Origin of the sequence: Streptomyces sp. NPDC051364, assembly GCF_040682115.1 — a bacterium.
In the GTDB taxonomy this organism is placed as follows: Bacteria; Actinomycetota; Actinomycetes; order Streptomycetales; family Streptomycetaceae; genus Streptomyces.
The window spans coordinates 220,922-275,745 of the sequence record NZ_JBFBAH010000005.1; the positions used below are offsets into that span (position 1 = coordinate 220,922).

Genomic DNA, 54,824 nt, shown 5'->3' on the forward strand with positions numbered 1-54,824 from the left:
GCCGATCCGCGGCCGGGCCCGTGGCCACGAGCGCCGAGTCCGCGCTGGCGCCCTGCCGGATCACCGGCGCGATGGGCGTGCAGATGTCCGAGGGCATGCCGACCCCGCCCGGGTACTCCCGCTCGACCGGCGAGGTGCGGGCGCTGAACCTGATGATCGACTTCCCGGACGCCAAGGGCGAGGGCACGGCGCTGGACCGGCTCGCGGAGTTCTTCCCCCAGACCTCCGACTGGTTCCGCACCAGCTCCTACGGCCGCCTCACCTACCGCGCCGAGGCACCGATAAGGACCTGGCTGCGGATGCCGATGCCGTTCGCCGCGTACGGGATCGGGCGCGGCTCCGCGTACGAGCCGGGCTACCGGCAGCTCGTCGAGCACATCGCGAAGGCCGCCGACTCGGAGGTGGATTTCAGCCGCTACGACCTGGTCAACATCCTGGTCACGCCGAACGCCGGACCGTCCGCCCTGGACACCGTGCTCTCGGTGACCTTCTCCGGCAACGGCGAGGCCCCGATGGCCGACGGCGTGCCGCTCGCCAACACGTCCTTCGTCTACAGCCGCCAGGACGACGGCTCGGGCTTCTACCGGGAGACCGGCTACCGGGTGCTCCCCCACGAGAACGGGCACGTCTTCGGACTGCCCGACCTGTACACCTCCGACGGCGGGGGCGCGGTCGGGCACTGGGACATCATGAGCGAGGACTGGGGCGCCAACAACGACCTGCTGGGCTGGCACAAGTGGAAGCTGGGCTGGCTGGACGGCTCGCAGATCAGCTGCGCCTCGAAATCCGGCGTCAGCGACCACACCCTGAACCCGCTCGGAGTGGAGGGCGGCACGAAGCTGGCCTTCGTACCGGTGTCGGAGAGCGCCGGGTACGCGGTGGAGGTGCGCACCCAGAGCGGGAACGACGAGGCCGTCTGCAAGCCCGGCGTACTGATCTACAAGGTGGACTCCCAGGTGGACACCGGGCGCGGGCCCGTGACCGTCTCGGACAGCGTGAACGGCAGCGGCGGCTGCACCCGGCGGCCCAACGTGCACGGAGAGCTGTCGGACGCGCCGTTCCGGCCGGGCGAGACCTTCACGGACGACAAGGCGGGCATCAGCGTCTCGGTGGTGGGCGAGCTGCGCAACGGCAGCTTCCAGGTCCGGATCACCCGCCCCTGAGTCCTGAGTCCTGAGTCCTGAGTCCCCGGTCCTGAGTCCGGACAGTTGCAGGCCACGAGAACTCAAGGAGACACAGGATGACAACCGGCACCCCCGAAGAGCGGCTCGCCGCGGCCGGGCTCAGCCTTCCGAAGACCCTGGCCCCGCTGGGCGCGTACGTGCCCGCCCTGGTCAACGGGCACTACGTGTACACCTCCGGCCAGCTCCCGATGGTCGACGGCGCATTGCCGCTGACCGGCAAGGTCGGGGCCGAGGTCAGCGCGGAGCAGGCCAAGGAGCTGGCCCGGCAGTGCGCGCTGAACGCGCTCGCCGCGATCGCTTCGGTCGCCGGTGACCTGTCCGCCGTCAAACGCGTGGTCAAGGTGGTCGGCTTCGTGGCCAGCGATCCGCGGTTCACCGGCCAGCCGGGCGTGGTCAACGGGGCCAGTGAGCTGTTCGGCACCGCCTTCGGCGACGCCGGCATCCACGTGCGCAGCGCGGTGGGCGTGGCGGTGCTGCCGCTGGACGCGCCGGTCGAGGTGGAGGTCGTCGTGGAGCTGCACACCCCGATGGGCGTCTGAGGCGCCGGGTCACGCGGCTCGGCCGGCCCGGTACTCCTCCCAGGTCCAGAGGAGCTGGCGGCGGGCCAGGACGCCGACGGCGTGGCGGCGGTAGCGGGCGGTGCCCCGGACGTCGTCGATCGGGTTGCAGGACGCGGCCGCGAGATCCCCGAACTGCTTCGCGATCGACGGGGTGATGACGTTGCGGGACTCCCAGAAGCCGCCCTCCTCCAGGGCTGCGGCCAGGAACTCCTCGGCCGTCTTCGCCCGGATCGGCGTGGGGGCCGCCGAGCCGATGCCCGTACGGACGGTCCGGGTCGCCGGGTGCAGGGCCAGGCCGAAGGCGCAGACGGCGATGACCATGGCGTTGCGGGTGCCGACCTTGGAGAACTGCTGGGGCCCGTCGGCCCTGGCCACGTGGACGGCCTTGATCAGTTCGTCGGGGGCGAGGGCGTTGCGCTTGACCCCGGTGTAGAACGCGTCGATCGGGATCAGCCGGGAGCCCCGTACGGACTCCACCTCGACCTGCGCGCCGGCCGCGAGGAGCGCCGGGTGCGCATCGCCCGCCGGGGACGCCGTACCGAGGTTGCCGCCGACGCTGCCGCGGTTGCGGATCTGCGGGGAGGCGACGGTGTGCGAGGCGAGGGCCAGACCCGGGAGTTCCGTACGGAGGTGCTCCATGATCTCCGTGTACGGGACGGAGGCGCCGAGCCGTACGACGTCCTCGCCGATCTCCCACTCCCGCAGCAGGCCGATGCGGTTCAGGTCCATGAGGTACTCCGGCCGGCGGTGGTCGAAGTTGATCTCGACCATCACGTCGGTGCCACCGGCGATGGGCACGGCGGCGGGGTGCTCGGCCTTGGCGGCGAGCGCCTCCTCCCAGCCGGCGGGGCGAAGGAAGTCCATGGGTGTCCCATGGACCGGGCCGTTCGACCTCAAACCGAATTAGGCGGAATTCCCCCGGCCATCGCGGTTCGGCGGGGATTGGTTGATGTTGAAATCCCGGCCCATGAAGACCTGACTGTGGCTGTGGAAGGTGCCGCCGCTGACCGTGTTCGCGATCGACGGCGTCTCCCGCCAGCCCGGGTTCACCTCGTCCAGCAGCTCCGTGAGCTCCCGTACGGCCACCTGATCGGACTCGAGGACGGTGCGCAGGCGGTCCCGCCAGCCCTCTTCGAGCTGCTCCGCGGCGGCTTCGTCGCCGTCGGCGCGGGCCAGGAGGAGCTCGGCGCGCGAGGAGCGGAGCTCCGCGTCCGTGCGCCCGAGGAGACGGGCCAGTCGCCCGCTCGTATAGGTCCACGCGTCCGACGCCATCAGCCCGATGATGGTCGTCGCCCCCGCGGTCACCAGTGCCGCCACATCCATGCAGGCCAGGCTAGCCGTAGGCTGGCGGCGGCGGGGGCGGATCAGGAAAGCGGGGGGCGCTGTGCGGCTGCGGACGGAGCGGGGGCTGCCGGACCGCCGGTGGCTCACGGTGCCGGCCGGGCGCACCGTCCTGGGCGTCGTCCACAACGTCACCTCGGCGACGCGGCTGCTCGACGTGCTCGCCGTCTTCGAGGGCGACCCGCGGGTGCGGGTGGTATTCACGTGCACCGGGTCGTCGGAGCTGGACGGCGGGGTCGCGGAATTCGCCGCCGCGCACGGCCTTTTTCTCATTCCGTGGGAAGAGGCACTTGCGCAGAAATTCGACCTGGCGGTGAGCACCAGCCGCGGTGGAGATCTGGAGGAGATTTCCGCACCGCTCATCGGCGCCCCGCACGGCGCCGGATACAATAAAAAACTCAGCCGGAATCCGGAATCCGGAATCCGGAATCCGGAATCCGGAATCCGGAATCCGGTGCAGGGGTTGGGGCCGGGGCGTTCGGGCTCTCCGCCGAGTGGCTGCTCCACGACGGTGAGGTCGTCCCGTCCGCCATCGTCCTCTCGCACGAGGAGCAGCACGCCCGCCTGCTCCGCGACTGCCCCGAGGCCGCCCCGTACGCCCACATAGCCGGCGACCCCTGCGCGGACCAGCTCGACGCCTCCGCTCCTTTCCGTACGGAATACCGCGCCGCACTCGGAGTACGGCCCGGGCAGAAACTCCTCTTGGTCACGTCCACCTGGGGCCCGGATTCCGTGCTGGGCGCCGCCCCCGATGCCGTACGCCGGGCCCTCGCCGAATTGCCGTACGACGAATACCGCGTCCTGGCCGCCGTCCATCCCAATGCCTGGTACGGCCACGGCGGCTGGCAGATCCGGAACTGGCTGAAGCCCTGCCTGCGCGCCGGGCTCATCCTGCCGCCGCCCGCCGGGGAGACCTGGAAGGCCGCGATCTGCGCCGCGGACGCCTTCCTCGGCGACCACGGCTCGCTCTCCCTGTACGCCGCCGCCCGCGGGCTGCCCGGGCTGCTCGCCTCCTTCGGCGCGGACACCGTCGCCCCCGGCTCTCCCATGGCCTGGCTCGGCGAGCGGCTGCCCCGCCTGGACCCGGTCCGCCCGCTGGCCGCCCAGCTGGCCGCGGCCGTCGCCCTGCCCTCCGCCGCGGCCCGCATCACCTCGCGCCCCGGCCGCTCGCTCGCCCTGCTCCGCACCCTCTGCTACCGCCATCTCGCCCTGCCCGAACCACAGTTCCCGTGCGTGCCGCGGCCCGTGGCGGTGCCGGAACCGGCCCCGCCGGGCACGCCGGTGGGTCCCGCGCTGTACGTCGACACCCGGGTCACCGGCCGGGAGGTGGCCGTACGCCGCTACCCGGCCGAGACACAGCGCGGGGCCGCCGCCCACCTGGGCGCCGACGTGCACGTGGTGGCCGACGCCGCCGAGCCGGATCCGCGGCTGCGCGCGCTCGCCGATGTGCTGGTGGCGCGGCCCGGGGCGGATCCGGCGGCGGTGCTCGCCCGGAACCCGGGGTGCGCCCTGGTGGCAGGGCCCGGGCCGCGGCTGGTGCTTCGGGACGGGCGGGAGTTCGGGGTGCCGGGCGGGGTGGATCCCGCGGTGGCAGCCTCGGCGCTGCTGGCCGTACTCGGCGAAGGCCTGGACCCGGCGGGGGAGTTCGCCCTCCGGGTCGGCGGCGCCGCCTCAGCCCTGCGCCTGCTCCGGGCCCCCGCGGGCGAGGCGGATCCGGGCTTCCTCGGCCCGGATGCTGCGCAGTGAACCGTACAGCTCCAGCGCCTCCTGCCAGTCGGCCCGCGCGGCCGCCGGGTCGCCGAGGGCCGCGCGTACGTCTCCCCGTACGAGCACGGCGTCGGCCCGGTTGAGCGCGGGCACGGCGAAGGCCTCCAGGGCTGCCGCGAGCGGTTCGACGGCCTCCTCGGGGCGTCCGGCCGCGAGGTGGGCCATGGCCTGGCGCAGCCGGGTCTTCGCCGCGTTCCCGGTGTCCGGCTCGGTGAGCGCCAGGAAGCCGCGCAGGGCCTCGGCCAGGTGCGCGGCGGACTGTTCGTGCCGGCCGGCCGCGCTCGCGGCGTTGCCCTGGTGGTACTCCAGCAGGGCGCGGCCGCGCGGGTGTTCCAGGTCGCCGAGGGCCGCCAGGGCCTGCCCGTACAGCTCGGCGGCCGCCTGCGGATCGCCCTGCGCGACCGCGATCCGGCCGAGCCCCTCCAGGGCGGAGGACTCGGTCCGGGCGTGCCCTCCGGTGCGGCGGGCGCTCTCGCGGGCGGCGTCGTACTGCGTGCGCGCCTCGTCGAGGTCCTCGGCGGAGCCGCGGTCGGTGAGGGCGAAGGCCAGCTCGAAGTGCATCCGGGCGAGGAGGAGCCCGTCGCAGTTGTCACTGGCGGCGTCGACGGCGAGCCGGGCGATGCGGATCCACAGGGCGTGATGGCCGCGGTCGAGGAACAGCCCGTGGACGGCCTCGGCGAGCAGGCAGAGCTGCGCCGGCTCGATCCCGGGCAGTTCGGCAACGGCGACGAGGTTGTTCCGGTCGGGCTCCAGCGCCTCCAGGGCCTCGCCCTTGTCGCGGAACACCCCGGTGAGCGGGCCGGGTTCGGCGAAGAGGGCGCCGGCCCGCCAGCGCCCGGAGATCCGCAGCTCGGCGGCGACCGCCTGGCGCAGGTACCAGTCGATGACGCGCGGCACGTCGGAGGGACCGGGGGCGGCCAAGATCTGGGCGTGGCCGTGCACGACCCCGTTCAGCCGGGAGCGCCGCGGCCCGGACCGCTCCAGCAGCCCGGCCGCGTAGAGGGGACCCCGTACGCCGGGTGCCAGCTCGTCGAGCAGGGCGTCGGCGAACTCCGGGGTGGGATGGACTCCCAGGAGGCGGAATCCGCGCTGCACCTGCGGGTCGAGGGCCTCGTACGCGAGGTCGAAGAGACGGCGGGGCATCTCGAGCGCCTCCAGGATGTTCTCCCGTGCGATCCGGGCCGCCAGCCCCTCGACCCCGTCGGACGCCGGATCGGCGGCGCGGGCCGCGGCGATGCGTACGACGTACGGCAGCCCCGCCGACGCCCGCAGCACCGTACGCAGCGCCTCCCCGGCCGGTACGTCCTGCCCCGCGACGGTGCGGAACAGCTCGGCGCACGCCTCCTCGTCCAGCTCCGGCACCGCGAGCCGCACCGGCAGCCGCCCCTCGACGGCACCGAGCCGGAACCTGCTGGTCAGCACCACCATGCTGGCCGGATGGCCGGGCAGCAGCCGCTCCACGTCCACCTGGGCGGCGGAGAGGACCCCGTCGAGGACGACGAGCGAGGGCAGCCCGGCGCTCAGACTCCGAAATCGCGCGGCCAACGCGGCTTCGGTGGATGGGAGTTCGGAACGGGGCGTGCCGAGCACCCCGATGAACGACTCGAGCACGGCGGCGGTCTCGGTGGGGTCTCCGAGCCCCTGGGGACTCATGTCGGCGTAGAACACCCCGCCAGGGAAGGCGTCTTTGCGCTGCTGCGCCCAGTGCAGAAGCAGCCCGGTCTTGCCGACCCCGACGGTGCCGTGCAGCAGCACCAGCAGCGGCGCCCCCTGGCCGTCCCGCCCGGCGAGCAGCCCGTCGAGCCGGTCCCGCAGGACCTCGCGGTCGACGAACCCGTCCGGCCCGAAGGGCAGCATGCGGGGCACAGGCGGAGCCATGGGCCCATGGTGGGCCACCCGGGAGTCCCGGCCCATGAAGACGGGGCCGTAGAAGGTGCCGCCGGAGATGTTGCTGCTCACCGAGTCGTCCACGGCCCGCAGTCTCCCAGCACCCCCACCGAAACGCCCCGCTCCCGCCGGATCATGGCCGATATCCGCCCCCGGACTACCTGTTGGCCGGAGACCTCATCGCGAAGTCAGGCCTGTTCCCAAGGCGCGGGATTCGGGCGACGGTACAGCCGCGCAAGGCCTGAGGCGCCCTGCCGCACCTCCTCCACCGATGCTGCGAAGGCCTCGGCCACAGGGGTGTCCGGCCGCTGTTCCCGTACGATCTCGGCGAATCTCGTCACGGTCGCCCCGGGCAGTTGCGTCACTGGCGCCTCGACGGCAGTGATCGCGTAAAGGGGAGGCTCGTCGTCGGAGAGTTCGAGCCGGGCTCGGGTGAGAACGCCTTCCGGCGTCACCGCCCAGTAGGCGCTGGGCGGCGCTTCCGCAGCGGGAAACAAGACGGTCGTCGCGGCGGCCTTCGCGAACCTCGCGGCGAGGTCGGACTCAAGCGGCTGATCAGCGACGTGCTCCTGGGCATAGACGTCCAGCGACCAGGCCACATCGCCGTGGACCGCCCGGTGTTCGCACGAGACGGGCGCATCCCAGTTCCGGAGGTCGGGGTCGCCGTCGGGGTCGGCCACTTCCACGTCACCGACCGCGATACCCAGGCATCCGGCCAGTGCGGCGGCCATGGCTTCGGGACTGACGGCGTCGACGGTGAGGAGGTTGTACGTCACGATGCGTCCCGTTGTAGATGGCGTGGGGCGCGTCGACCCCAGTTGGTCATCCGTGAAGCTGGTGGACGATGCTAAGCCAAGCGCTTTGATGATGCCGGGCCGATGCCGTCGGTCCAGTCGGCCCCGCGCGCCCGGGCTCGCACCTCGACGCGGGAGCGGGTCCCGGCGCGGCCCGTCACGGCCTGCGTCGGGCAGCGGGCACGGCTCGTGCACGGGCCGGCGTCGAGCCTCGCTTATGGGGGCGCATCCGTGGAGCGCGATCCGCTAGGCTGTCGGAGGTCAGGCCTTCGTAGCTCAGGGGATAGAGCACCGCTCTCCTAAAGCGGGTGTCGCAGGTTCGAATCCTGCCGGGGGCACGCGACTGTAGGGCCGGTTCGGAGGAGTGATCCTCCGAACCGGCCCTTTCGCATGCATGCAGCAGCTTCTCGCGGGTGGTACCGACCGTCTGACGGGTCATGGGCTCGGACACGGAGTTGCCGAGCGGCAGCTCCGGCGTCGGCGCGGGACGGCGGGTCAGGGGGCCAGGTCGGCGTAGAAGATGATGTTGTTCGTGCGGTGACCGTCCTTGATCTCGCCGCCGCAGGTCAGCAGGCGGAGTTCGGGGCGTTGCGTGTCGCCGTAGACCTTGCCGGTCGGGAAGTCCTTCTTGTTGACGTCCTCGATCTCGCGGATCTTGAACTTGGCGGTCTTGCCGTCCTCGCGCGGCACCTCGATGAGATCGCCGAGCTTGATCTTCTTGACGTCCTTCATCAGGGCCGGGCCGTGCCTGGTGTCGAAGTGCGCAACGAGGACGGAGACGCCCTTCTCGCCGGGGGTGACGCCCTCGGTCCACCAGCCGGGGCTGTTCGCGTCCGTGTCGGCGTTCGGCACGCCGAGCTCGCCGGTGGCTGCGTCCACCTTGAGGCCGACCATCTTCTTCGCGTCCACGCCCGCCGCGTCGATCTTCATGCCGGTCGGTTTCGACGGGGGGAGGGCCGTGGTGGTGTTCGCGACGGGAGCCGCGGAGGTGCTGCCGACCTTGGGGTCCGGGGGGAGCTTGGCACCACAGGCGGTCAGGGCGACCGTGACGGACGCCGCCAGGGTGGTCGTCACGATCACGCGGCGCGTGCGCGGCATGAGGTTCACGGTGCGCAGCGCCTCGCGCTCGATCGGCTTGGCCGCCATGGAAGGGGCGGAGGAGGCGGAGGGGGCGGCACCGGCGGCGACGGCCGCGGTACGGAAGGTGGCGCGCATGGGTGGTTCCCGTCGGGTCGGAGTCGCCTCTGGTCTCGGTCCGGGCCGACCACCCTTGGTGCGGTTCGCCCTGGCGACAACCCCGACGCTACGAGGGGCGCGTTGTGGCCATCCGTCGGCAATGTAACAGTTGTCCGGATCCTCGCCCGCAGCCCCGTAAAGGACCGAAGTCCCTGGTCGAAGACGTACGGAAGCCCTCCCGGCCGGAACCGGAAGGGCTGACGTCCATCGACTGGCGACGTGGGCGTGGGATCAGCTCAGACCTCTGCTGCGTTCGCCGATGCGGTCACCCTGCGGACTGCCGGCCCGCTTGAGGGCCGCCTTCGTGTGCGCTCCGCCCTTGACCTTGCTCCGCACCAGACCTTCGAAGCCGTGGCCTGCCGGGCGCGGCGGCCGATCCGGCTCCTGCGCCTGGTAAGCCTCTCGGAAATCCTGCTTCTGCTGCTCTTTGCTCATCCCGTCGTCAACTCCCTCGGGAAGCACCCAATCGGACTATTGGGATCGTATGCAGATATGCGGAGCAACGCACCCGGACCGTACGTAAAAACTCCCGATCCGCCCTCCCGATCCGCCCGGCTCGCTCCCGATCAGGGACGCTGCGCCTGCGCCGCCCCCGCCGCCCAGCGGGTCAGCTCCTCCGGGCACGGCGTCCCCCGCGGCAGCTGGTACTTCGCCGCCACCCGGTACACCCCGGGCCCCGGCGCCAGCAGCTCCGTCCACACATCGCCCGCGGTGTCGGGAGCGGCCTTGAAGAGGCACCCGGCCGTGTTCGCGTACTCCTTCGGCAGCGTGCCCGAGCCCGAGCCGCCGCCCCCGCTGCGCGCCTTCGAAGCGAACGTCTCCTGCGGCGGCGGCACCGGCTTGCCCGCGCCGTCCACCAGCCCCAGCCACGGCGAGTGCGGGATCCGTACGAGCACCCGCCCGGCCGCCTTCACGTCGACGACCAGCTGGTCCGCGCCCGCCCGCACCACCGTGGCCTGCCCGGACACCAGGTCCGTCGGCGCGTCCACCTTGAAGAGCCGCCAGTTCGCGTCGCCCCACACCTGTCGCAGGTACGGAAGCCCCCCGCGCACCAGCTTCGCCTCGTCCTCACCGCCCGAATCGGGTTTGTCGGCCGGCAGCACCACGTAGTGCACGGCCCAGCGGTCCAGCCACTCCCGGTAGCTGTCGGCCGTGAGGGTGTCGTCGTAGAAGAGCGGATTCCGCTCGAGGTCCGCCTGCCGGTTCCAGCCTCGCGCGAGGTTCACGTACGCGGGGAAGGCCGAGGACTCGCGGTGGCTGCTGGCCGGGACCACCTCGACCCGGCCGCGGTCGGCGCCCGCCCGCTTCAGCTGGTCGACCAGTGGGGCCAGCTCCCGGTTCCAGGCGGCCACCGGGGTGGTGCGGACGATGTCCGTGATGCTGTTGGCGGTGATCCAGATGTTGATCCCGGCGAACGCGAGCAGCACCGCGTACCAGTGCCGGGTGCGCGGGACCGTGTACGGGACGGCCGCGAGCAGCACGGCCCCGCCGAACAGCATGACCAGCCGGGTGACGTTCGAGCCGACCTGCGAGTCGATCGCCCAGGTCAGCAGCACCCCGAAGGCGTAGACCGCGGAGGCGATCCGGACGGTCTTCCACCGCTTCGGTACGAGGAACAGGATCGCCAGCCCGAAGAGGAACGGCGGCGCGGCCGAGCCGAGCTTCATGGGCTGCGTCCCGGAGAACGGGAACAGCCAGGCCGACAGCCCGACCACCGCCGCCGGGGCCAGCCCCAGCGCGTACGCCCCGGGGCGCCGCCCGGACAGGAACAGCGCGGCCGCGATCACCCCGAGGAACAGTCCGGCGACGGGGCTGGAGGCGGTCGCGAGCGCGGCGAGCGGGGCCGCCACCGCGGCCTTGGCCCAGCGCCGCTCCGCCCATTTGCGGGGCCAGCAGAAGACGGCGGCGACGGCACCGAGTGCGAACATCGCGCCGAGGCCGAAGGTCACCCGGCCGGACAGGGCGTTGCAGAGCAGCCCGTACACCCCGGCCAGGGCCGGCCACAGCGGCTCGCGGACGGTGCCGCGGCAGCGGGTCAGGATCAGCGCGAGCAGCCCGGCCGAGACCGTGCCGGCGACCATCATCGTGGTCCGCACGCCGATCATGTACATCACGTACGGGGACACCACGCTGTACGAGACGGGGTGCATGCCGCCGTACCAGGCGAGGTTGTACGCCGAGTCCGGATGGCGGCCGACGAACTCGGCCCAGGCGTCCTGCGCGGCCAGGTCGCCGCCGCTGTTGGCGAAGCTGAAGAACCAGACGACGTGCAGGACCGCGGCGAGCACGGTGGCGACCAGCACCGGGTGCCGGCGGGCCCACCCGAGGACCCCCGGGGTCCCTATGCCGCCGGGCGCGGGAGCCGGGACGGAGCCGGAAGCGGAGCCTGAGCCCGAGCCGGCCTCGGGCACACCGGATCCGCCGGCGGCGGCTGGTGCGCTCCGGCTCTGGCTCTGGCTCTGCTGTTCAGCAGTGGTCACTGCCGTGCTCCCCGGACTTCCCGGCACATCGATCGAACATCTGCGGCCCCTTCTCGGGTCCCGTTCCCGGGTCGCTAGACGCGCGACGGCGCCCCGGGGTTGCCCGGGGCGCCGAATCACGCGGTCAGCTCACCGATACCGGCGATCAGCCGACACGGGTCAGTTTGCTGCCGATGCCGGGCGCGGCGAGGTCACTCTGCAGCGCCACCGGCACCTTCACCTGGCTGGCCCCTTCGCCGACGGTCAGGACGCCGATCTCGGTGCCCGCCTTGGCGGTCTGCGGCAGCTTGCCGTCCCCGGCGCCGAGCTTGACGTTGACGGTGAGCGACGGCCAGCCGACCGCCTCCACGTCAGCGGTCGCGATGACCGGGGTGTGCCCGCCGAGGCCGTCGTCCACGTACCCGACGACATCGCCCTTCTTCACGACGGGTGCGTTCACCAGCATCTTCTGCGTGGCCAGCATGACCTGCTTGCTCGCCGCGATCGCCGTGTCGAGGATCGGGACGCCGTACTGGCCGAGCACCGCGCCGACGATCAGCTGCCTGGTCTTGCCGACCTGCTTCTCGGCGGCGAAGAGCAGGTTGCCTCCGGCCTTGGTGGTGGAGCCGGTCTTGATGCCGAGCGCACCGTTGCCCGGGATGAGGGTGTTGTAGTTGCGCCACTTCTTGCCGGACGGGTCGACCCATTCCGGCAGCTTGGTGATCGCGACCAGCTCCGGCATCTCCACGACCTTGAGACCGAGCTTGACCTGGTCCTCGGCGGTGCTGACCGTCGTCGCGTCCAGGCCCGAGGGGTCCGTGTACGTGGTGTTGGTCATGCCGAGTTCCTTGGCGGCGTCGTTCATCTTCTTGACGAACGCGTCCTGGTCGCCGCCGGCGTCCCAGCGCGCGAGCAGCCGCGCGACGTTGTTGGCCGAAGGGATCATGATCGCGGCGAGGGCGTTGTACTCCGAGATCTTGCCGCCCGCCTTGAGCGTGTCGACCGTGGACTCGCCCTCGGAGCTCTTCGCGCCGTCCTCGACCGCCGTCTTGTCGACGTCGATCATCGGACCCTGCTCCCCCTTCTTGAGGGGGTGGTTCTTCAGGATCACGTACGCCGTCATCGTCTTCGCGACGCTGCCGATGGCGATCGGCTTCTGCTCGCCGAAGCTTCCGACGGTGCCGAGGCCCGCGGCGGCCATGTAGCCCTGGCCCTCCTTCGGCCAGGGCAGGACCGGGTTGCCGCCGTCGAAGGTGTACGAGGACTTCGCAGTCATCGTGAGCTTCGGCTCGGGCAGCGGGCGCACGAGCTGGACGACGGCGAGGATGACCGCGAGGAGCGCGACGAGCGGGGCGTAGATCTTGAACCGCCGCACTGCGGTGCGCATCGGGCTCGGCGGCGGGGGCGGGTTGTTGGTCAGGTCCGCGAGCATGTCGAGCGGCGGCTTGGGCGGCAGCGGCTGCTGCGTGGTCCGCTCGGTGTGCTCGGGGACGACCGGCTTCGGGACGACCGGCTTCGGGGCGGCGGGCGCCGGGGCCTGGGCGGCCGGCGATGCCGAAGCCGAAGCCGCGGGCTTGGCCGCCGGGCCCTCGTCCTTGCGCAGCGGCACGAACGTACTGGCCCTCTCCCCTCCGACCGCCTTCGGCGGCGCAGGGCGGGAGGCGGCGGGCTCCTCCGGGGCAGGGGCCGATGCCTTGGGCGACGCCTTCGCGTCCGGAGCCTTCGCGTCCGGAGCCTTCGTGTCAGGCTTCACGGCCCGGAACACGGCGGTGCGCTCGCTGTCCGCCGACTCGCCGGAAGCCTTGCCGGCGGCGGGAGCCTTCGCGGCACCCGAGGCGGAATCCAGCTTCGGAGCCCGGAAGACGGCAGTGCGCTCGCTGTCCCCCGCATCCGCGGGGGCCGCGCCCTTGGCGTCACCGGAAGCGGAACCCCCGGCAGGGCTTCGGTCACCGTCGACCGGCTTCACGGCGCCGGACGCCGAGGCACCCGTACCGCTTCCCGGCTTCACGGCGCGGAAGACCGCGGTGCGCTCGCTGTCGGCCGGTTCCTTGGCAGCGGCTTCTGCCGGCTTGTCCGCAGCGGCGTCCGTACGGCCCTTGGCCGAAGCGGAAGCGGACGGGGACCCCGAGCCCGGCTTCACGGCGCGGAAGACCGCGGTGCGCTCGCTGTCGGCCGGTTCCTTGGCAGCGGCTTCTGCCGACTTGTCCGCAGCGGCGTCCGTACGGCCCTTGGCCGAAGCGGAAGCGGACGGGGACCCCGAGCCCGGCTTCACGGCGCGGAAGACCGCAGTGCGCTCGCTGTCGGCCGGCTTCTCGGCAGCAGCCGGCTTGTCCGCGGCCGGCGCCGAACCGGAACCCGCGCGCGCGGCTTCCGCGGGCTTGTTCGCGGCGGAATCGTCCGAGCCGCCCCGGAAGGGAGCCGAGGACGGCTTCCCGGCCGGCGCATCGGCGGCAGCCGGCTTCGCAGCGGCGGAAGCGGAGGCCGAACCTGCGTTCGGGGCGCGGAACACCGCGGTGCGCTCGCTGTCGTCCGCCGGCTTCGCGGCCGCGGAAGCGGAAGCCGAGCCCGGCTTCTCGGCCGGTGCATCGGCAGCAGCCGGCTTCGCAGCCGCGGACGCGGTGGCATCCGTACCGCCCTTGGCGGAGGCCGACTCCGAGCGCGGCTTCTCGGCGTCCGACGGCTCGTCCGCAGAAGCGGAGTCCGAGTCGGAAGCGGAATCGGCGGCGGAAGCGGAGTCGGAAGCGGAGACATCCGCCGGTTTCGGCGCGCGGAAGACCGCGGTGCGCTCGCTGTCGGCCGCGGGCTCGGCCTCGGCCTCGGCCTCGGAGTCCACCCGTCCGGAGGACCCGGCGCCCGGCTTCGGCTCCGCGGCGGAGCCGTCGGCTTCCGCGTCGGTCGTCGCCACCCAGGCCGCCACCGCCTCGCGCAGCGGATCCCGGCTGTTGCCCTCGCCGGAGGCGGAGCCGGAGCCGGAGCCGGAGCCGGAGGCGGTCCCGGACTCGGGTTCCCGCGGCCGGAACACAGACAACCTCGGGTCACGCTCCGCGGAGGACATCGCCGCCCCCGACGCTCCTTCATCAACCGACTTGTCGGGGGACTCGCCCGCCACCAGTTCCTCCTCGATCGCCACCACGTCCGGCTGTCCGAATGTCTAACAGTGTCCCGTCTAGGGAGCATCGCCCCCGCGCTAGACGAGAACGACATAGTTGCCGGTTCCCCCACAAAGCGACCAGGCGCTCTCGACAGATGAATGTGAGAGGCGTCACCCTGTCACTCATCCACGCGGGGAGGCATGGATGGGCAGGAGCCGCAGAACAATTCCGGAGGAGCTTCTGCTGCTCGCTTTGGACCCGACCACGGGTACCACGGCGCAGCCGCAGTCGCTCGACCTCGGCCTGGCCGGGGCACAGCTAGTAGAGCTGGCTCTGGCAGGACGGATAGCCCCTGACGGGGATCGTATCGCCGTGGTGATGCCACGGCCGACAGGAGATCCGACTCTGGACTCCGCACTGGAACTGCTGCGCAGGCGCGGCAGCCCGGTACGGGCCGTCCACTGGATCGGTGGACCCCGGTTGGGGCTCCGCCAGATTTACCTCGCTCATCTGGAGCGTTGCGGCATGGTGCATGCCGTCGCGGGACAGATGTGCGGAGTGCTGCCGACGACTCGCTACCAGGCGACCGACACGGCGATCAGCCGGGAGATCCGCGCCCGGCTCGACAGTGCGATCCGCACCGGCGTACCGCCGGACCCGCGGACCGCGGCGCTCGCCGCACTGGCCCACGCGGTCGGACTCGGCAAGCACCTGTACCCCGGCAACGAGGGGCGGTCGTCCAGGTCCCGGCTGCGGGATCTGATCCGGCACGACCCGATGGGCGGACTCGTGGCGCATGCCGTCATGGACGTCCAGAACGGTGTGGCTGCGCAGCCGCGCCGTGACCGCGCGCCGGTGGCACCGCCGCCAGCCCGGGCCACGGCGAACGGCGTTCCGCTGCAGGCACGCCGGACGGGAGCGATGGCCCGCGCGGCCGCGCACTGATCCACGGCTTCACCGATTCACGGATTCACGGCACTACGGATTCACCGCTCCACCGAACCGCCATCGCCGCAACCGGCGTCCCCGATGACCCGGTTCGGGAGCCGCCAGCGCGCGGGATGGCGAGGCCGGTCCGCCGGCCCCGCCGTCCCGCGCGTCTGCGTTTCCGGGCCGTTCTCCGGCGCCGCCCCGCCCTTCGGTGGCAGTCTGCTCACCATCAGACACGCAGAGAGACAGAACCAGAAGAAGGCGGAGGTGCCGTTCAAGTGGCGTCCAATGTCAATCCCACCGTCCGACGCCGCCGACTGGGCATGGAGTTGCGCAAGCTCCGCGAAGACAAGGGCATGACGGCCGAGCAGGTCGCCGAGCGCCTGCTCGTCTCCCAGTCGAAGATCAGCAGGCTGGAGAACGGCCGCCGTTCCATCAGCCAGCGCGACGTCCGCGACCTGTGCGACGTGTACGAGGTCGAGGACCGCCGGCTCGTCGACTCCCTCATGCAGATGGCCAAGGACTCCCGCCAGCAGGGCTGGTGGCACGCCTTCGGCGACATCCCGTACAGCGTCTACATCGGCCTCGAGACCGATGCCGCGAGCCTGCGCACCTACGAACCCCAGATGGTGCCCGGCCTGCTCCAGACCCCGGAGTACGCCCAGGCCCTCATCCGCGGCGCGCTGCCCGAGACGGCCCCGGTCGACGTGGAGAAGCGCGTCCAGGTGCGGATGCACCGGCAGAAACGGCTCTCCGCGACGGACAACAACAACCCGGAGGTCGGGCCGCTGCGGCTGTGGGCGGTCATCGACGAGGCCGCGCTGCGCCGGCACGTGGGCGACCCCCAGCTGATGATCAGGCAGCTCGAGTACTTGATAGAGCAGTCCGAGCAGCCGTACATCACGGTGCAGGTGATGCCGTTCTCGATGGGCGCCCATCCGGGCGTGAACGGCCAGTACGCCATCCTGGAATTCCCGGATGCGTCCGATTCGACGGTCGTCTACATCGAGGGCGTGACGAGCGATTTGTACCTGGAGAAGGCCAACGACGTTCAGAAGTACAGCGTGATGTACGAGCACCTGCGCGCGCAGGCGCTCAATGTGGAACAGACGCGCCAGTTCATCGCCGAGATCATCGGCGAGTATGCGGGCAAGGGGAAGTAAAAGCGGAGGCAGCGGACACCGCGTTGGCGGGCAGGTGGCGAGGGGGGCCGGTACGGTACACCGTCGCTCCCCGGCCACAGAAGTCCTGAATGGAATATGCCACTCGGTCGGGTGAATGACCCCTTCAGCGGCCGGAAGGTGCCGGTAGCGTCGATCACGTCGGTCAGGGAAACCGAAATGACCGACACCTCACTGGCACAACTCGCTGAACCGGAGTGAAACATGGCTATTCGTCAGGGCGCCACGGACAACTGGACCAAGTCCTCCTACTCCGGCGGAAACGGCGCTTGCGTCGAGGTCAAGTCCCCCGTCATGGAGGCCATCGCGGTGCGCGACTCGAAGGTGCAGGACGGTCCGTCCCTCACCTTCGCGCCGGGCTCCTGGACCTCGTTCGTGGCCGACGTCACCGAGGGCCGGCTGGGGCGCCTCGCCTGAACGTCACGGCGTACCCCACCGATCCTCTCTCTGCACCACGCGCAACAACTGCGTTACAGGAACCACCTGCACCACACGCACCACCTGCACCACTGACTGAAGCCCTCTCGACTGGCCCGCCGTCCCGGCCGAGGGGGCTCGGCCATGTCCGGGTCCAGGTCCGGTTCCGGCTCCGGATCCGGCTCCGGTTCCGGTTCCACTTCCGGCTCGTCTCCGGCTAGCGGAGCTCGCTCACGTACCGGTCCGTCCCCGGCACCGTCGGGATGAACGGCGCCACCAGCTCCACCCGCCCCAGCCCGGCCTCGGCGACCTCGGTGTCCAGCCCCCGGAACCCGTCCCAGCAGGTGCGCGGATCGGCCTCCAGGAACCACAGCAGCGTCAGCCGGGTGTCGACCCCCTCGACCTGCTTGACGTACGTCATCCGGTCGCCGGGCAGCGGGGTCGGCCGGAAGACCGTCACCATCGCGGCCGGCGAGCCGTGCAGCCGCTTCGGCAGGGCGCGCGAGCGCAGCCACTCCAGCAGTTCCTCCCGCCGTTCGGGCCCGTCGGCATCGACGACCTGGACGACGAGGCCGGCGTACGGGTGGTCGAGGGCGTGGAAGTCCCGCGGGCCGGCGGCCCCGTCGCGGTAGACCGTGGCCTCGTGGTCCTGGAAGGACGTGAAGACGTGGGTGCGGTCCTGGTAGACGCGGCCGTCCCGGTTGAGCCGCCTGTTGATGCCGACGGTCCACTTCATGTGCTCGTCGTAGCGGCCCTCGGTGACCCAGTACGTGGAGATGTAGCACCCGGCGGTGACGGGCTGGGCGACGGCGGACTTCTCCGGGTAGCGCATTTCCCGGAGTTCGCGGGTGGCGACCCAGCGGCGGCCCGCGTACATCCAGGGCATGGCCATCGCGCCGGCGTAGTAGTGGTCGTCCTCGTACCAGCGGTTGTACGCGTACTCGTGGCCCGGGTGCGGTTCGACCATGGTGATCAGCGCATGGCCGGGCCGGACGCCGTACGGGCCCACGGCCGCCAGCTCGGCGTAGGTGTCGGGTTGGGTGTCCTGGCTCTCTCGGTTCTCCGTCGTCATGGGGAACGGTCTAGCTGATGCCACGTCAGATGGGGAGGGGGTGCGCTGCGTTCCACTCCCTGACGTGTAGGTGCCGTATGCATCTTTTCGTGGCCAGGATGCGCCCACCCGCCTCCCCCGAAGGAGTACCCGTGCCGTCCACCGCCGCCGCCCTGCCTTCGCCGCCGCCCGCCTTCGCCGCCCGCGCCCGCGACGTCGGCGGCTCGCCCATCCGCGAGATCCTCGCCCTGACCGCACGCCCCGGGGTGATCTCCTTCGCCGGCGGCCTGCCCGCCCCGGAGCTCTTCGACACCGAAGGCCTGCGGGCCGCGTACGACGCCGCGTTCGCGGCATCGGCCCGCCGGGCGCTCCAGTATTCGACCACCGAGGGCGCGCCGGAGCTGCGGAGCGGCGCCCCCGCGCTGCAACCTGGCCAGCCGGGTCGTCGCGATCAGCGGCACCATCTGCACTGAGGGCGTCAAGGGCGCGATGAAGTTCACCGCCAGCCGCACCTGAGCCGCACCTGAGCCCACCGAAGGCCGGGCCGGGCCCGGCCCGATCCGCCCCTTCCCTCCTCGGCGCCACGCCCGTAATCTGACGCCCCGTCACTTACAGGGCCCGGCGCCGGGAGGCACGCACATGCTGCTGCAAGGGAAGACCGTCATCGTCTCCGGCGTCGGGGCCGGGCTCGGCCACCAGGTCGCCGCCGCCGTCGTACGGGACGGCGGGAACGCCGTGCTCGGGGCACGGACCGAGGCCAATCTGGCCAAGTCCGCCGCCGAGATCGACCCCGACGGACGGCACACCGCGTACCTGCCGACCGACATCGGCGACGAGGCACAGTGCGCCGCCCTGGCCGAGCTGGGGCGGGACCGGTTCGGCGGGATCGACGCCGTCGTGCACGTCGCCGCCTGGGACTCGTACTTCGGCGGGCTCGAAGACGCCGACTTCGGCACCTGGCAGCAGATCATCGACGTCAACCTGCTGGGCACCCTCCGCATGACCCGCGCCTGCCTGCCCGGTCTCAAGGAGCGCGGCGGGTCCGTCGTCATCATCGGGACGCAGTCCGCCGTCGCCGCGCCCAACGAGGTGCAGCAGGCCGCGTACGCCGCCTCCAAGGGGGCGCTGACCTCCGCGATGTACTCCATGGCCCGCGAGCTCGGCCCGCACCGGATCAGGGTCAACACCGTGCTGCCCGGTTGGATGTGGGGGCCGCCCGTGCAGGCGTTCGTGACCTTCACCGCGCACACCGAGGGAGTCCCCGAAGCCGAGGTGCACGCCCGGCTCACCGAGCGGATGGCGCTGCCCGACCTTGCCACGGACGGGGACGTCGCCGACGCCGCCGTGTTCCTCGCCTCCGACCGGGCGCGGGCGATAACCGGCCAGTCCCTGCTGGTCAACGCCGGTGAGCTGATGCGATGAGCCACCTCGCGGCCGGGGCGTCGGATCGTATGCTCACCGCATGACGACTCCGACCGAAAACGCGATGCGTCGCGCGCTCAAGCGAGCCCGCGACGGCGTCGCGCTCGACGCGACCGAGGCGGCCGTACTCCTCCAGGCGCGCGGCGCGGACCTGGAGGACCTCGCCGCCTCCGCCGCCCGGGTCCGCGACGCCGGCCTCGCGGCCGCCGGGCGGCCCGGCGTCATCACGTACTCGAAGAGCGTGTTCATCCCACTGACCCGCCTGTGCCGTGACAAGTGCCACTACTGCACCTTCGCAACCGTCCCCGGCAAGCTCCGGCGGGCGGGGCACGGGATGTACATGTCGCCCGACGAGGTGCTCGACATCGCCCGCCGGGGTGCCGCGCTGGGCTGCAAGGAAGCGCTCATCACGCTGGGCGACAAACCCGAGGAGCGGTGGCCCGAGGCGCGTGAGTGGCTCGAGGCGCAGGGGTACAGCGACACCGTCTCGTACGTGCGGGCCATCTCGATCCTGATCCTGGAGGAGACGGGGCTCCTGCCCCATCTGAATCCGGGTGTGATGTCGTGGGCCGACTTCCAGCGGCTCAAGCCGGTCGCGCCCTCGATGGGCATGATGCTGGAGACCACGGCCACGCGTCTGTGGTCCGAGCCCGGCGGCCCGCACTTCGGCTCCCCCGACAAGGAGCCGGCCGTACGGCTGCGGGTGCTGGAGGACGCCGGGCGGTCCTCCGTGCCCTTCACCTCCGGGCTGCTCATCGGGATCGGCGAGACGTACGAGGAGCGCGCCGAGTCGCTGTTCGCGCTGCGCCGGGTCTCGCGCTCGTACCACGGTGTGCAGGAGCTGATCATCCAGAACTTCCGCGCCAAGCCGGACACGGCGATGCGCGGTATGCCCGATGCCGAGCTGGACGACCTCGTCGCCACGGTCGCCGTCGCCCGGCACATCATGGGCCCCTCCGGCTGCCTCCAGGCGCCGCCCAACCTGGTCGACGGGGAGTACGCGCGGCTGATCCGCGCCGGCATCGACGACTGGGGCGGCGTCTCGCCGCTGACCCCCGACCACGTGAACCCCGAGCGTCCCTGGCCGCAGATCGACGTGCTGGCCGAGCAGTCCGCGGCGGCCGGCTTCGCGCTGCGCGAGCGGCTCTGCGTGTACCCGGAGTTCGTGCAGCGCGGCGAGCCGTGGCTGGACCCGCGGCTGCTGCCGCACGTACGGGCGCTGGCCGATCCGGAGACCGGGCTCGCGAACCCCGACGCCGAGGTCGTCGGCCGTCCGTGGCAGGAGCCGGAGGAGGGCTTCGCCTCGTACGGACGCACCGATCTGCATGCCGGCATCGACACCGAGGGCCGGACCTCGGACCGGCGCGAGGACTTCGACCACGTCTACGGGGACTGGGAGGCGCTGCGCGAGGCCGCGGCGCCCGGCATGGTCCCGGAGCGCATCGACACCGATGTGCGGGCGGCGCTCGCGCAGGCCGCCGACGATCCGACGAAGCTGAGCGACGCCCAGGCGCTGGCGCTGCTGCACGCGGACGGCCCGGCGCTGGACGCGCTGTGCCGGATCGCGGACGACCTGCGCAAGTCGGTGGTCGGCGACGACGTCACGTACATCGTCACGCGGAACATCAACTTCACGAACGTCTGCTACACCGGCTGCCGCTTCTGCGCCTTCGCGCAGCGCCGTACGGACGCCGACGCGTACACGCTGTCGCTGGACCAGGTCGCCGACCGGGCCGCCCAGGCCTGGGACGTGGGCGCGGTCGAGGTGTGCATGCAGGGCGGCATCCACCCGGACCTGCCCGGGACGGCGTACTTCGACATCGCGCGCGCGGTGAAGCAGCGGGTGCCGGGGATGCACGTGCACGCGTTCTCGCCGATGGAGGTCGTCAACGGCGCGACGCGGACGGGGATGTCCGTACGGGAGTGGCTGACGGCCGCCAAGGAGGCCGGGCTGGACTCCATCCCGGGCACGGCGGCGGAGATCCTGGACGACGAGGTCCGCTGGGTGCTGACCAAGGGGAAGCTGCCGACGGCGGACTGGATCGATGTCATCACGACGGCGCACGAGCTGGGGATCCGGTCCTCGTCGACCATGATGTACGGGCACGTGGACCAGCCGCGGCACTGGCTGGGGCACTTCCGCACGCTGGCCCGGATCCAGCAGCAGACGGGCGGTTTCACGGAGTTCGTGACGCTGCCGTTCATCCACACCAACGCGCCCGTGTACCTGGCGGGCATCGCCCGGCCCGGCCCGACGGTCCGCGACAACCGTGCGGTGACGGCGATGGCCCGGATCCTGCTGCACCCGCACATCACCAACATCCAGACGAGCTGGGTGAAGCTGGGGGCCGAGGGCGCGGCCGAGATGTTGCGGTCGGGGGCCAACGACCTCGGCGGCACGCTGATGGAGGAGACCATCTCCCGGATGGCGGGATCGAGTTACGGCTCGTACAAGTCGGTTCGGGACCTGATCGCCGTCGCGGAGGCCGCCGGGCGGCCCGCGAAGGCCCGTACGACGCTGTACGGGGAGGTGTCGCAGGAGCGGCAGCAGGCGGCGCGCGCCTCGGACGGGCACCTGCCGGAGCTGCTGCCCGTACTGGACTATGTCGCACCTGCCGGCCCCGCAGGCCGCCGTCAGCCGGAGCCGGCGAAGACGTCGTCGACGGTGCGACCAGGGAAGCGGTGAGCGCGGAGGCGACGACCGTCGCGGCGAGGAGTGCCTTCTTCATGCCCTTGAGGCTGTTGGCCGCCGAAGAACTCTGCATGAACGAGACATGGCCGAAACCGACCGGCTCCAAGGCGAGTGGCAAAACGTGCCACTTGTCGATCAAGGCGCGCTACCTGCGCTTCTGCCGACCCTTTCGGACCGGATGTGAACGAGATGTCTGCAGGTCCCTGCGCGCATTCCGGCCTTTCTGCTCGCACATACGGGCCGCTGGACCGCCTCCCTCCGGATCCGATCGAACGTGTCCATTACAGTGCGCGCCAGAGCATGCGGAGGCGGTGCAGGGGGATCGCGATGGACCACACGACGACCGAGAAGCCGGCCGAAGAGCACGCGGCACCGGCCGGGCCCGGCACCGGGGCGCGGGCCGGCGGGACGCTCGGCGGGCGCTCCGGGACGCTCGGCGGGCGGTCCGGGGCGGCCGTCGGGCTCTGGGGGCGCGCGGAGCAGCAGGACTTCCGCAGCCGCGTCCGCGGCACCCTCCTCGGCTCCGCCCTCGGCGACGCCTTCGGCGCCCCCCTGGCCGACCTCCCCCTCGACGCCGTACGCGAGGCGCACGGCCCGCAGGGCCTGACCGAGCCCGCCCCCGCGTACGGGCGCCGCGGCACGGTCACCGCCGCCACGCAGCTCACCCTGTTCACCGTCGACGGGCTGATCCGGGCCCACGTACGCCGGGACACCGGCGCCTGGCACCCGCCCACCGACATCCACCGTGCGTACCTGCGCTGGGCCGTCACCCAGCACGACTGGGGCCCCGACGAGCGCCGCAAGGACAATGGCTGGCTTGCCCGGCAGGAGTGGCTGTACGCCCGCCGCGGCCCCGGGCGCGCCTGTATGACCGGCTTCGCCGACGACGTCCTCGGCACCCTCGACCAGCCGAAGAACCCCACCGCCCGCGACGCGGCCGCCGCCACTCGTTCGGGCCCCTTCGGCCTGCTGGTCGGCTGGGATCCGGCCCTGGTCCTCCAACTCGCCACCGAGTGCGCCGCGCAGAGCCACGGCCACCCCGCCGCATACCTCTCCGCCGGGGCCTTCGCCGTCATCGTCCACGGCCTGACCCGCGGCGACTCCCTCGACGCGGCCATCCAGCGCGCCCTCGGCCTGCTCGGCGCCCGCCCGGGCCACCAGAACGTCACCGACGCCCTCCAGCGCGCCGTCGCGGCGGTCCCGCAGGGGCCGCCCTCCCCGGAGGCCGTCGCATCCGTCGCCGCGGGCGAAGGCGAGGGCGGTGGCGGTGGCGGGGGCCTCGGCGCCGAGGACGCCCTCGCCGTCGCCGTCTACTGCGCGCTGGTCGCCGAGGACGTCCCGCACGGCCTGCGCCTCGCCGTCAACCACGACGGCGACTCCACCGCCGCCGGCGCCCTCTGCGGCGCGCTGCTCGGCGCCCTCCACGGCGAGACCGCCCTCCCGGGCGCCTGGCTCGCGGACCTCGAAGGCCGCGCCACCCTGCTGGAAATCGCCGACGACTTCTCCCTCGAGATGACCCAGGGCCCCACCCTGCACGGACCGGCGGTCCCCGCCTCCGGCTGGCCGGCCCGCTACCCCGTCGGCTGACGCCCCCTCAACAATCCGACCCGCAGGCCGTAGCGTGACCTCCGCCGGTCCCGGGCGCCACGGACCACCCGTACGCCAGGGGGAACCCGCAGACCCGGACAGCCCGAAGAGCCACGGAGGTGCCCTCAGCCATGCGGATCGCCACGACCATCTTCCTGACCGACCACACCGTCTCCCCCGTCCGCCTCGCCCGCTCCCTCGAGGAGCGCGGGTTCGCCGGGCTCTACCTCCCCGAGCACACCCACATCCCGGTCAGCCGCGACACCTCCGCGCCCATGGGCGGCGAGCTCCCCGAGATGTACGGGCGCACCCTCGACCCCTTCGTCGCCCTGGCCCAGGCCGCCGCCGTCACCGAGCGCATCACCCTCGGCACCGGCATCACCCTGGTCGCCCAGCACGACCCGATCAACCTCGCGAAGCGGATCGCCACCCTGGACCACCTCTCCGGCGGCCGCTTCACCCTCGGGGTCGGCTACGGCTGGAACGTCGAGGAGGCCGCCGACCACGGCGTCGAGTGGCGCACCCGCCGCGAACTGGTCCGGGACCGGATGGCCCTGATGCGCGCCCTGTGGGCCCCGGAACCCACCGCGTACGTCGGCGAGTTCTCCTCCGTCCAGGCCAGCGCCGCCCACCCCAAGCCGGTCCAGCCCCCGCGCGAGCTCGGCCCCGGCCACCCCCTGCACGGCCCTCGCACCCTGATCGGCGGCGCGGCCGGCCCGAAGCTCTTCGCGGCCATCGCCGACCACGCCGACGGCTGGCTCCCGATCGGCGGCGGCGGACTCTCCGAGTCCCTGCCGGTGCTGCGCCAGATCTGGGAAACCGCGGGCCGCGACCCGAAGAACCTCCGGGTGGTCCCGTACGCGGTCCACCCGAACCCGGGCAAGCTCGCCCACTACGCGGACCTGGGCATCGAGGAGGTCGTCCTCCAGCTCCCGCCGGCCGAGGAGGCCGAGATCCTCCGGGTCCTGGACGACTTCGCGCAGTACCTGTAAATCAGTCGACGCCTGCGCACAGGTAGCCCGACCATGGCCCCCGAGAGGGGGCTGATCCACATGCCGGGCCAGCGCAAACGCAAACGCAGCAGGGAGCGGTCCCAGCGCCGGGTGCAGGACATACCCGGCCACTGGGAACCGCTGTTCTCGACGCAGGTGCAGGCGGAGATGAAGGAGTACGTCCGCCGCCTCATCGCCGAGGGCAAGGTCACCAACCCCGAGCTCCTGCGGATCGACCAGTTCTGCGGCCGCCTCGTCCACCCGACCTCCTACCGGGTGAGCGTCTTCGTCCCGCACGAATCCGCCTGACCGTGCGGCGCGGCGCGGTCAGTCCGCGATGCGCCGCACGGGCTGCCCGGTGACGCGGGCGATGATCTCGAAGTCCCGGTCCTGGTGGAGGACGGTCAGCTTGTGATGCTGCGCGGTGACGGCGACGAGCAGGTCGACCGGACTCGCGCACTGGTGGCAGCCCTCGTCGGCCATCCTCTCCTGGAGCGCCGAGGTCTCCTCCCACACGGAGTCGCGGGCCACGAAGTACGGAAAGGTCTCCCGAAGCAGGCCATCGGCCTCGTAGTAGGCCGGACGACCGCCGACGGCACGCAGGAACTCCTGGCGAACCGGTTCGCACAGCCCCACGACTCCGGAGGTGACCACCTCGTCCCATGCGGGAGCGGCCTGCCTGCGGTAGAAACGGATGAGTGCGCTCGTGTCGATCAGGAAGCTCTCGCTCACGCGGCCGATCGCCTTCCCGGCCCGTGCATGCCCCCGCCATCGCCGCCCTCGATCGTGGAGAAGTCGATCTCGCCGTCGACGACCATCTGCCGCATCCGCTCTACCGCAGCTGCTCTACGGCGTCGATCGGCGATCTCCCGCAGGGCGGCGTTCACGGTGTCCCGCTTGGTCGTGGTGCCGAGGTGCCGGGCGGCTTCCGCCAGGGCTTCGTCGTCCAGGTCGATCACCGTTCGGGACATCACGGCCTCCAGACTGGGCTTATATACGATTCCCAAAAAAGATATCACCGTCGGCCGAGCTCAGCCCAGACCGTCTTCCCGATCACTCGGTCCATGACCCCCCAGCCGACGGCGACGGCATCGACGATCCGCAGGCCGTAGCCGCCCTCGGCCTGGTACGCGTGCGGCTGCAGAACGGGCCGCCGCTCCCGCCGGGCGTCGGACACCTCGATTCGGAGCACGCCCTCGAGGAGCGTCAGCCTGAGCTCGAAGTCCCGCCCGGCGGCGCGCCCGTGGGTCACGGCGTTGGCGGTGAACTCGGCGACGATCCGCTCCGCGTCCTCGGACAGCGGGGTGCGGTGCGGGATCCCCCAGTCGTGCAGCTCGACCATGGCGAGGCACCGCGCGAGGCGGGCCCCGCGCCGGGTGCTGCTGAAACGCTGCGTGAACACACGTACGAGGGTCTGGGTGGGGCCAGAAGGTGCGGTCATGGGGCCAACATCCCGCGCGGACCAGGCAGTTCCCCAGCCACCCGACCGCTACTTTTCATCTGTACGAGTTCACGCTCTGGACAGTAGCGGTCACTGCCCGTGAACCTGGCTTCCGGGAGGTGACCGCGATGGCGAGCCAGGACGACAGCGGTGACGGCGAGGCAGGACCTGACGGCGACCTGCGGAACTTCGGCGAGACCGTGAAGGCCTTCCGCAAACGGGCCGGACTCACACAGGAGCAACTGGCCGAACGGATCGGGTACTCGGTCCAGTACGTCGGCTCGGTGGAACAGGGCCGCCGGCACCCATCGGTGAAGTTCGTGAACCGGTCGGAGGAGATCCTGGACGCCTTCGGCGTCATCCGCATCGCTGCGAGGGAGCTGCAGCGGCGACGGGGGCTTGCTTCGTGGTTCAGGCCTTGGGTGGAGCACGAGGAGGAGGCTCTCACCCTCAACACGTACGAGTGCCGCTCAGTCCCCGGGCTGGTACAGACGGAATCCTATGCGCGCGCATTGGTCAGTGCGGTGCTGCCGCCGCCCACAGCGGAGGAGGCGGAAGCCCGGATCGTGGCCCGTCTGGACCGACAGAAACTCCTGCACCGCACCCCGTACACGGTCTTCAGCTTCATCATTGAAGAGGGGGTCATCGAGAGGCAGACCGGCGGGCCGGCCGTAACCCGCCAACTGATCGACCACCTGCTGGAGTGCACGGAGCTACCCAACGTCGACCTACAGATCATGCCAAAGGTAAGCCCAGAGCACGCAGGTCTCGGCGGCGCCTTCCGGCTTCTCGAAACAGGGGAGCACGAGTGGATGGGATACAGCGAAGGGCAGCAGTCGGGCCGAGTCATCTATGACCCGAAAGACGTCAGCGTTCTCCACCAGCGGTATGCCAAACTTCGCATCCAGGCCCTCAATCCCGCTGACAGCAAGGGCCTGTTGAGGCGAATGCGAGGGTCCCTGTGAACAGCTCCCAGTTGCGGTGGTTCAAGAGCAGTTACAGCAGCGGTGACGGCGACAGTTGTGTCGAGGTCGCCCTCTCCTGGCACAAGTCGACGTACAGCAGTGGTGACGGCGACGACTGCGTCGAGGTGGCCTCGTGCGCCGACACCGTCCACATCCGGGACTCGAAGCTCACGGCGAGCCCGGAGCTGGCCGTGCACCCGACGACCTGGACGGCTTTCCTCGGCGGGATCACCGGAGCCTGAGCTCCGGCCCGACGGCGTCGGAAGAGGTGCTGGGGGCTGCCCGCCAGGACCACCGGGCCGGGCCGGCGACTGGGCCGCGGGGAGAGCCATACCTCCCTCGAGGGCCCATGGGCACCCTTTCCGGGTCCGGGCGGGGTCAACCCGCACCAGACAGCGATGAGATGACGATGCGGTGCCGGTTGGGCCGTGGACGCATCGAATCGCTACGTGCTTCTGGCGACGAAGGAGCGCCCTTGACGGCCCGGACCGCACCGGAAGGACAGTGGACTGACGGGACGCCCCCGGACACTCCACCGACCCCGAGTACACAGACCCCGCCCCCTGGCACCCCGACCGACCTCTGCCGTCCCCGAGTACACGAACCCGGCCCGCACGTCCCGATCCGCTCTCCCGACGCCGAGTGCACGGACGCCAACCCCTACATTCCGACCGACCTCTCTCGCACCCCCCACCCCACCCCATCCCCCACCCCCACCCCACCCCCCGTACCCTCCCCCCATGATCACTTCAGGCACCCACGTCCGCATCGCCCGGCCCTCCCTCGACCTCGCCGCCGCCGAGCGGTTCTACGTCGACGGGCTCGGGCTCGGGGTCCTGTGGCGGAGCAGCGACATCGCGCCCGGGGAGCACGAGCTGGTGATGGTCGGGCCCGTGGGCGGGGGCTGGCACTTCGAGCTCACCCGGGACCCCGAGAACCCCGTCGCACCCTCCCCCACCGTCGACGACCTGTTCGTCGTCTACCTCGGCGAGGCCCCCGACGAGGCCCTCGTCCAGCGGCTCGTCGAGCACGGCGGGACCCGGGTCGCCGCACACAACCCGTACTGGGACGAGTACGGGGTCACCGTCACCGACCCCGACGGCTACCGCCTCGTGCTCTGCTCCCGCACCTGGGGCTGACCCCTAGGAGGCGGGCCAGAACTGGGCCAGCGCCGCCTCCTTGTACGGCGCCGGGCTCACGCTCAGCTCCCCCGCGAAGGGGCGGTCCAGGGCCATCACGAGCAGCAGGCTGAAGCCGATCAGACCGGCCACCGCCGAGACGAACAGCAGCTGCATCTTCAGGCTGCGCAGCCCGAAGAGGAACGTCAGCGGGAGGATCACCAGCGCGCCCCCGTAGACCAGGACCTGGAGCAGCATCGGCAGAGACGATTCGGCCATGGTCACGCGCGCCCTGCGTTGTGCCGCGACGTCGTTGAGGCGGCCGGCGGCCTCCGAGTAGAACGTCTCGCTGCGGCTGCCGGTGGGCTCGTACGCCTGGAGCGCCTGGTACATCCCGTGCGTCTGCTCGGAGGTCGCTTCGAAGCTGGGCCGGCCCTCACGCATGAGCGGCCACTGGACGTCGACGACGGCGTGCACGTAGTCGCCCACCGCCCGCTCCACGCGGGCGCGTTCGGCCGGCGGGAAGGCCTCGGCACTCCGGACGACGAGGGCGAGGTCGGTGGCCTCGGTCGCGACGACGGTCTGGGTGTTCTCCAGTTGGGTCCAGAGCGTGACGACCACGAAGGCGAGGATGATGCCGTAGATCGCGCCGAACATGCCGAGGGCGACGCCGACCATCTCGTTGTGCTCGCCGCCCGCCAGGTGCGGGAAGCGGCGGCGGGCAGCGAGGCTGCCCCCCACGGCGAGGGCGACGAAGCCGCCGACGAGGAGGATGCCGAGGGTGAACGTGCTGAAGGTGTTGAGCAACCAGAGGATCATGGCCTGCTCAACGATCAACTCCCCCTGAGGGCCCGAGCGCGAGCCCCGCCTCCTGGGCGTCGATGAGCTCGTCCCAGTGCTCGCGCGTCCAGTCGCACGCCGCGTCCAGCGGGCCCAGGAGGCCACGGCCGAGCGGGGTGAGAGCGTACTCGACGCGGCGCTCCGGCGCCGCCTGCTCGGTCCGTACGACGAATCCGTCGCGCTCCAGGGAGCGCAGCGACTGGGTGAGGGACTTGGACGTGATGCCGCGCAGCGGGACCTTGAGCTCCGAGAAGCGGCGCGGTCCGCCCTCGAGGCAGCGCAGGATCAGCGACGCCCACTTGTCGCCGATCCGGAACGGGACCAGCGGGGAGGGGCAGACGGGGTCGAACATCTCCGGGTCCAGCGGCTCTGGTTCACGCATGATCCACACGGTAGGCCGGTACCCGTTCGGTAACCAGGCCCTTTTCTATGGTCGCCCCATGACGAAGAACGAGAGCGGAAGCAAGGTCATCGTGTTCGGGGCCCGCGGGCGGGTCGGCCGGGCCGTCGTCGCCGAAGCGCGGGAGCGCGGGTACGAGGTCACGGAGGCGGGGCGCGGCGACGGGGACGTCACCTCGGCGGCCGATGTGGCGCGGCTGGCGGCGGGGCACGATGCGGCGGTCGTGTCGGTGTACGACGCGCAGGCGGCCCCGGGGGTGTTCTTCCCGGCGGTGGCGCGGGCGCTGGCGGCGGGCCTGGCGCAGGCCGGGGTCGGGCGGCTCGTGTCCGTCGGGCTGGCGTCCGTGCTGCCCACGGGGTCGGGGGCTGCGCTGATGGACACGCCGGGGTATCCGCAGGAGTGGCGGGGGTTCTACGTCGGCCACGGCGCCGGGACCGAGGCCCTGCGGGCGGCGGCGCCGGCGGGGCTGGACTGGGCGGTGCTGAGCCCGGCCGGGGACTTCACTCCCGACGGGGAGCCGGGCGGCGGCTACGCGTTGGGCCCGGCCGACGCCGCCGGCCGGATCACGCACGCCGACTTCGCCCGGGCGGTGCTGGACGAGGTCCGGGCCCCGACCGTGCACCGCACGCACGCGGGGGTGACGGCGGCATGACCGGCATCACGGCCACCGACACCACGGTCACCGACAGCCCGAACCCCTGGGTCGCCGAGCACATCCGCCGCTTCGAGGAGACCGCCGGGCGGCCGCGGCCCGGGATCTCGGACCTGCTGCTGACCACGCGGGGGCGGCGGTCCGGGCTGCTGCGGCGCACGGCGCTGGCCTACGTACGGGACGGGGACGGGGAGGGTGCCGCGTACGTCCTGACGGCGTCGAACGCGGGCGCCGACCGGCACCCCGCGTGGTACCTGAACCTCGCGGCCGACCCCGCCGTCACGCTCCAGGTCGGGACCGAGACCTTCCCGGCGATCGCACGCCGGGCCACCCCGGCCGAGGCGGATCGCCTGTGGCCGTTGGTGGTGGCGGCGATGCCCTCGTACGCGGCCTACCGGGCTGCGGCGGACCGCGAGATCCCGCTGGTGCTGGTCACCCGTACGGGCACCTAGCCGGGTCAGCGGACCGCCGGGGTCTTCGGGAGCCCCTGCAGGGCGGTGCCCGCGCCGGAGAGCGAGGCGTCGGTGGCCTTGGTGGCGGACCCGGCGGCGGAGGCGGTCACGCCCACGGCGGTCTTCGTGTCCTGCACGGCCTGGCCCGGGTGGTTGGCGATGTCGCCGACGCGGCGGGCGAGCGGGGCGGCCGCCTGGAGGGAGGGCCCGTCGGCGTGGGCGGCGACGGGGGTCAGGGCGAGGGCGCCACCGGAGAGGACCAGGGCGGCAAGGCTGCGCTTCATGGCGTTCATACCGTCCAGAACGACCCGCCCCGGCCCCGGTCACCGGCACCCCCGCTTCGGGTTGACGGTCCGTGCTCCACGGCGCCCCGGGGCACCACGCCCGATCCCCCGGCCGGGGGATCGGTCCGGGGGCGCGGGGGTTGGGCAGTGGTTCGGGAGCGGGGTCAGGCCTCGGCCGGCAGGGCCGGGGTGGACTTCGTCAGGATCTCGCCGCGGAAGAAGGCCGGGCTGCGGCGTTCCGTGACCAGCATGATCACCAGGCCGAGGGCCAGCAGGCCGACGCCGATGACGAAGACGCTGCCGACGCCGAGGACGGTGGATCCGGAGCCGTACGACGGGTTCCACATGTCGATCAGCGTCTTGAAGAAGACGGCGGCCAGCAGGAGGCCGCCGAGGACCGGGAAGACGCCCCTGAAGAACAGGTCCCGCGCGGAGCGGCGCAGCTCGCCGCGGAAGTACCAGGCGCAGGCGAAGGCCGTCAGCGAGTAGTAGAAGCAGATCATCAGGCCGAGCGCGAAGATCGTGTCGGTCAGGACGTTCTCGCTGACCAGGGTCATCACGGTGTAGAAGGCGCCGGTCGCGACGCCCGCCATGACGGTGGCGCGGCCCGGGGTCTTGAAGCGCGGGTGGACCTTGGCGTAGGAGGCCGGCAGGGCCTCGTACGTGGACATGGCAAGGACCGTGCGGGCGACCGGGATGAACTGGACGTTAGAGGCTGCGATTTCCACGTCCGGAAGGATTAGATCCGGATCTCGCCGCGCCGAATCGCCTTTGAATCCCGAGGCGGGGGCCGTTCACGTAACCACAATGCAAGGCTCATGCTGGATGTTACCCCCGGTTCGCAGGACGCGGACACGGTGTTCCGATATGCGGAAACCGCAGGAGTGTCCGTTTTGCCCCTTCCGAAAGTTTCCCGTGCGACTTTCCGACGCCCCGTTTGGCGCGAACATGACGATCGCTTTAGAGTCCCGACGATCAAGGTCATCGACACGGGGGACATCCGCGCATGCGCAACAGAACGGCCATCGCCACCGCCACCACCCTCACCGCGCTCCTCACCCTCACCGCCTGCGGGAGCGACGACGGCGCGTACGCCGGGGACATCGCCTCGGTCGGCGGCATCGGCGCAGGCGGCGACGGCAACGGCGGAGCGCCCAAGAAGGGCAACGGCCTCGGCATCAAGGGGCTGGTCAAGGCGGGCTCCATGGCCGAGGCCACCCGCATCGTGGGCAGGTACACCAAGTGCACCGAGGTCTCCAAGGCCCAGGAGGGCTACGACCCGGGAGAGGGCCCGGACGACAAGTACGGGTCGGCGTACTCCGTGACCGAGCGCGGATGGTGCAACGACCGCGGTGACACCGGGATCTTCCTCATCAAGGACCCGAAGGCCTTCCAGACCGCGTTCAAGGCCGACGTCGACAAGGAATACGCCAAACACCCGAACCGGCACGTCAACATGGGCTTCGTCATCGGCCAGGACTTCGCCGTCGGCTCCCAGAGCACGGACACGATGACCGCCATGCTGAACGCGAAGAGCGGGATGGTCGTACTGAACTGCCACCCGGCCTTCAACCCGCCGAGCGGCTACCGCAAGGAGCCGGCCCTGGTGAAGGGCTGCGTCCTCACGGACTACCTCTCGGAGGAGTGAGGGGCGGGGAGTGAGGCGCAGGGGGAAATGCGCGGGTGCGGGGCCGGGCCCCCGTGCCCGCCCCCACCCCCCTGCCCCGCTCCCGGCGGTCCGGCTCAGCCCGCCCAGACGATCGACTGCACCTCGCTGTACGCGTGCAGCGCGTACGAACCCACGTCCCGGCCGACGCCCGAGCGCTTGAAGCCGCCGAACGGGGCCTCCATGTTCCGGCCGATCGTGTTCACGCCGACCCCGCCCGCCCGCAGCCGGCGCGCCACCCGGAAGGCCCGCGCCGCGTCCCCGGACCACACGTAGCTCAGCAGGCCGAAGTCGCTGTCGTTGGCCAGGGCCACGGCCTCGTCCTCGCCCCCGTCGAAGGGGACCACCACGACCACCGGGCCGAAGATCTCCTCCCGTACCACCCGCATGTCGTTCGTGCAGTCCACCAGCAGCGTCGGCGCCACGTAGAAGCCGCGGCCGTCCCCCACCACCGGACGCTCGCCGCCGTAGGCGATCCGCGCCCCCTCCTTCTTCCCCGACTCGACGTACGACTCCACCCGGTCCCGGTGCGCCGCCGAGATCACCGGGCCCACCACGGTGCCGGCCACCGCCGGGTCGCCGACCTTCATGAAGGCCAGGTAGCCGGTCAGCTTCTCCACCAGCTGCTCGTACACCGACCGGTGCACGATCACCCGGGTCGGAGCCGTGCAGATCTGGCCGGAGTAGAAGGAGAAGGTGGTGCCGATCCCCATCACGGCCGCGTCCAGGTCGGCGTCCTCGAAGACGACCGCCGCGCCCTTGCCGCCGAGCTCCATCAGCTGCCGCTTCATCGAGCGGCCGCAGACCTCCGCGATGCGCTGCCCGACGCCCGTGGAGCCGGTGAACGACACCATGTCCACGTACGGGGAGTCCACCGCGGCCTCGCCGACCTCGGCCGAGGCGCCGCAGACCACGTTCACCACGCCGGCCGGGGCGCCCGCCTCGTGCAGGGCATCGGCCATCTTGAACACCGACAGCGGATCCTGCGGGGCCGGCTTCACCACCACCGTGTTGCCCATCGCCAGAGCCGGGGCCACCTTGCCCGCCGGGTTCGCCCACGGGTTGTTGTACGAGGTGATGCAGGTGACCACGCCGACCGGCTGGCGCACCTCCAGCGCCCCCAGGATGCTCGACCTCCCCATCGGGCCGGCCTCGGTGACCTGCGGCGGCAGCCCGCGCTCCACCGGTTCGAGGGCGCCCTTCGCGTACCGCCGGAAGCGCGCGACCCCGACCCCGACCTGCATCCCGCGCGCGATGCCGGTCGGTGCGCCCGTCTCGGCGCGGGCGAGGGCCGACCACGGCTCGTACTCGCGCTGCATGATGTCCGCGGCCCGGTCCAGGACCGCCGCCCGTTCCTCGGGGGCCGTACGGGACCAGCTCTCGAAGGCCTCCGCCGCCGCCCGCGCCGCCTCCTCGACCTGGGCGCGCGAGGCCTCGGGCGCGAGCCCGACCACCGATTCGTCCGCCGGGTTGACCACCTCGTAGTACCCGGCGGCGGGCTCGACCCACTCGCCGCCGATGTACAGCTTCTGCCGTACGGGCTCGCTCATCGGGTGCTCACCGTCTTCGTGTCGCGGCCGGAGCGGAGCACGATCCCGGGGATCGCCCCCGTCACCTCGTCGTCGCGGATGGTCTCCACTCCGTTGACGCGAACGGACACGATCCCGATCGCGCGGGCGTCCAGCCGCGGGCTGTCGCCGGGAAGGTCGTGCACGAGGGTCGCCGGACCGGCTTCGATCCGCTGCGGGTCGAACAGCACCAGGTCCGCGTGGAACCCCTCGGCGATCCGGCCGCGTTCGCGCAGCCCGAACAGCTGGGCCGGGTCGTCGGTGAGCATCTTCACCGCCTGCTCCAGCGGCACCAGCTTGCGCCCGCGCAGGCAGTCCCCGAGGAAGCGGGTCGTGTACGGGGCCCCGCACATGCGGTCCAGGTGCGCGCCGGCGTCGGAGCCGCCGAGCATGACGTCCTCGTGCTGCCAGGTCTCGGCGCGCAGCGCCCAGCTCGCCGGGTCGTTGTCGGTCGGCATGGGCCAGAGCACCGTACGCAGGTCGTCGCTGGCGCAGATCTCGACCAGGCACTGGAAGGCGTCCTGGCCGCGCTCGACGGCGATGTCGCCCACGACCCGGCCGGACAGGCCCTCGTTCTCCTTGCTGTACGTGTCCCCGATGACGTAGCGGCCGAAGTCGGCGAGGCGCCGGAAGACCCCGGCCTCCTTGCTGTCGGCGTGGCGCAGCATTCGGGCCCGTACGTCGGCGTCGCGCAGCTTCGCGATCCGCTCGGGCATGGGCAGGCCGAGGATCTCGCCCCAGCCGGGGATCAGGTTCAGCGCGCAGAAGGTGCCCAGCGACATGTTCATGGGGGTGAGGATCGGCATGGTCAGCGCGACGATGCGGCCGCCGGCCTTGCGGGCGCGCTCGCTCGGTATGAGCTGGCGCGGCACCCGTTCGGGGACGGCGGCGTCGATGGTGAGGACGTTCCAGTTCAGGGGGCGGCCGGCGGCGGCGCTCATCTCGACGAAGAGGTCGATCTCCTCGTCGGCGAACTGGTCGAGGCAGCCGGCGACGATGGCTTCGAGCTGGGTGCCCTCGTGTTCGGCGACGGCCTTCGACAGCGCGATGAGCTCGGCGGGCTTGGCGTGGCGGGAGGCCACGGGGGCGCCGTCGCCGTCTGAGTGGGTGGCGGACTGGGTGGTGGACAGGCCCCAGGCGCCGGCGTTCATGGCGTCGTGGAAGAGGTCGAGCATCTGCTGCATCTGCTCGGGGGTGGGCTGGCCGCCGACGGCGTCCGCGCCCATGACGTGCCGGCGCAGGGCGCAGTGGCCGACCATGAAGCCGGCGTTGACGGCGATCCGCCCTTCGAGGGCGTCGAGGTACTCGCCGAAGCCGGACCAGGTCCAGTCGACGCCTTCCTCGAGGGCCTTGAGGGCCATGCCCTCGACCTTGCTCATCATGCGGCGGGTGTAGTCGGCGTCTTCGGGGCGGGCCGGGTTGAGCGGGGCCAGGGTGAACCCGCAGTTGCCGCCGGCAACGGTGGTGACGCCGTGGTTCATGGAGGGGGTCGCGTACGGGTCCCAGAACAGCTGGGCGTCGTAGTGGGTGTGCGGATCGACGAAACCGGGGGTCAGGACCAGGCCGGTCGCGTCCTCGCTGGTGCGAGCCTCCTCCTGGACGGCGCCGGACGCGGCGATGACGGCGATCCGCCCGTCGCGGATCCCGACGTCGGCGACGTACGCGGGTGCGCCGGTCCCGTCCACGACGGTGGCTCCGCGGATGAGGTGATCGAGCATGGCATCCCTTCTGCGGTGTGGTGTGCGGGTGCGGCGCCGCTGCGGGGCGCGCTGCCCCCGAACCCCCGCGCCTCGAACGCCGGCGGGGCTGGATCCGGGCGCTGCCGTCCGCCAGGCGCGGCCGGGTTGCCCGCAGGGCAATCTCGGCCCCGCCGGCGTTCGCGGCGCGGCGTCTGGGGCGGAGCCCCAGCAGCGGCGCCCCGAACGCCGGGCGGAGCCCCCGTGCCCCGGCCGGTGGCCGCCCGGCCGGGGCGGGTGCCGGGCGGCGGTCCGGGAAGACGCCGCCCCGTCTGGGGCCTTGGGGCCGGGCCCGGACTCCACGGGCCCCGCCCCCTGCCGAAGCCAGGCGCTAAGCGGCCTGGCGGAAGCGGGTGGTGCGGTGGACCGGGTCCGTGTCGATCTTCGGGATCACGTGCTCGCCGATGAGCTTGACGGTGGTCATCGTGTCCTCGTACGAGACGCCGGTCGGCAGGCCGAACGACAGCTGGTCGGCGCCCGCCTGCTCCCAGCGCTTGCACTGTGCGAGCACCTCGGACGGGTCTCCGCAGATCAGCAGTTCCTCGGCGATCAGCAGCTCGATGATCTCCGCGTTGTACTCGGGCAGCGTCTCGGGCCACTGCGGGATCGCCTCGGGCCGCGGGAAGGTGTCGTGGTAGCGGAAGACCAGCGACTGGAAGCGGTTCATGTTCGCGTTGACCGCGATCTCCACCGCCTTGTCGTGCGTCTCGGCGCATATCGCGGTGGAGGTGACCATCACGTTGTCGTTGACGAACGCGCCGATGGCCTTGGCCTCCTGGATGGCCGTCTTGTACTGCTCCAGCACCCACTCCATGTCGGAGACCTTCTGGACGCTGAACCCGAGGACGCCGAGGCCCTTCTTCGCGGCCATCGCGTACGAGGAGGGGGAGCCGGCGGCGTACCACATGGCCGGGTGGGCCTTGCCGTACGGCTTGGGGAAGATCTTCCGCGGCGGCAGCGACCAGTGCTTGCCCTGGAACCCCTCGTACTCCTCCTGGAGGAACATCTTGGGGAACTCGGCGATGGTCTCTTCCCAGATCTCCTTGGTGGCGTTCATGTCCGTGATGCCGGGCAGGAATCCGAGGATCTCGTGGCTGCCCGCGCCGCGGCCGGTGCCGAACTCGAAGCGCCCCTTGGAGAGGTGGTCGAGCATGGTGACCTTCTCGGCCACCTTGACCGGGTGGTTCACGGGGGCGAGCGGGTTGAAGATGCCGGAGCCGAGGTGGATGCGCTCGGTGGCGTGGGCGAGGTAGGCGAGGAACACCTCGTTCGCCGACAGGTGCGAGTACTCCTCCAGGAAGTGGTGCTCGGAGGCCCAGGCGTACTTGAAGCCGGACTTGTCGGCCTGGATGACGTACTCGGTCTCCTCGACCAGCGCCTTGTGCTCTGCCTCGGGGTCGACCTTGGACCGCGCCTCAGGCACGTATCCCTGCACGAAGAGCCCGAATTCCAAGGGGGTTCACCGTCCTTTGATTTCTGACGTGTCGTCAGATTTGATGAGTCGACTGTTCCACCGCAGAAGCGGGAGCGTCAATACCTGACGCTCCATCAGATGAGCTGGGCGGGAGATCTAGAGGATGCTGACGCCCGCCATCCAGCCACCGTCGATCACGAACGGCTGGCCGGTGATGTACGAGGAGTCCTCGCTGCTCAGGAACAGGGCCAGCTTGGCGATCTCGTCGGGCCGGCCCACCCGCCCCATCGGCACGACCCGCTGGTAGAGCTCCGCCATCGCGTCCCGGGCCTCGTCGCTCATGTTGGCCGGGTCCAGCAGGCCGGGATTGGCCATCGGGGTGTCCACGGCGCCCGGGCACATCGCATTGACCCGGATGCCCTTGGCGGCCAGCTCCAGCGCAGCCACCCGGGTCAGGCCGACGATCGCCGCCTTGGTCGCCGCGTACGAGCCGACGTACGCCATGCCTGTCAGGCCTGTGTACGAGGAGGTGTTGACGATGGTGCCGCCGCCGGCCGCCTCGATCTCGGGGGCGACCGTCTTGATGCCGAGGAAAGCGCCGACCTGGTTGACCTGGACCAGCTGCTGGAACTCCTCCAGCGGGGTCGAGACCAGCTCGTTGAAGCGCAGGATGCCCGCGTTGTTGACCAGGCCGTCGATCGGGCCGAAGGCCTCCTTGGCGGCGGCCACGGCGGCCGCCCAGTCCTCCTCCCGGCTCACGTCCATCCGTACGTACCGGGCGCGGTCCTCGCCTATCTCCTTGGCGACGGCGGCGCCCTGCTCGTCCAGCACGTCGCCGAGGAGCACCTTGGCACCCTCGGCGGCGAAGAGGCGGGCCTCCTGCTCGCCCTGGCCGCGCGCCGCACCGGTGATGACGACGACGCGCCCGTCCAGCTTGCCCATGCCCGTACTCCTAGTCGTTGAGAAGCGGGCCGACCTCGGCCCCGAAAGCGGTGATCTGGTCGGTCAGTTCGGCGCGGTCGCGGCTGCGGAAGCGGACCTGTATCTGGTCCACGCCGAGCCCCCGGTACGCGCGGAGGGACTCGGCGAGCGCCTCCGCCTTGCCGGTGAGGGTCCGGCGGCCGGTGTCCCAGCCGGGCTCGCCGACGTACAGCGCCTCGGTGATCGCGCCGAACTCGATGGGGTCCGCGACCCCGGCCGCGGCGCGGAGCTCCTTGATCCGGGCGATCTGGCCCGGCAGCCTGTCGCGCGGGTCGCCCTGCGGGAGCCAGCCGTCGCCGCGTACGGCGGCCCGGCGCACGGCGGCGGGCGAGGAGCCGCCGACCCAGACGGGGATGCGGGCCTGGGCGGGGCGGGGCAGCTGGCCGAGGTCCTTGAAGGAGAACAGCTCGCCCTCGAACTCCGGGTACTCCTCGGGCCCGAGGGCGGCGCGCAGCGCGTCCAGGGTCTCGTCGAGGACGGCCCCGCGGCGTGCGAAGTCGACGCCGAGGACCTCGAACTCCTCCTGCACGTGGCCCGCGCCGACGCCGAGGATCAGCCGGCCGCCCGAGAGGTGGTCGAGGGTGGCGTACTGCTTGGCGCTGAGCAGCGGGTGGCGCAGGCCCAGGATCGCGACGTGGCTCAGCAGCCGTACGCGCCCGGTGATCCCGGCGAGGAAGGCGAGGGTGGCCACCGGGTCGTACCAGACGGTGCTCATGGGTCCGGCGAGCCGGCGCGGGATGGCGACGTGGTCGCAGGTGGCGACGTACCCGAAGCCGGCCCGGTCGGCGGCCCGCGCCACCTCGGCCAGGTCAACGGCGGTGGCCGAGGCCTCCCAGGGCTCGGCGTAGATGGTGCTCTGCGACTGGATCGGGAGCTGCATCCCGTAGACCAGCCGGCCCTCCGCAAACACGCGCGCCATGCCGCCACCGCCTCCGCTTTGTCCGTCGCCCACGTTTTCGGCTGCCGATTCGCGTCCCGCCGGCGCCGGGGGCCATCGTCATAGCTGACGGACCGTCAGGCAAGGGGTTCGACCCTGCCTGTGCATGCCACGAGAGGTGGCGGGTACGGGTGCGTACCCGTACCCTGAGGGGAGGGAAAGGAGCACGCCGATGCCCGACGCCAACATCCGTATCCCCGAGGAAGCCAAGGACAGGCTCGCCGCCATAGCGGCTGCGGAGGGCTTGTCGCTGCGCGCCTACCTGGCCCGTCTCGCCGAGACGCTGCTGACCCCGGCCGAGCGCGCCGAGCGCGCCGAGCGCGCGCGTCTCGCACTGCACGAGTGGAACGGCTACGCACCGACGACCGCCGAACAGCGGAACCTCGACAGCGAGCTGGACCGGCGCCTGGCCGAGGCGAGGGGTCTGTGACGGAGATGCACATCGTGCTGGACGAGACGGCGATGCTGGCGGCGGGCCAGGGGAACGTCCTGGCCTCCCGTCTCATCCATCGCGCCCACGCCGAGGCGGGCTGGTTCCTGTACGCCCCCTCCTGTGCGCTCGTCGAGGCCGACCGAACACGATCCGGGACCGCGGAGCACCTCGCCGCGCTGCCCGGCATCACCATCCTCGATCTGGACCTGCCTGCCGCCCTCTCAGTCGCACGCCAGGAAAGCTGGGCCGCGGCCCACAGTCAGTACGCGGCCGAGCCCACACCCGAACGCCCCGAGGGAGCGGTCGTCGCCACGACGTTCCCCAAACGGTGGGAAGGCGAGCCGGTCCGCATCCTGGACCTCAATCCCTGACCGTGCACCGGCCGGTCAGAAGCCGGCCGGTCCCATCACGATGACCGGCTTCGCCGCCGGGTCCAGGGTGGTCAGGAGCTTCTTCATGGCCTCCTTCGAGATGCCGATGCAGCCCTGCGAGGGGCCGTTGTGGTCGACGTGGAGCCAGATGCCACCGCCCTTGTCCTCGCCCTCCGGCTTGAACAGGTCCAGCGGGGAGACCCCCGTCCGGCGGTTGTAGTCGATCGCGATGACGTGTTCGAACGCACCCGCGAGGGACTCGCCGTTCACGCCCCGGCCGGTGGGGACGAAGAGCCGGTTGCGGTCGTACGGGAACTTCGTGCCCGGCGGCTTCTCCAGCAGACCGCCGGCGTCGCTCAGGGTGAACACGCCCACGGGGGTGGTGAGGTCCCCGTCCTCGCGCTCGGCGGAGTTCCAGCCGCTGGCGCCGTTGTGCGCGGGCCAGCTCTCGGTGGCCCGGACCCAGTCGGCGCCGGCCGCCGGCCGGGTGTAAAGGGTCGCCGTGGACTCCGAGGAATCCCTCGCCTTGCCGGCGACGAGGAGGAGCTGGCGGGCGGTGGCCGGGATCCTGGCCAGGGTCTCGTCGCTGACGCCGGCCAGGCCTTGGTCGGGGTCGTCCGGGGCTGCGGTGGCGCCCGGTGCGCCTGGGGCCCCGGAGGCTGCCGGCGCCCCGGGGGCGCCGCGTACGCCGCGGGTGGCGCGGGGTACGCCTGCGGGGCTTGTGGGGTTGGTGGGCTTGTCGGCGCCGACCGCACCGGCCGCCTCCCCCGGGCGGTCGCCGGTCCGGGCCTGGGGCGTGGCGCCGGAGTTGTCGTCCTGGGCCGTGTACGCCCATCCGGCCCCGAAGGCCAACAGGCCCAGGGCGGCGGCGACGGCCACCCGTCGGGGCGAGAGGGCGGTCCGGGACATGCGGGGACTGCGGGAGCGGGCGCGGGGGTGCTTGCTCATGGCTCCGACGGTACACATGGGAACATTCAGGACTCCTGAAGCGGCGGCCGGAGCGGCGCGGGTCCCACCGGAAAGCGGACCCTGACGGTCAGTCCGCCGCCCGGAGCGGGATTGGCCCGCGCCACCAGCTTCGCGCCGTGCGCCCGCGCGATCGAGGCCACGATGGAGAGCCCGAGGCCCGCGCCCTCGCCCGCGGTGTGCTGTCGCTCGGCCCGCCGCCGGAACGGCTCCAGCAGCCGCGGTACGTCGGCGGGGTCGATCACCGGGCCGGTGTTGGACACCGTCAGCATCCCGTCGGCGGAGGCCGCCACGCCGATCCGGCCGCCCGGCCGGTTGTGGCGTACGGCGTTGCCGAGCAGGTTCCGCACCAGATGGCCCAACAGAGCCCGGTCACCGGTCACGGTCAACGGCGCAAGGTCCCGCACGACGGCGGGCCGCCCGGCGGCCGGGGCGGCGCCCGGGGCGGGCTCCGCCTCGGCCTGGGCCGCCTCGGCGAGTTCGGTGGCTGCTGTACTCCGGCCTCTCGCGGGCCGAGCGCGGCCGGCGGGCGGCGCGGGCCCTGGAGCGGGTGGGCCTCGGCGACCGGATGGAACACCGGCCGCACGAGCTGTCGGGCGGGCAGAAGCAGCGCGTGGCGATCGCCCGGGCGGTGGCCGGCGAACCGGAGCTGCTGCTGGCGGACGAGCCGACGGGCGCACTGGACTCGGCGTCGGGGCAGTCGGTGATGGAGCTGCTGCACGAGCTGAACGGGGACGGGGCCACCATCGCCGTGATCACCCACGACCAGGAGATCGCGGCGAGCCTGCCGCGGCAGGTGCGGATCCGGGACGGGGAGATCGTGGCGGACGTGTGGAACACGGCGGGGGCGAGGGAGCAGTGAGGGCGTCGGTGAGGGCGTCGATGAGGGCCTCGCGAAGGCTGACCCCGGCCCGCCTCGGCCCGCGGGACGTGCTGCACGTGGGCTCGGCGGGGCTGCGCTCGCGCCCGATGCGGGTGTTCCTGTCCGCGCTGGGGATCGCGATCGGCATCGCGACGATGATCGCGGTGGTCGGGGTGTCCTCGTCCAGCCAGGCCAAGCTCCTGCGGGAGCTCGACAAGCTGGGCACGAACATGCTGGTGGCGACGCCGGGCCAGTCGATGTTCTCGGGGCAGGACACGAAGCTGCCGAAGGAGGCCCCGGGCATGATCTCCCGTATCGAGGGGGTCGAATCGGTGGGTACGACGGGCGACGTCGCGCAGTCCGTACGGCGCTCGGAGAACATTCCGAAGGAGGAGACGGGCGGGATCGGTCTCAAGGCGGCGAAGGACGACCTGCTGGAGGTGCTGCGCGCCCGGATGCAGAAGGGGACGTGGCTGAACGGGGCCACCGGACGCTACCCGTCGGTGGTGCTCGGGAACGTCTCGGCGGAGCGGCTGGGCATCACCGAGCCGGGGCAGCAGGTGTTCATCGGCGGCCGGTACTTCACGGTCATCGGCATCCTGGACCCGATCCCGCTGGCCCCGGAGATCGAGCGCTCGGCGCTGATCGGCTGGGAGGCGGCGGAGCAGCTGCTCGGCTTCGACGGCCACCCGACGGCGGTGTACGAGCGCTCGGCGGATGACCGCGTGGCGGCGGTCCGCAGCATGATCGCCCCGACGGCCAACCCGCAGTCGCCGAGCACGGTCTCGGTGACGGACCCGTCGGCGGCGCTTCAGGCGAAGGCGGCCACGGAGGGCGCGTTCAGCACGCTCCTGCTGGGGCTGGGCGGGATCGCCCTGCTGGTGGGCGGGGTCGGCGTCGCGAACACCATGATCATCTCGGTGTTGGAACGCCGCCACGAGATCGGCCTGCGCCGTTCGCTGGGCGCGACCAAGGGCCAGGTGCGCATCCAGTTCGTGACGGAGTCCCTTCTCCTGTCGGGCCTCGGCGGCCTGGCGGGCATCGCCCTCGGCGCGGCGGCCACGGCGGCCTACGCCCGAGCGGGCGACCTCCCCTGGGTGGTCCCCCTCTGGGCGGTTACGGGCGGCTTCGCCTCAACTCTGGCCATAGGCACCCTGGCCGGCCTCTACCCAGCAGTCCGCGCAGCCCGCCTGTCCCCGACGCTGGCGCTGCAGGCGGGGTGAGGGGGCGGACGTCGTTCGCACTGCGGGGGTGAGGGGCGGGGGCCAGTCGGCGGCGACGGGCCGGGTACCCGGCGGGGCGGCGGCACGCGTGCGCGGGGCGGGACTTCGGGGCCGTGGGCGCGTACTCCGCGGCGGAGCGGGCTGGTGGGGACCTCCGGGGCGTGTGCATGGACTCCGCGGCGGAATGGCCGACCCGGGACTCCGGGGCCGGGGCCTGCGTACTCCGCGTCGGAGAGGCCGGCCGGGACCCCGCCCCACGCGTCCCGGCCGGCCTCTCCGGCGCCGAGTGCACGGACCCCGTCCCCAACCCGCCCCCCGAACCCCGTCGCCCCGCGCCCTCCCCGGTCGTACGCTGATCTGATGAGAACTCCCAGGCAGGCAGCCCGCATTGTCATCCTCTCCCCGACCGGTTCGGTGTTCCTCTTCCGTGAGAACAACATCGAGGTCGGGATCCACTGGCTGCCGCCCGGTGGGGGGATCGATCCCGGGGAGACTCCCGAGGAGTGCGTGCGGCGGGAGTTGCGGGAGGAGACCGGGTGGACCGACCTCGAGCCGCAGCGGCTGCTGTGCACCTGGGAGCACGACTTCACCCACGAGGGGATCCCCGTACGCCAGCACGAGCACATCTACGTCACCACCGGCCCGCGCCGTGATCCCGTCCCCGAGTCGCCCGACGCGCACTGGCGCTGGCTGTCGCAGCAGGCCCTGGCCTCGCTCGGGGAGCCGCTGTGGCCGCCGCGGCTCGCGGACCTGCTGGCCGGCGCGCCGGCCGAGCCGGTCCACCTCGGGCTGGTGGTCTGACACCGGAAAAGCCGCGCGACACCCCGCCAACGAGGACAGGAACTGTCCTACTTGGTGTCTAGAGTCCTGGCAACTGCCATCGACAACGAGCTGGGGAGCCTCCATGCTGCGAGGTCTGACCACCGTCAGTTTCTGGGCCGCCGATCTGGACGCGGCCAAGGCCTGGTACACCGAACTCCTCGGCACCGGCCCCTACTTCGAGCGGCCGGGGTACGCCGAGTTCCGGCTCGGCGACTACCAGCACGAGCTCGGGCTGATCGACCGCCGCTACGCGCCCGCCGGCGCGCCCGCGGAGCCGGGCGGGGCCGTCGTGTACTGGCACGTCGACGACGTCGACGCGACCCTCGAGAAGCTGCTGTCCATGGGCGCCAAGCAGTACGAGCCGCCCACGGAGCGCGGTCCGGGCTTCGTCACCGCCTCGGTGGTCGACCCGTTCGGCAACGTCCTGGGCTTCATGTACAACGCGCACTATCTCGACGTGCTCGGCGAGCGCCCCTGAGCCGCGCGCGGCTCAACGGGCCGCGGAGGTCGCCTTCGCGTACAGCGTCGCCGCGTACTCGCCCAGGATCGTGCTCGTCGACACGTCGTCCGTGTCGCCGCCCGTCAGGATGCCGATGATCTTCCCGTCCTTCGCGAGCCAGGCGCTGCCGCTCGTGCCGCCCGGGAAGTCCGCGCAGTCGAAGCGCTGCTCCGTCTCGGTCTCGCGGATCGCCGATGCCGTGCACGTGCGCGGGACCTTGCGGTCCGCCGGGTAGCCGGTGACGGTGATCTCCTCGCCCGTGCGGCCCGTGGTGTCCAGGGTTGCCGCGCCCGTGACGTCCTCGATGTTGCGGCCGGCGGCGTCCGGGGCGAGGCGGGCGAAGGCGAGGTCGTAGTCGTCGTCCGTACCCTCGGCCCAGCGGGGGTCCTCGAAGACCTCCTCGATCGTCCAGGCTCCGTACGGGGCTCCGCCGTTCGCGTACGCGGGTGCGAAGACCGCTCCGCCGTCGCCGGCCTTCCCGGCGATCAGGCAGTGCCCGGCGGTGACGATCAGGTTCTTCCCCGGGCTGTGCACCACGGTGGCGGTGCAGAAGTGGTCACCCTGCACGCCGCCTTCGAACAGGGCCCCGGTGAAGGCGGCGGGGCTGCCCGGCCGGGGCGTGCCCGAGGTGTTCAGCTGCGGCTGCTTCGCCGCTTGCGATCGTGAAGACGGGCTCGGCGAAGGCTTCGCCGGGGCCGCCGCCTTGACGTGCGTGCCCGACCCGCCCTCCGAGGCCGGCACCACCTTCGTCATGGCAGCGGACGCGCCCAGCGCCGCCACCGCGCACAACACCCCGGTCACCACGGTCCGCTTGTCCACCGCCACCGCCCCTCCCACTTTGCTCCGGCGAAGCATGCCTTGATGTTCGCCTTCGCCGCAAGGGGACCCCCGGGCTCCCGCCTACGCGCCCGCCCACAGACCTTCCGGCGTCAGGCCGAGGAGGTCGATCGCGTTGCCGCGCACGATGCGGTCCACCACGTCCGGCGCAAGGTGGGACATCTGAGCTTCGCCCACCTCCTGCGACTTGGGCCACGTCGAGTCCGAGTGCGGGTAGTCCGTCTCGTAGAGGACGTTGGCCACGCCGATCGAGTCCAGGTTCTTCAGCCCGAAGGGGTCGTCGAAGAAGCATCCGAAGACGTGCTCCGCGAAGAGCTCCGACGGCGGACGCAGCACCTTGTCCGCGACGCCGCCCCAGGCGCGGTTCTCCTCCCAGACCACGTTCGCGCGTTCCAGGATGTACGGGATCCAGCCGATCTGGCCCTCCGCGTACATGATCTTGAGGTTCGGGAAGCGTTCGAACTTGCCGCTCATCAGCCAGTCGACCATCGAGAAGCAGCAGTTGGCGAAGGTGATGGTGGAGCCGACCGCGGGAGGGGCGTCCGCCGAGGTGGACGGCATGCGCGACGAGGAGCCGATGTGCATGGCGATGACCGTGCCGGTCTCGTTGCACGCCTCGAGGAAGGGGTCCCACTCGTCGGTGTGGACGGAGGGCAGCCCCAGGTGCGGGGGTATCTCGGAGAAGGCGACCGCGCGCACGCCGCGCGCCGCGTTGCGGCGGACCTCGGCGGCGGCCAGCCGGGCGTCCCACAGCGGGATGAGGGTCAGCGGGATGAGCCGGCCCCGCGCCTCGGGGCCGCACCACTCCTCCACCATCCAGTCGTTGTACGCCCGTACGCCGAGCAGCCCGAGCTCGCGGTCCTTGGCCTCGGTGAAGGTCTGGCCGCAGAAGCGCGGGAAGGTCGGGAAGCAGAGCGCCGACTGGACGTGGTTGACGTCCATGTCCGCGAGGCGCTCGGGAACCGAGAAGGACCCCGGGCGCATCTGCTCGTACGTGATCACCTCCAGCTTGATCTCGTCGCGGTCGTAGCCGACGGCGGTGTCGAGCCGGGTGAGGGGGCGGTGCAGGTCTTCGTAGACCCACCAGTCGCCGATCGGACCGTCGTCTCCCTTGGCGCCCATCACGGGGGCGAACTTGCCGCCGAGGAAGGTCATTTCCTTCAAGGGGGCGCGGACGATCCGGGGGCCGGTGTCCTGGTACTTGGACGGGAGCCGGTCCCGCCAGACGTGGGGAGGCTCAACCGTGTGGTCGTCCACCGAGATGATCTTCGGGAAGGTCTCCATGGCCTCCACGGTAGCGTCAATCTGACGAACCGTCAGCTAGTTGGACGGCGATTGGGAAGCGATCAGTCCGACACGGGCTGACGGGTAAGCGCAACACAGGGCAGACTGGCCCTTACACCGACGGAAGGCAGGGGGGACGACAGATGGACGGCATACCGGCCATCCCGCACCAGCGGAACCACCCCGAGGCAGCCCGGCGCCACTCCGCTGCCGCGCCGGACGCCACGGCGGGGGTCCGGCCCGGCAGCCCCGCCGACCCGCAGGACACCGCGGGCGGTGCCGATGCCGGTACTCCGGCCACCGCTTCGGCCGGCACGCCGGCCGCCGCCGCCGACGCGACGGACACCGCGGACTCCGCAGCCACCGCAGCCACCCCCGCCCAAGCCGCCGCCGAGCCGGACATGACCGGCGCCGCCGACGCGTACCCCGCCTCCGCCCGCACCGGCACCCGCTTCGCCGTCCTCGGGCCCATCCGCGCCTGGCGCGGCAGCGAGGCGCTGCCCTCCGGCACCCCCCAGCAGCGCGCCCTGCTCGCCGCGCTCCTGCTGCGCGGCGGCCGTACCGCCACCGCGCCCGAGCTGATCGACGCCATCTGGGGCGAGGACCCGCCGCAGCAGGCCCTCGCCACCATCCGTACGTACGCCTCCCGCCTGCGCAAGGTCCTCGCGCCCGGCATGCTCGTCAGCGAGTCCGGCGGCTACGCCATCCGCACCCCCACCGGCGCCCTCGACCTCGGCATCGCCCGCAGCCTCGCCGCCGACGCCGACCAGGCCCGCACCGCCGGCGACCGCACCCTCGCCCGTACGCTGCTCGCCCGCGCCCTCGACCTGTGGGACGGCGAACCGCTCGCCGGCGTCCCCGGACCGCACGCCGAGACCGAGCGCACCCGGCTCGCCGAGTGGCACCTCCAGCTGCTGGAGACCCGTCTCGACCTCGACCTGGAGCTCGGCCACCACGCCGAGGCCGTCTCCGAGCTGACCGCCCTCACCGCCGCGCACCCGCTGCAGGAACGGCTGCGCGAGCTCCTCATGCTCGCCCTGTACCGCAGCGGCCGGCAGGCCGAGGCCCTCGCCGTGTACGCCGACACCCGCCGGCTCCTCGCCGACGAACTCGGCGTCGACCCCCGGCCCGAACTCTCCGCGCTCCAGCAGCGCATCCTGCGCGCGGACGCCGAACTCGCCCGCGCCGAAGACCCGGCCCCGGCCGCCGCGCCCGCACACGTGAGGCCCGCCCAATTGCCCGCCACCGTCGCCGACTTCACCGGCCGCGCCACCTTCGTCAACGAGCTCGGCGAAATCCTGTCCGGCGTCGGGGGCCAGGTCATGGCCGTCTCCGCGCTCGCCGGGATCGGCGGCGTCGGCAAGACCACCCTCGCCGTGCACGTCGCGCACGCCGCGCGCCCGCACTTCCCCGACGGCCAGCTCTACGTCGACCTCCAGGGCACCGAGCCGCGGCCCGCCGAGCCCGTCGCCGTCCTCGGCTCGTTCCTGCGCGCGCTCGGCACCCCCGACACGGCCATCCCGGACACCGCCGCCGAGCGGGCCGCGCTGTACCGCTCCACGCTCGACGGCCGCCGCGTCCTGGTCCTGCTCGACAACGCCCGCGACGCCGCGCAGGTCCGCCCGCTGCTGCCGGGCACCGCGGGCTGCGCCGCCCTCGTCACCAGCCGGGTCCGCATGGCGGGCCTCGCCGGGGCCCATCTCGTCGACCTCGATGTGATGAGCCCCGAGGAGGCCCTCCAGCTGTTCACCCGGATCGTGGGCGCGGAGCGGGTCGGCGCCGAGCGCCAGGCCGCCCTCGACGTGGTCGGCGCCTGCGGGTTCCTGCCGCTCGCCATCCGCATCGCCGCCTCCCGGCTGGCCGCCCGCCGCACCTGGACGGTGTCCGTCCTCGCCGCGAAGCTCGCCGACGGGCGCCGCCGCCTCGACGAGCTCCAGGCCGGCGACCTCGCCGTCAAAGCCACCTTCGAGCTCGGCTACGGCCAGCTCGAGCCCGCCCAGCAGCGCGCGTTCCGCCTCCTCGGTCTCGCCGACGGGCCCGACATCTCGCTGGCCGCGGCGGCCGCCGTACTCGACCGGCCCGAGCGTGACACCGAGGACCTCCTCGAAGCCTTAGTGGACTGCTCCCTCCTCGAATCGGCCGCGCCCGGCCGCTACCGCTTCCACGACCTCGTACGCCTCTACGCCCGCGCCTGCGCGGACCGCGACGAGCAGCCGCCGAGCGGGCGGGACGCCGCCCTGGACCGGCTGCTGGACTTCTACCTCGCCACCGCCTCCGCGGTGTACGCGGTGGAGCGCCCCGGCGACCGGCTCCCCGCCCACCTGTCCGCCACCCACTACCCCGGCCTGCGCTTCGCCGAGCCGCGCGCCGCCCTGGACTGGCTCTACGCCGAGGCGGACCCGCTGCTGGCCTGCGTCCGGCAGGCCTCCGTACGCTCGACAGGGCAGGGCAGCGTGGTCGACGTGCTGCGCCGTTCCGTCGACCTCCTGTGGGCGGCCAAGGACCTCGCCGAGTCGGGGGCCAACTCCAAGCAGTACGAGTCCGCCGCCGTGGCCCTGCGCGATGCCGCGCACGCCGCGAAGGACCCGCACGCGGAAGGCCGGGCCCGGACCACGCTCACCAACGTCCACCTGGTCGCGGGCCGGTTCGACGAGGCCGACGACGAGGCCCGGCAGGCGATGGTCCTCGCCCGCGAGGCCGGCGACCCGCTGCCCAGCTGCTGGGCGCCGAACGACCGCGGGATCATCGCCCTCTACCAGGGCCGGCACGCCGACGGCGAGCGGTACCTGCTGGAGGCCATCGAGAACTTCCGCGCCGACGGCAACCACATCGGCGAGGCCAGCGCACTGTGCAACCTCTCCCGGATCCATGTCGAACTGGGCCGGCTGACCAGCGCCATCGACCTCGCCGAGCAGGGCATCGCCATATACGACCGGATGGGTCTGACCCTGCGCCTGGCCAACGGCCGCTACGCGCTGGGCATCGCCCTCACGCAGGCCGGGCGGCTCGGTGAGGCGCAGACGCAGCTCACCGAGGCGCTCTCCCTGTTCCACGACAACCGGCAGCCGCTGTGGGAGGGCGTGACGCACTTCCGGCTCGCCGTGGCCCACCTGGCCGCGCACCGGCCCACGCTGGCCGCCGCGCACGCCGAACAGGCCATCGCGCTGCGCGGCATCGGCGGGGAGTGGCGCCGGGCGACCGTGCTGACGCTGCTGGGCAAGGCGCTGCGCAGGCTGGGGCAGCGGGACCGGGCGCGGGTGTGCTGGCGGGATGCCGAGGTCGTCTTCAAGCAGCTGAAGTCGGCCGAACTGGCCGAGGTGCAAGCCCTGTTGGCTTCCGAGATAGCGGCCTGAGCTGCACCGATCGGCGATGAACGAGGCATTCATCGTTCGTTTATCGCCGACCGCCACGATAGGTACATCGACTCACCGCGTCGGGGGGCGCGAGAGTCGGCTGGAGGACCGCCCGTTCGGCGGTCCGCGGGGGAATCGCCGAACGGGCCCGACCCATCCATCAGGAGAACCGATGACGACGAACGAGAACATCCTGCCGAACGACGGCGACATCAAGCCGATGGACAATCACGCGTCCGGCATCGAGATCAAGCCGCTCGACGACAGCCTTGCACCGGGCGTCGACATCACACCGATGGACAATCACGCCTCCGGCATCGAGATCAAGCCGAAGCCGCAGGACAACCACGCTTCGGACGAGGACATCGTGGCGATGGACAACCACGCGTCCGGTCCGCGTCCGTAAGACGTCCCACGGGGGATACGGGGGGCGGGGGGACGGTCCCACGGGGGATACGGGGGACCGGGACCAACGGAGGGACCACGGGGGATACGGGGTCCCGACGGAGGTCACGGGGGGACCGACGGGGGAGCACAACCAACGGGGGAGCACAACAAGGACGGCGGTCGCGGTGGCCCGGAGGGGGAGCCACCGCGGCCGCCGTCGCATGCGTTCCCCACCGGGCCGGGCCCGTGTCACTAGGCTGGGCTCGTGTTCACTTCCCAGGGACCGAGCGTCCGCGAGCTCGCCGTGCAGGCCCTCTCGTCCGTCGAACGCGGGTACGACCTGCTCTCGCCCAAGTTCGACCAGACCCCCTTCCGCACCCCGGACCGCATGCTCGACGCGGTCGAGGAGACGCTCGCCCAGTACGAAGGCTCCTTCGGGAACGGGCTGGACGTGTGCTGCGGGACCGGCGCGGGGCTGGGGATGCTGCGGCGGCTGTGCCGGGACCGGGTGACCGGGGTGGATCTGAGCGCGGGCATGCTGGCCGAGGCCGCGCGGGCGCACCCCGACGAGCGCATCGACCTCGTACGGGCCGACGCTCGGGCGCTGCCGCCCGAGCTGGCCGGCTCGTACGACCTGGCCGTCAGCTTCGGGGCCTTCGGGCACTTCCTGCCGGCCGAGCGGCCCGCCCTCTTCTCCGGCGTCCACGCCGCCCTGCGCCCGGGCGGCCTGTTCGCGTTCCCGATCGGGGCGCCGATCCCGCCGGCCTCCCCCGTGTGGTGGGCGGTGGCGGGCTTCGACGCCGCGATGCGGGTGCGCAACGCCGTGTGGCGGCCGCCGTTCGTCATGTACTACCGCACCTTCCCGCTGGGCGGCGTCCGCGCCGACCTGCTGGCGTCCGGCTTCACGGTGGAGACCCTCCCGCTGGAGCCCTTCGGCCGCCGCGACGACGGAACACCCCGCTGGCGGCTGCTCCTGGCCAGGAAGCCGGCGTAGCAGAGACCTGACCTTCAGCCTGCGGCAGGCCGCACCCGACGGCATCGAGGTCTCACGGGAGATGACCATCCGTCTCGACAAGCGGAGCCGACCCGAGCCGGACGTCCTGGCTGCGGCGGTCGCCTACGATCCCGACCGCACCCGCTACCTCCCCGACGAGGTCGTCCTGGTGATCGAAGTGGTGTCCGAGGAGTCGGCCGACCGAGACCGCTCCATCAAGCCCTTCAAGTACGCCCAGGCCGGCATCCCCCACTTCTGGCGCGTCGAGGACGAGCCGAGTGGGCCCGCCGTCCACGTCTACGAGCTGGACACCGTCACCCGGTCGTACGTGGCCACCGGGATCCATCGGGAATGGCTCAAGGTGGCCGTCCCGTTCCCCGTGACCCTCGACCTGGCCCAGCTCAGCCCCTGACCGGCCGGGTTCCGGGTGGCGGCGGGGCTCAGCAGGCGCGCAGTTTCCGCTTGAGGACCTTTCCGCTCGCGTTGCGCGGGAGTTCGGTGACGAACTCGACCTCGCGCGGGACCTTGTAGTTGGCCATCTCCCGGCGGGACCAGGCGATCAGGTCGTCGGCCGTGAGGGTGGAGCCGGGGCGGCGGACCGCGTAGGCCTTGCCGACCTCGCCGAGGCGGGGGTCGGGGACGCCGACGACGGCGATGTCCGCGATGTCCGGGTGCAGGCCCAGGAGTTGTTCGATCTCGGCGGGGTAGGCGTTGAACCCTCCGACGATGAACATGTCCTTGATCCGGTCGGTGATGCGCAGGTTGCCGTCGGTGTCGAGGACCCCGACGTCGCCGGTGCGCAGCCAGCCGTCGGGGGTGACGGCCGCGGCGGTCTCGGCCGGGTCCTCGAAGTAGCCCTGCATGACGTGGTGGCCGCGGACCCACACCTCGCCCGCCGTGCCGGCGAGCTGGGCGTACCCGTGCTGGTCGGTGATCTTCACCTGCGTGTCCGGGATGGCCCGTCCCGAGGTCGAGGCGATGATCTCGGCCGGGTCGCCGCGGCGGCACATCGTGACGATGCCGCTGGCCTCGGAGAGCCCGTACGCGGTGAGCACGGTGGAGATGTGCAGTTCGCCGCGCAGGCGCGAGACGAGCTGGAGCGGGACGACGGCGGCGCCGGTGACGACCAGGCGGAGGGCGGACAGGTCGTGGTGGTCGCGCTGGGGGTGGTCGAGGAGCGACTGGTGAAGGGTGGGCGGGCCGGGGAGTACGGAGATCCGCTCGGCGGCGATGTTGGCGAGGACGGTGTCCACGTTGAAGACAGGCTGCGGGACCATCGTGGCCCCGCGCATCAGGCAGGCGATGATGCCGGCCTTGTAGCCGAAGGTGTGGAAGAAGGGGTTCACGATCAGGTAGCGGTCGCCCTCGCGCAGGCCTGCGAGCTCGCTCCAGACGTCGTAGCAGCGCAGGGACTGGGCGTGCGTGATGACGGCGCCCTTGGGACTGCCGGTGGTGCCGGAGGTGAAGATGATGTCGGAGGGGGCCTCGGGGCGGATCGACTCGGCGCGCTCGCGCACGGTCTCGGCGCTGATGCCGTCCCCGCCGGCCAGGAAGTCCTTCCAGGTGCGGAAGTCCTGGGGGGCGTCCTCGGCGAGGACGACGACCTGCTCGAGGTGCGGCAGCCCGGGCAGCGGGCCGCGGCCGCCCTCCCCTTCGGCGGCGGCCCGGCGCAGGGAGGCGACGTACGAGGTGCCGAGGAAGGTGCCGGTGACGAAGAGGAGTCTGGCCCGGCTGCGCCGCAGGACGTACGCGGCTTCCGAGCCTTTGAAACGGGTGTTGAGGGGGACGAGGACGGCGCCCGCCGAGACGGCGCCGAGCGCGGAGACGATCCACTCCAGGGTGTTGGGGGCCCAGACGGCGACCCGGTCCCCCGGCTCGACCCCGGCGGCGATGGCGGCGGCCGCGGCCCGCTCGACGCGCTCGCCGAGCTGCGCGTAGCTGATGCGGACACGTCCGTCGACGACGGCCTCGCGGTCGGCGTACTGCCCGGCCGCCGCGCGCACCAGTCCCGCGATGCTGCCCCAGCGCAGATCCCCCCGCACGTCTTCGCTCATCGCACACCCCTCCCAGTAGCTGACTATCCGTCAGATTAGCTGTAGCCTTCGCGGCTGTCAGTACTGGTGCAGCCCCGGAGGTGGCGATGGCGGCAACACTCAAGGACGCTACGGCGATAGTCGGGATCGGCCAGACCGCCTTTGCCAAACGGCTCCCCGAGTCCGAGAAGGAACTGGCCTGCCGCGCGATCCTGGCCGCCCTCGCGGACGCCGGGATCGCCCCGGCCGAGGTCGATGCCTTCTCCTCCTACACGATGGAGGAGACCGACGAAGTGGAGGTCGCCAAGGCCATCGGCGCCGGCGACGTCACCTTCTTCTCCAAGATCGGCTACGGCGGCGGCGGTTCCTGCGCCACCGTCGGCCACCTCGCGGCCGCCGTCGCCACCGGCCAGGCGAGCGTCGGCGTCGCCTGGCGCTCGCGCAAACGCGGCTCCGGCCCGCGCCCCTGGAAGAACACCGCCGTCCAGCTGCCCACCCCCGGCCAGTGGACCCGCCCCTTCGGACTGCTGCGGCCCGCCGACGAGATCGGCATGCTGGCCCGCCGGTACATGCACGAGTACGGCGCCACCCGCGACCACCTCTTCAACGTCGCGATGGCCTGCCGCAACCGGGCCAACGAGAACCCGGCCGCGATGATGTACGAACGCCCGCTGACCCGCGAGATGTACATGACCGCCCGCATGATCAGCGACCCGCTCTGCCTCTTCGACAACTGCCTGGAGACCGACGGGGCGCTGGCCTGCGTGATCGTTTCCGCCGAGCGGGCCCGCGACTGCCGGCAGAAGCCCGTGTACGTCCACTCCGTCGCCCAGGGGCTGCCCGCCCAGCACCACGGCATGGTCAACTACTGGAACGACGACCCGCTGTCCGGCCCCGCCTGGACCGCCGCCCGGCACCTGTGGAAGCAGGCCGACTTCGGACCGCAGGACGTGGACGTGGCCCAGATCTACGACGCCTTCACCCCGCTGATCCCGCTCTCCCTGGAGGGCTACGGCTTCTGCGGGCGCGGCGAGGGCGCCGCGTTCACCGAGGGCGGCTCCCTGGAGATCGGCGGCCGGCTCCCGATCAACACCGGGGGCGGCGGACTGTCCGAGGCGTACGTGCACGGCTTCAACCTGATCAACGAGGGCGTCAAGCAGCTGCGGGGCGTCTCCACCGCCCAGGTGCCGGACGCCGCGACCTGCCTGGTGACCGCGGGCGAGGGTGTCCCGACGTCCGCGATCCTGCTGCGAGCCTGAGGAGCGAGCGACCATGACGACGACCCCGGCACCGGCGACGCCTCCGGCCACGGCCCCTGCCACGGCAACCGCCACGGCGGACCGGCTGCTGCTGCCCGTTCCCGACGAGGACGGCGCCCCCTTCTGGGAGTACGCCGCCCGGGGCGAACTCCGCGTCCAGGCCTGCACCGCGTGCGGCCGGCTCCGGTTCCCGCCCAGACCCTGCTGCCCGCACTGCCAGTCGTTCGACTCGGAGTGGCTGCCGATGAGCGGCCGCGGCCGCATCTGGTCCTACGTACGGCCGCACCCGCCGCTGCTCCCCGCGTACGCCGCGCAGGCCCCGTACAACGTGATCCTCGTGGAGCTCGCCGACGCCCCGCACATCCGCCTCGCCGGGAACCTGGTCACCTCCCCCGGCGCCCCGCTGAACTCGGTGGACCCGGCCCGGCTGCGCATCGGCGCCCGGGTCCAGGTGG

Annotated in this window: 52 protein-coding genes, 1 tRNA gene and 4 pseudogenes (2 of these 57 running past the window's edge); 31 read left to right on the plus strand and 26 right to left on the minus strand. The window is 72.1% G+C overall.

Features of this window, described 5'->3' with window-relative positions; translation table 11 throughout:
* A protein-coding gene (locus AB0M76_RS13060; RefSeq protein WP_365952943.1) for a M6 family metalloprotease domain-containing protein crosses the window boundary here: on the plus strand, positions 1-1,163 show its 3' portion. The gene continues 115 nt to the left of window position 1, outside the view; the window shows 1,163 of its 1,278 coding nt (coding positions 116-1,278); its start codon lies off the left edge, out of view; its stop codon occupies positions 1,161-1,163.
* A 77-nt stretch (positions 1,164-1,240) separates the two neighbouring features.
* Positions 1,241-1,723, plus strand: coding sequence for a RidA family protein (locus AB0M76_RS13065; RefSeq protein WP_266995104.1), 483 nt, complete (start codon positions 1,241-1,243; stop codon positions 1,721-1,723).
* A 9-nt stretch (positions 1,724-1,732) separates the two neighbouring features.
* On the opposite strand, the gene AB0M76_RS13070 is transcribed toward AB0M76_RS13065, so the two are convergent.
* Together AB0M76_RS13070 and AB0M76_RS13075 are read right to left on the minus strand one after the other, a co-directional pair.
* The gene (locus AB0M76_RS13070) at positions 1,733-2,608 is read right to left on the minus strand and encodes an FAD binding domain-containing protein (RefSeq protein ID WP_365952944.1); all 876 of its coding nucleotides are present in this window, start codon (positions 2,606-2,608) and stop codon (positions 1,733-1,735) included.
* Between the two features lie 39 nt (positions 2,609-2,647).
* Positions 2,648-3,067, minus strand: coding sequence for a hypothetical protein (locus tag AB0M76_RS13075; protein WP_365952945.1), 420 nt, complete (start codon positions 3,065-3,067; stop codon positions 2,648-2,650).
* Positions 3,068-3,787: 720 nt separating this feature from the next.
* On the opposite strand from AB0M76_RS13075, the gene AB0M76_RS13080 reads away from it, so the two are divergent.
* Positions 3,788-4,831 carry a hypothetical protein gene (locus AB0M76_RS13080; RefSeq protein WP_365952946.1) on the plus strand — a complete coding sequence of 348 codons (1,044 nt, stop codon included), beginning with the start codon at positions 3,788-3,790 and terminating at the stop codon, positions 4,829-4,831.
* Here the strand turns inward: AB0M76_RS13080 and AB0M76_RS13085 are convergent.
* Together AB0M76_RS13085 and AB0M76_RS13090 are read right to left on the minus strand one after the other, a co-directional pair.
* Positions 4,757-6,823 (minus strand): tetratricopeptide repeat protein, encoded by a 2,067-nt coding sequence (locus AB0M76_RS13085; protein WP_365952947.1) that lies wholly within the window; start codon positions 6,821-6,823, stop codon positions 4,757-4,759. The genes AB0M76_RS13080 and AB0M76_RS13085 overlap by 75 nt on opposite strands.
* A 104-nt stretch (positions 6,824-6,927) precedes the next feature.
* Positions 6,928-7,515: a hypothetical protein gene (locus tag AB0M76_RS13090; protein ID WP_365952948.1), complete on the minus strand. Its 588-nt coding sequence runs from the start codon at positions 7,513-7,515 to the stop codon at positions 6,928-6,930.
* A gap of 283 nt (positions 7,516-7,798) precedes the next feature.
* Here AB0M76_RS13090 and AB0M76_RS13095 point away from each other — a divergent pair.
* Positions 7,799-7,871, plus strand: a tRNA-Arg gene (locus AB0M76_RS13095).
* Between the two features lie 157 nt (positions 7,872-8,028).
* Here the strand turns inward: AB0M76_RS13095 and AB0M76_RS13100 are convergent.
* The 4 genes from AB0M76_RS13100 to AB0M76_RS13115 form a co-directional block, all read right to left on the minus strand.
* Positions 8,029-8,748 carry a sortase gene (locus tag AB0M76_RS13100; RefSeq protein ID WP_365952949.1) on the minus strand — a complete coding sequence of 240 codons (720 nt, stop codon included), beginning with the start codon at positions 8,746-8,748 and terminating at the stop codon, positions 8,029-8,031.
* Positions 8,749-9,000: 252 nt separating this feature from the next.
* On the minus strand, positions 9,001-9,204 hold the full coding sequence (locus AB0M76_RS13105) for a hypothetical protein (protein WP_365952950.1): 204 nt from the start codon (positions 9,202-9,204) through the stop codon (positions 9,001-9,003).
* A 131-nt stretch (positions 9,205-9,335) separates the two neighbouring features.
* A complete protein-coding gene (locus AB0M76_RS13110) occupies positions 9,336-11,114 on the minus strand; it encodes an MFS transporter (RefSeq protein ID WP_365953190.1) in 1,779 nt (592 codons plus the stop codon).
* Positions 11,115-11,394: 280 nt separating this feature from the next.
* Positions 11,395-14,358: a hypothetical protein gene (locus AB0M76_RS13115; RefSeq protein WP_365952951.1), complete on the minus strand. Its 2,964-nt coding sequence runs from the start codon at positions 14,356-14,358 to the stop codon at positions 11,395-11,397.
* A gap of 166 nt (positions 14,359-14,524) precedes the next feature.
* On the opposite strand from AB0M76_RS13115, the gene AB0M76_RS13120 reads away from it, so the two are divergent.
* From AB0M76_RS13120 to AB0M76_RS13130, 3 genes are all read left to right on the plus strand, one after another.
* Positions 14,525-15,265 carry a GPP34 family phosphoprotein gene (locus AB0M76_RS13120; protein ID WP_365952952.1) on the plus strand — a complete coding sequence of 247 codons (741 nt, stop codon included), beginning with the start codon at positions 14,525-14,527 and terminating at the stop codon, positions 15,263-15,265.
* Positions 15,266-15,528: 263 nt separating this feature from the next.
* Positions 15,529-16,413, plus strand: a complete 885-nt coding sequence (locus AB0M76_RS13125) for a helix-turn-helix transcriptional regulator (protein WP_365952953.1) — start codon at positions 15,529-15,531, stop codon at positions 16,411-16,413.
* 222 nt (positions 16,414-16,635) lie between these two features.
* Entirely contained in the window at positions 16,636-16,848 is a 213-nt protein-coding gene (locus AB0M76_RS13130; protein ID WP_133897754.1) for a DUF397 domain-containing protein, read from the plus strand.
* Positions 16,849-17,065: 217 nt separating this feature from the next.
* Here the strand turns inward: AB0M76_RS13130 and AB0M76_RS13135 are convergent, their stop codons facing one another.
* Positions 17,066-17,920, minus strand: coding sequence for a hypothetical protein (locus AB0M76_RS13135; protein ID WP_365952954.1), 855 nt, complete (start codon positions 17,918-17,920; stop codon positions 17,066-17,068).
* A 98-nt stretch (positions 17,921-18,018) separates the two neighbouring features.
* Between AB0M76_RS13135 and AB0M76_RS13140 the strand changes: the two are divergent.
* From AB0M76_RS13140 to AB0M76_RS13165, 6 genes and pseudogenes are all read left to right on the plus strand, one after another.
* Positions 18,019-18,207, plus strand: a pseudogene (locus AB0M76_RS13140) (PLP-dependent aminotransferase family protein); the annotation flags it as partial.
* Between the two features lie 331 nt (positions 18,208-18,538).
* Positions 18,539-19,321 (plus strand): SDR family oxidoreductase, encoded by a 783-nt coding sequence (locus AB0M76_RS13145; RefSeq protein ID WP_365952955.1) that lies wholly within the window; start codon positions 18,539-18,541, stop codon positions 19,319-19,321.
* 40 nt (positions 19,322-19,361) lie between these two features.
* Positions 19,362-21,923, plus strand: a pseudogene (locus tag AB0M76_RS13150) (bifunctional FO biosynthesis protein CofGH); the annotation flags it as partial.
* A 417-nt stretch (positions 21,924-22,340) separates the two neighbouring features.
* Positions 22,341-23,600: an ADP-ribosylglycohydrolase family protein gene (locus AB0M76_RS13155; RefSeq protein WP_365952956.1), complete on the plus strand. Its 1,260-nt coding sequence runs from the start codon at positions 22,341-22,343 to the stop codon at positions 23,598-23,600.
* Between the two features lie 131 nt (positions 23,601-23,731).
* Positions 23,732-24,592, plus strand: coding sequence for an LLM class F420-dependent oxidoreductase (locus AB0M76_RS13160; protein WP_365952958.1), 861 nt, complete (start codon positions 23,732-23,734; stop codon positions 24,590-24,592).
* Between the two features lie 33 nt (positions 24,593-24,625).
* Positions 24,626-24,901 (plus strand): hypothetical protein, encoded by a 276-nt coding sequence (locus tag AB0M76_RS13165; protein WP_365952959.1) that lies wholly within the window; start codon positions 24,626-24,628, stop codon positions 24,899-24,901.
* Positions 24,902-24,919: 18 nt separating this feature from the next.
* Here the strand turns inward: AB0M76_RS13165 and AB0M76_RS13170 are convergent, their stop codons facing one another.
* Genes AB0M76_RS13170 through AB0M76_RS13180 form a run of 3 tightly spaced genes read right to left on the minus strand, consistent with a single transcriptional unit; the run spans position 24,920 to position 26,033 of the window.
* Complete coding sequence (locus AB0M76_RS13170) at positions 24,920-25,324, minus strand: PIN domain nuclease (RefSeq protein WP_266628389.1); 405 nt, start codon at positions 25,322-25,324, stop codon at positions 24,920-24,922.
* Entirely contained in the window at positions 25,321-25,563 is a 243-nt protein-coding gene (locus AB0M76_RS13175; protein ID WP_365952960.1) for a type II toxin-antitoxin system VapB family antitoxin, read from the minus strand. The genes AB0M76_RS13170 and AB0M76_RS13175 overlap by 4 nt, the downstream gene beginning before the upstream one ends.
* Before the next feature lie 44 nt (positions 25,564-25,607).
* Positions 25,608-26,033, minus strand: a complete 426-nt coding sequence (locus AB0M76_RS13180) for an ATP-binding protein (protein WP_365952961.1) — start codon at positions 26,031-26,033, stop codon at positions 25,608-25,610.
* Positions 26,034-26,161: 128 nt separating this feature from the next.
* On the opposite strand from AB0M76_RS13180, the gene AB0M76_RS13185 reads away from it, so the two are divergent.
* From AB0M76_RS13185 to AB0M76_RS13195, 3 genes are all read left to right on the plus strand, one after another.
* Positions 26,162-26,998 carry a helix-turn-helix transcriptional regulator gene (locus tag AB0M76_RS13185; RefSeq protein ID WP_365952962.1) on the plus strand — a complete coding sequence of 279 codons (837 nt, stop codon included), beginning with the start codon at positions 26,162-26,164 and terminating at the stop codon, positions 26,996-26,998.
* A complete protein-coding gene (locus AB0M76_RS13190; protein ID WP_365952963.1) occupies positions 26,995-27,240 on the plus strand; it encodes a DUF397 domain-containing protein in 246 nt (81 codons plus the stop codon). The genes AB0M76_RS13185 and AB0M76_RS13190 overlap by 4 nt, the downstream gene beginning before the upstream one ends.
* A 498-nt stretch (positions 27,241-27,738) precedes the next feature.
* A complete protein-coding gene (locus tag AB0M76_RS13195) occupies positions 27,739-28,137 on the plus strand; it encodes a VOC family protein (protein WP_365952964.1) in 399 nt (132 codons plus the stop codon).
* A gap of 3 nt (positions 28,138-28,140) precedes the next feature.
* On the opposite strand, the gene AB0M76_RS13200 is transcribed toward AB0M76_RS13195, so the two are convergent.
* Positions 28,141-28,935, minus strand: a complete 795-nt coding sequence (locus AB0M76_RS13200; protein WP_365952965.1) for a DUF4239 domain-containing protein — start codon at positions 28,933-28,935, stop codon at positions 28,141-28,143.
* Positions 28,936-28,942: 7 nt separating this feature from the next.
* Positions 28,943-29,338 (minus strand): helix-turn-helix domain-containing protein, encoded by a 396-nt coding sequence (locus tag AB0M76_RS13205; RefSeq protein ID WP_365952966.1) that lies wholly within the window; start codon positions 29,336-29,338, stop codon positions 28,943-28,945.
* A 58-nt stretch (positions 29,339-29,396) separates the two neighbouring features.
* Here AB0M76_RS13205 and AB0M76_RS13210 point away from each other — a divergent pair, with 58 nt between their 5' ends.
* Positions 29,397-30,008, plus strand: a complete 612-nt coding sequence (locus AB0M76_RS13210; RefSeq protein WP_365952967.1) for an NAD(P)H-binding protein — start codon at positions 29,397-29,399, stop codon at positions 30,006-30,008.
* Entirely contained in the window at positions 30,005-30,460 is a 456-nt protein-coding gene (locus tag AB0M76_RS13215; protein ID WP_365952968.1) for a nitroreductase/quinone reductase family protein, read from the plus strand. The genes AB0M76_RS13210 and AB0M76_RS13215 overlap by 4 nt, the downstream gene beginning before the upstream one ends.
* A 5-nt stretch (positions 30,461-30,465) precedes the next feature.
* Here AB0M76_RS13215 and AB0M76_RS13220 read toward each other — a convergent pair whose 3' ends face one another.
* Together AB0M76_RS13220 and AB0M76_RS13225 are read right to left on the minus strand one after the other, a co-directional pair.
* Positions 30,466-30,753 (minus strand): hypothetical protein, encoded by a 288-nt coding sequence (locus tag AB0M76_RS13220; RefSeq protein ID WP_365952969.1) that lies wholly within the window; start codon positions 30,751-30,753, stop codon positions 30,466-30,468.
* A gap of 155 nt (positions 30,754-30,908) precedes the next feature.
* Positions 30,909-31,463, minus strand: a pseudogene (locus AB0M76_RS13225) (amino acid transporter); the annotation flags it as partial.
* Between the two features lie 287 nt (positions 31,464-31,750).
* Between AB0M76_RS13225 and AB0M76_RS13230 the strand changes: the two are divergent.
* Entirely contained in the window at positions 31,751-32,392 is a 642-nt protein-coding gene (locus AB0M76_RS13230; protein WP_365952970.1) for a hypothetical protein, read from the plus strand.
* A gap of 95 nt (positions 32,393-32,487) precedes the next feature.
* Here AB0M76_RS13230 and AB0M76_RS13235 read toward each other — a convergent pair whose 3' ends face one another.
* The 5 genes from AB0M76_RS13235 to AB0M76_RS13255 form a co-directional block, all read right to left on the minus strand.
* Positions 32,488-33,960: an aldehyde dehydrogenase family protein gene (locus AB0M76_RS13235; RefSeq protein ID WP_365952971.1), complete on the minus strand. Its 1,473-nt coding sequence runs from the start codon at positions 33,958-33,960 to the stop codon at positions 32,488-32,490.
* Complete coding sequence (locus tag AB0M76_RS13240; protein ID WP_365952972.1) at positions 33,957-35,696, minus strand: D-aminoacylase; 1,740 nt, start codon at positions 35,694-35,696, stop codon at positions 33,957-33,959. The genes AB0M76_RS13235 and AB0M76_RS13240 overlap by 4 nt, the downstream gene beginning before the upstream one ends.
* Before the next feature lie 349 nt (positions 35,697-36,045).
* Positions 36,046-37,167, minus strand: coding sequence for an LLM class flavin-dependent oxidoreductase (locus AB0M76_RS13245; RefSeq protein WP_365952973.1), 1,122 nt, complete (start codon positions 37,165-37,167; stop codon positions 36,046-36,048).
* A 117-nt stretch (positions 37,168-37,284) separates the two neighbouring features.
* Entirely contained in the window at positions 37,285-38,070 is a 786-nt protein-coding gene (locus tag AB0M76_RS13250; protein ID WP_365952974.1) for a glucose 1-dehydrogenase, read from the minus strand.
* 10 nt (positions 38,071-38,080) lie between these two features.
* Positions 38,081-39,028 (minus strand): LLM class F420-dependent oxidoreductase, encoded by a 948-nt coding sequence (locus AB0M76_RS13255; protein ID WP_365952975.1) that lies wholly within the window; start codon positions 39,026-39,028, stop codon positions 38,081-38,083.
* A gap of 190 nt (positions 39,029-39,218) precedes the next feature.
* Here AB0M76_RS13255 and AB0M76_RS13260 point away from each other — a divergent pair, with 190 nt between their 5' ends.
* Together AB0M76_RS13260 and AB0M76_RS13265 are read left to right on the plus strand one after the other, a co-directional pair.
* Positions 39,219-39,476, plus strand: coding sequence for a hypothetical protein (locus AB0M76_RS13260; protein ID WP_365952976.1), 258 nt, complete (start codon positions 39,219-39,221; stop codon positions 39,474-39,476).
* Between the two features lie 5 nt (positions 39,477-39,481).
* Positions 39,482-39,850, plus strand: a complete 369-nt coding sequence (locus AB0M76_RS13265; protein WP_365953191.1) for a hypothetical protein — start codon at positions 39,482-39,484, stop codon at positions 39,848-39,850.
* A gap of 15 nt (positions 39,851-39,865) precedes the next feature.
* Here the strand turns inward: AB0M76_RS13265 and AB0M76_RS13270 are convergent, their stop codons facing one another.
* Together AB0M76_RS13270 and AB0M76_RS13275 are read right to left on the minus strand one after the other, a co-directional pair.
* Positions 39,866-40,798 (minus strand): L,D-transpeptidase family protein, encoded by a 933-nt coding sequence (locus AB0M76_RS13270; RefSeq protein WP_365952977.1) that lies wholly within the window; start codon positions 40,796-40,798, stop codon positions 39,866-39,868.
* A 26-nt stretch (positions 40,799-40,824) separates the two neighbouring features.
* Positions 40,825-41,199, minus strand: coding sequence for an ATP-binding protein (locus AB0M76_RS13275; RefSeq protein ID WP_365953192.1), 375 nt, complete (start codon positions 41,197-41,199; stop codon positions 40,825-40,827).
* 104 nt (positions 41,200-41,303) lie between these two features.
* On the opposite strand from AB0M76_RS13275, the pseudogene AB0M76_RS13280 reads away from it, so the two are divergent.
* The 4 genes and pseudogenes from AB0M76_RS13280 to AB0M76_RS13295 form a co-directional block, all read left to right on the plus strand.
* Positions 41,304-41,678 (plus strand): annotated as a pseudogene (locus tag AB0M76_RS13280) (ATP-binding cassette domain-containing protein); the annotation flags it as partial.
* 20 nt (positions 41,679-41,698) lie between these two features.
* Positions 41,699-42,901, plus strand: a complete 1,203-nt coding sequence (locus tag AB0M76_RS13285; RefSeq protein ID WP_365952978.1) for an ABC transporter permease — start codon at positions 41,699-41,701, stop codon at positions 42,899-42,901.
* Between the two features lie 360 nt (positions 42,902-43,261).
* Positions 43,262-43,702, plus strand: a complete 441-nt coding sequence (locus AB0M76_RS13290) for an NUDIX domain-containing protein (protein ID WP_266666149.1) — start codon at positions 43,262-43,264, stop codon at positions 43,700-43,702.
* Between the two features lie 103 nt (positions 43,703-43,805).
* Positions 43,806-44,201 carry a VOC family protein gene (locus AB0M76_RS13295; RefSeq protein ID WP_030304284.1) on the plus strand — a complete coding sequence of 132 codons (396 nt, stop codon included), beginning with the start codon at positions 43,806-43,808 and terminating at the stop codon, positions 44,199-44,201.
* Between the two features lie 12 nt (positions 44,202-44,213).
* On the opposite strand, the gene AB0M76_RS13300 is transcribed toward AB0M76_RS13295, so the two are convergent.
* Both AB0M76_RS13300 and AB0M76_RS13305 read right to left on the minus strand, forming a co-directional pair.
* A complete protein-coding gene (locus AB0M76_RS13300; protein WP_365952979.1) occupies positions 44,214-45,041 on the minus strand; it encodes a trypsin-like serine protease in 828 nt (275 codons plus the stop codon).
* A gap of 81 nt (positions 45,042-45,122) precedes the next feature.
* On the minus strand, positions 45,123-46,343 hold the full coding sequence (locus AB0M76_RS13305) for an amidohydrolase family protein (RefSeq protein ID WP_365952981.1): 1,221 nt from the start codon (positions 46,341-46,343) through the stop codon (positions 45,123-45,125).
* A 401-nt stretch (positions 46,344-46,744) separates the two neighbouring features.
* On the opposite strand from AB0M76_RS13305, the gene AB0M76_RS13310 reads away from it, so the two are divergent.
* The 4 genes from AB0M76_RS13310 to AB0M76_RS13325 all read left to right on the plus strand — a co-directional run bounded on the left by AB0M76_RS13310 (position 46,745) and on the right by AB0M76_RS13325 (position 51,489).
* The gene (locus AB0M76_RS13310) at positions 46,745-49,696 is read left to right on the plus strand and encodes a BTAD domain-containing putative transcriptional regulator (RefSeq protein WP_365953193.1); all 2,952 of its coding nucleotides are present in this window, start codon (positions 46,745-46,747) and stop codon (positions 49,694-49,696) included.
* Positions 49,697-49,868: 172 nt separating this feature from the next.
* A complete protein-coding gene (locus AB0M76_RS13315; RefSeq protein WP_365952982.1) occupies positions 49,869-50,102 on the plus strand; it encodes a hypothetical protein in 234 nt (77 codons plus the stop codon).
* Positions 50,103-50,348: 246 nt separating this feature from the next.
* On the plus strand, positions 50,349-51,077 hold the full coding sequence (locus AB0M76_RS13320) for a class I SAM-dependent methyltransferase (RefSeq protein ID WP_365952983.1): 729 nt from the start codon (positions 50,349-50,351) through the stop codon (positions 51,075-51,077).
* A gap of 43 nt (positions 51,078-51,120) precedes the next feature.
* On the plus strand, positions 51,121-51,489 hold the full coding sequence (locus AB0M76_RS13325; RefSeq protein ID WP_365953194.1) for a Uma2 family endonuclease: 369 nt from the start codon (positions 51,121-51,123) through the stop codon (positions 51,487-51,489).
* Between the two features lie 28 nt (positions 51,490-51,517).
* Here AB0M76_RS13325 and AB0M76_RS13330 read toward each other — a convergent pair whose 3' ends face one another.
* Positions 51,518-53,131, minus strand: coding sequence for a FadD3 family acyl-CoA ligase (locus AB0M76_RS13330; RefSeq protein ID WP_365952984.1), 1,614 nt, complete (start codon positions 53,129-53,131; stop codon positions 51,518-51,520).
* An 86-nt stretch (positions 53,132-53,217) separates the two neighbouring features.
* Here AB0M76_RS13330 and AB0M76_RS13335 point away from each other — a divergent pair, with 86 nt between their 5' ends.
* Positions 53,218-54,369 (plus strand): lipid-transfer protein, encoded by a 1,152-nt coding sequence (locus AB0M76_RS13335; RefSeq protein ID WP_328621180.1) that lies wholly within the window; start codon positions 53,218-53,220, stop codon positions 54,367-54,369.
* Between the two features lie 13 nt (positions 54,370-54,382).
* A protein-coding gene (locus tag AB0M76_RS13340) for an OB-fold domain-containing protein (protein ID WP_365952985.1) crosses the window boundary here: on the plus strand, positions 54,383-54,824 show its 5' portion. 56 nt of this gene lie beyond the right edge of the window; the window shows 442 of its 498 coding nt (coding positions 1-442); it begins with the start codon at positions 54,383-54,385; its stop codon lies off the right edge, out of view.

Excerpts from the sequence above, each read along its gene's own strand:
- AB0M76_RS13175 (WP_365952960.1), bottom strand. The coding sequence starts at position 25,563 with ATGTCCCGAACGGTGATCGACCTGGACGACGAAGCCCTGGCGGAAGCC.
- AB0M76_RS13070 (WP_365952944.1), bottom strand. The coding sequence starts at position 2,608 with ATGGACTTCCTTCGCCCCGCCGGCTGGGAGGAGGCGCTCGCCGCCAAG.
- AB0M76_RS13120 (WP_365952952.1), top strand. The coding sequence starts at position 14,525 with ATGGGCAGGAGCCGCAGAACAATTCCGGAGGAGCTTCTGCTGCTCGCT.
- AB0M76_RS13295 (WP_030304284.1), top strand. The coding sequence starts at position 43,806 with ATGCTGCGAGGTCTGACCACCGTCAGTTTCTGGGCCGCCGATCTGGAC.
- AB0M76_RS13335 (WP_328621180.1), top strand. The coding sequence starts at position 53,218 with ATGGCGGCAACACTCAAGGACGCTACGGCGATAGTCGGGATCGGCCAG.
- AB0M76_RS13165 (WP_365952959.1), top strand. The coding sequence starts at position 24,626 with ATGGCCCCCGAGAGGGGGCTGATCCACATGCCGGGCCAGCGCAAACGC.
- AB0M76_RS13250 (WP_365952974.1), bottom strand. The coding sequence starts at position 38,070 with ATGGGCAAGCTGGACGGGCGCGTCGTCGTCATCACCGGTGCGGCGCGC.
- AB0M76_RS13155 (WP_365952956.1), top strand. The coding sequence starts at position 22,341 with ATGGACCACACGACGACCGAGAAGCCGGCCGAAGAGCACGCGGCACCG.
- AB0M76_RS13200 (WP_365952965.1), bottom strand. The coding sequence starts at position 28,935 with ATGATCCTCTGGTTGCTCAACACCTTCAGCACGTTCACCCTCGGCATC.
- AB0M76_RS13195 (WP_365952964.1), top strand. The coding sequence starts at position 27,739 with ATGATCACTTCAGGCACCCACGTCCGCATCGCCCGGCCCTCCCTCGAC.
- AB0M76_RS13260 (WP_365952976.1), top strand. The coding sequence starts at position 39,219 with ATGCCCGACGCCAACATCCGTATCCCCGAGGAAGCCAAGGACAGGCTC.
- AB0M76_RS13305 (WP_365952981.1), bottom strand. The coding sequence starts at position 46,343 with ATGGAGACCTTCCCGAAGATCATCTCGGTGGACGACCACACGGTTGAG.
- AB0M76_RS13135 (WP_365952954.1), bottom strand. The coding sequence starts at position 17,920 with ATGACGACGGAGAACCGAGAGAGCCAGGACACCCAACCCGACACCTAC.
- AB0M76_RS13105 (WP_365952950.1), bottom strand. The coding sequence starts at position 9,204 with ATGAGCAAAGAGCAGCAGAAGCAGGATTTCCGAGAGGCTTACCAGGCG.
- AB0M76_RS13160 (WP_365952958.1), top strand. The coding sequence starts at position 23,732 with ATGCGGATCGCCACGACCATCTTCCTGACCGACCACACCGTCTCCCCC.
- AB0M76_RS13145 (WP_365952955.1), top strand. The coding sequence starts at position 18,539 with ATGCTGCTGCAAGGGAAGACCGTCATCGTCTCCGGCGTCGGGGCCGGG.
- AB0M76_RS13185 (WP_365952962.1), top strand. The coding sequence starts at position 26,162 with ATGGCGAGCCAGGACGACAGCGGTGACGGCGAGGCAGGACCTGACGGC.
- AB0M76_RS13210 (WP_365952967.1), top strand. The coding sequence starts at position 29,397 with ATGACGAAGAACGAGAGCGGAAGCAAGGTCATCGTGTTCGGGGCCCGC.
- AB0M76_RS13315 (WP_365952982.1), top strand. The coding sequence starts at position 49,869 with ATGACGACGAACGAGAACATCCTGCCGAACGACGGCGACATCAAGCCG.
- AB0M76_RS13235 (WP_365952971.1), bottom strand. The coding sequence starts at position 33,960 with ATGAGCGAGCCCGTACGGCAGAAGCTGTACATCGGCGGCGAGTGGGTC.
- AB0M76_RS13310 (WP_365953193.1), top strand. The coding sequence starts at position 46,745 with ATGACCGGCGCCGCCGACGCGTACCCCGCCTCCGCCCGCACCGGCACC.
- AB0M76_RS13330 (WP_365952984.1), bottom strand. The coding sequence starts at position 53,131 with ATGAGCGAAGACGTGCGGGGGGATCTGCGCTGGGGCAGCATCGCGGGA.
- AB0M76_RS13290 (WP_266666149.1), top strand. The coding sequence starts at position 43,262 with ATGAGAACTCCCAGGCAGGCAGCCCGCATTGTCATCCTCTCCCCGACC.
- AB0M76_RS13065 (WP_266995104.1), top strand. The coding sequence starts at position 1,241 with ATGACAACCGGCACCCCCGAAGAGCGGCTCGCCGCGGCCGGGCTCAGC.
- AB0M76_RS13255 (WP_365952975.1), bottom strand. The coding sequence starts at position 39,028 with ATGGCGCGCGTGTTTGCGGAGGGCCGGCTGGTCTACGGGATGCAGCTC.
- AB0M76_RS13270 (WP_365952977.1), bottom strand. The coding sequence starts at position 40,798 with ATGAGCAAGCACCCCCGCGCCCGCTCCCGCAGTCCCCGCATGTCCCGG.
- AB0M76_RS13230 (WP_365952970.1), top strand. The coding sequence starts at position 31,751 with ATGCGCAACAGAACGGCCATCGCCACCGCCACCACCCTCACCGCGCTC.
- AB0M76_RS13220 (WP_365952969.1), bottom strand. The coding sequence starts at position 30,753 with ATGAACGCCATGAAGCGCAGCCTTGCCGCCCTGGTCCTCTCCGGTGGC.
- AB0M76_RS13180 (WP_365952961.1), bottom strand. The coding sequence starts at position 26,033 with ATGACCGCACCTTCTGGCCCCACCCAGACCCTCGTACGTGTGTTCACG.
- AB0M76_RS13240 (WP_365952972.1), bottom strand. The coding sequence starts at position 35,696 with ATGCTCGATCACCTCATCCGCGGAGCCACCGTCGTGGACGGGACCGGC.
- AB0M76_RS13285 (WP_365952978.1), top strand. The coding sequence starts at position 41,699 with ATGAGGGCCTCGCGAAGGCTGACCCCGGCCCGCCTCGGCCCGCGGGAC.
- AB0M76_RS13100 (WP_365952949.1), bottom strand. The coding sequence starts at position 8,748 with ATGCGCGCCACCTTCCGTACCGCGGCCGTCGCCGCCGGTGCCGCCCCC.
- AB0M76_RS13075 (WP_365952945.1), bottom strand. The coding sequence starts at position 3,067 with ATGGATGTGGCGGCACTGGTGACCGCGGGGGCGACGACCATCATCGGG.
- AB0M76_RS13265 (WP_365953191.1), top strand. The coding sequence starts at position 39,482 with ATGCACATCGTGCTGGACGAGACGGCGATGCTGGCGGCGGGCCAGGGG.
- AB0M76_RS13130 (WP_133897754.1), top strand. The coding sequence starts at position 16,636 with ATGGCTATTCGTCAGGGCGCCACGGACAACTGGACCAAGTCCTCCTAC.
- AB0M76_RS13205 (WP_365952966.1), bottom strand. The coding sequence starts at position 29,338 with ATGCGTGAACCAGAGCCGCTGGACCCGGAGATGTTCGACCCCGTCTGC.
- AB0M76_RS13215 (WP_365952968.1), top strand. The coding sequence starts at position 30,005 with ATGACCGGCATCACGGCCACCGACACCACGGTCACCGACAGCCCGAAC.